Genomic DNA, 52,558 nt, shown 5'->3' with positions numbered 1-52,558 from the left:
TTAATTACTCTAATATGTGCTATATGGAATAGCGGCGAATCTTACGATCCGAATCACACCTCCCGGTTTGACCGGGAAAAAAAAGCCGCTTGACACTTGAAAAAGTCATAGCATTCCTTTTGAGGCTGGGCTATGGGGACAATCAGTAATTGATAGCCAAATGAGCTTCAGGAGCAGAGCTCCCTCACAGCTACAACATTGCATCCCCTGGTCGAATGACAGGCATAAATCCTTAATAATCAGCATTATATTTAAGCGGGAAAATTAATTTGAATGTCGTCCCTTCTCCTGGAGCCGTATCGATATCTATAACACCATTCAAAAGCTTACAAAGTCGACGGACAATAAGCAGCCCAATGCCTTCGCCGTGTGATTTTTCGCTGGAATCCGTTTTCTGACGGTCATCTGTTTCTGTAGACAAAGATGCCGCTCTCGTTTTGGAAAGCCCCGGACCAGTATCACTAATAATTAGACACCAGTCATCATCAGATTCTAACCCCCAACTAATATCCACATGACCATCTTCGGTATATTTGAGTGCATTAATCAGCAGGTTTTGGGCTATACGTTGTATTTTACTGCGATCACTCTGTATTTGAAAGGTCTCTTCTCCCTCGCATCTCAAATCCAGATCTTTAAACTCGGCCAGAGGACGAAGACTGTCGCACATCTCGGAGAAAACTGTGGCTATATCAAAAGAGGTAATATTCATCTCCTCTTCTCCAGCCTCCAGGCGAAACAGATCAAGCAGATTGTTTAAAAACTGTTCGAGACTTTCAGCCGCCAGTGACATTTCATTTAAAACTTGCCTTATATCATCATCAAGATCTTTATTTTCAAGTAGTGAAAATCCTACCTGGAGTGAAAACAGAATTCCCTTTAGATCATGAGATGTCTGCTGCAGGTTTTCGCCCTGAAATTCTCTTTTTGAAAGAGCTGACTCAAGATCCTTCATCTGAGCCTCTGCTTCCCGGTCCTGTAACTGATAGAATTCATCTATACTATTTTGAATACCCTCATGAATAAGTTTTGCAACAATAGCATGAGCCTTTTTCTGAACTTCATAACTGATGGAGCGGGTTTCAACAGCAGAATTGATACACATTGCTAATACCTCGTGCAGTGCAGCCCATTCCCTGGAGACTTCACGCAGATCAAGTCCATGTTCCCAGCGGTGGGCTCCGTGTGCTTTGGCAATACCTTCGGGTGAAGCTTGCTTGTTGCGGAGGCGGTCACACAATAAATCTAAAAATTCAGGGACGTGGTTATGAAACTTCTCCCTCGAGAGCTCAACTAATTTAGTTGCCTGTCCTTCATCATAAAGCTGTTTTTCCCACTTTTCCAGAATTTGATCCTGCTTTTCTTTTATGTAATTAGCCAGAATTTTAAATTCTTCGACGTAAGATTCGTCAGATATCTTCATTGAATGATAGGTGAATAAATCTTAGGCCGTTTTACCTATCACCGAACCCTATTGTTCCCCAAACACCAGTCTTAGAAAGCGCTATGAATAAAACAAGCCATTGGGCAAAACCTCCAGTCAGGAAAGTATAAATCCAGTAAACATTTTAGTTCATCAGATGTGAACTATTACTGCACTGTAGAATACTTCAAAGGAAAGACTAACCGAAAGAGCGAACCATTTTGGGAATCCGACTCTACTTCGATAATAGCATCCAATAATTTACATAATTTACGTACAATCAACAGACCAATACCCTCACCGTCACAATTGTCCTTATTGGTCGCTGAAAATCCCGGCCCCGTATCACTGATTGTTAGTACCCAATTAGATGAACCCTTTTTCCAATTCATTTCAACTCGTCCCTTATTGGTGTATTTTAGTGAATTAATCAATAGATTCTGAGCTATCCGCTTTAATTTTTTCTTGTCACTTTCAACATAAAGTTCCTTCTCTCCTTGGCAGCTTAGCTCAAGTTTATCTGTATCAGCTAAGGGTTGTAAGCTATCGCACAAATCCGCCAACATTTCTGCAGCGTTAAAACGAGAAAGTTCCACTTCTTCCTGGTCTGACTCTAATCGAAAGAGCTGGAGCAAGTCATTTAACATTTCGGCCAAATTTTCAGAAGCCAGTGCCATTTCATCTATAATTTCCCTGTTTTTATCACTCATATTTTGATCATGCAGAAGTGAGAATCCCATCTGTAATGAATACATAAATCCTTTTAAATCATGGGTAGTCTGCTGCAGTTGTTCATTGTGATCGATTTTGTCTTCTTTCTCTTGTTCAAGCGCGGTAGACAAATGATGAATTTTAGCTTTTGCCTCTTTATTCTGCAAAAGATAAAATTCATTAATACTGTTCATGATTCCGTCATGAATCAAATCACTTATGATCTTTTGAGCTTCTTCATGTTTTTTTATATCCAGATCTGCTTCCACACAGAATTGACTGGTATATTCCATCAGTACATCATGCAACCTTGCCCATTCTTTCGCTACTTCTCTGAGGTCAAATCCATACTGCCATCTTAGTGAACCATGTTCCCTGGCCACTGGTTCCGTTGCACTTTCATTGTTTTTAAGGATATCATACAGTTTATTAAGATACAAAGGGATATGATCATAAAACTTTTCTCTGGAAAGAGAGATCAAATTGGTGATTTGTTCTTCTCCCTGTAATGATTTCTCCCAATCTTTTAATATATCATCTTCTTTCTTTGATAAATATTCTGCAAGGGATACCAGGCCTGAATAGCTAGTTTGTAACATAGTTACCAAGAGTTTGGATTAGATTACCATTATAAACCGTTCAATCTGTAATAAGATTTAATGCCCTTTTATAGTAAAATGATATGTTAGGTTCCGTTCTTTTTTAGGATCCTATTACAAGACTATAAAGAATTGTTAGGCTGGTGATGTGGAAAGTCTAACGAGCAAATTCTTGTAAAATTACTCTATAAATATCGAAGCCAAAGTATTCATCTCCGATCTCAAAAAGGCAGGATACAAAAAAGGGATACAGGGATAAATAATGTACTCTGGCTTTTTACCGTTTACATAATAGTAAAACTACTTGTATATTATTGTGATACTTTTGTACAGGTATCCAGAGAAATTTTATTAGCCAGGTTTGACTTTGCAGCAACTGACAACTACACAAGTTTTATTTCAACTTTTTTCTGCTTTTTTAAAGCATTTATTGTCTTTTTGGCAAAAAATTACAGCGCAAGTTATGAATGCGCTGTATGGTTTTGATTCACTGCAAGACCTTCCCCTCTCTGCATACCACAGACATACTCAAACAAATTTTTCTCCTAACAGGAATTTTAATTTAGCGGTTGCTGAATTCCCGCTAAGATGTACGAATTTCAAGACTATTGTAGCTATGAAACCTATTGATTTTTTGATAAGGATTAAGTTTTCGGAAGACAGCAACTGCGTGAAACAGGAATATCTCAATGAAAAACCAAATCATTATTCACGCATCGGGCAAGCAGACACGTATAGCTCTGCTCGAAGACGGCGAACTTGCTCAGCTGTTTATCGAATCTGATGAAAACCAACGTACTGTTGGTAATATCTATTTAGCGAAGGTTCACAAAGTAATGAGCGGGATCCGTGCAGCCTTCATTGACATGGGTACCCCGAAAGATGCTTTTCTTCATTTTTCGGATGCCGGTGATCATCTGAAGGAATATGTACAGATGCTCAATGGCCGTAATGCTATTCCCAAAAATGTACGGGATGAGCTTAAGAAGACCGACTTCAATCAAATCTCGAACTACGAGAAACAGAACTGGGCCGGTAAAATTCTGCAACCCGGTCAAAAACTACTGGTTCAAATCGTAAAGGAACCCATTGGTTCTAAGGGGCCTCGTATCTCTACGGATATAACTGTAGCCGGACGTTTTCTGGTGCTTATTCCCATGGGCGACTATGTGGCTGTATCACGAAAGATCAACAACTACAAAGAACGACGACGACTGAAAAACATTGTCAGTTCAATGGTGCCTGAAGGCTTCGGTGTAATTATCAGGACGGTAGCCAAAGGCAAAGATGAGCAGGCTATTGAAGATGATATGCGCGATGTGCTCAAAAAATGGGAAGGCATACTTGAAAAACTTGAAACGGCTGAACCACCCGAGCTGCTTTATAATGATCTCGATATGACCGAGAGCCTTGTCCGCGATCTGTTTGCAAAACAGTACGATCGCGTACTGGTTGACGATCCCGACATGCATCAGAAAATCAAGTCGTATGTCAGCCAGGTAGCTCCCCAAATGCTGCCCAATGTAGAGCTTTACAAAGGACGCGAGCACATCTTCGATTTCATGAAAATCGCCAAAGATGTCGATTCTATCTTTAGTCCCCGCGTGCGAATGCCTTCCGGTGGTTATCTGATTTTTGAACAAACTGAGGCGATGTATGTGGTGGATGTTAACTCTGGTCCGTATGCCGCCAAAGAAAAACAGGAGGACAATTCGCTCAAGACAAATCTCGAAGCGGCTCGTGAAGTAGCCAAACAGCTTCGTCTGCGCGATATCGGCGGTATCATTGTTGTGGACTTTATTGATCTGCGCAGCGATAAAAATCGCAAGAAGATTTATGATGAACTTAAGAAAGAGTTCAAGAAAGATCCTGCCAAGACAAATGTTATTGGCATGAGCGATTTTGGCCTTGTACAGATCACCCGGCAGCGAATCCGACCCAGCGTTGTAAATTCTGTATCGAAGGTATGCCCCACTTGCGGAGGTTCGGGTAGTGTAGTTACTAAAAATACCATTATTGCCGATCTGGATGCATGGCTCAGCAAGTTCCGCACTACCACGGACTATCGCGCTGTTGATATCTATATCAACCCTTACCTGAAAGCATATCTTGAAAAAGGTTTGTGGAGTATCCGGCGAAAATGGATGTTCCGATACTGGTTAAAAATTACATTAGTTGCTGACGAATCAATTTCACTAAATGAATATAAAGCAACCATAGCCGGCTCAGACATTGACATAACAGACGTTGTTATGCAGGAAAAAGATATTGATGAATTAATTGCCGGCGAAAATGGAGAACTGCAGGATATCCGCGGTCAACGCCAGGATCGTGAAGATCTCGATTATTATGATAAAGACGGTTCTAAAGGGCGACAAAAACGCGATAGCCGGGAACCACGGCCAACAACCTCTCAAAGCGGTTCAAAGTCAAAGTATTATAAATCCGACTCCTGACTCTTATGCAAGGAATTACAATCAAATTGAAACACAACACTATTTAAATGAGTTTACCTGATTTGAAAGCTACTACGGTATTGGGTGTCATCCACAACGGCGAAGCAGCTATTGGTGGTGACGGACAGGCTACTATGAAAGATACCGTTATGAAGGCTACTGTTAAGAAAGTTCGACGTTTATATGAAGGAAAAATTATTGCTGGTTTTGCCGGTTCAACAGCTGATTCTTTTACTCTTTTTGAAAAGTATGAAGAAAAATTAGATCAGTATAACGGCAACTTGCAACGGGCCGCTGTAGAGATGGCCAAGGAGTGGCGAAAAGATAAATTTTTGCGAAAACTTGAAGCACTTTTAGCTGTTATGAGTAAAGATGAAGCACTGATCATATCAGGTCAGGGCGATGTCATCGAACCTGATGACAAAATTTTGTCTATAGGTAGTGGAGGTCAATTTGCACTAGCTGCCGCCCGCGCCCTTAAACAAAATGCGCCAGAATTATCGGCCCGTGAGATCGTTACAAAAGCACTGAATATAGCTGCCGACATCTGCATTTACTCCAACCATAATCTTAGCATTCTAGAAATTGAAGATTGATGAGTACTTTACAACAAACTGTTAAACAAAAAAATCTGACCCCGCAACAAATCGTTGCAGAGCTGAACAAATATATCGTCGGTCAAGATAAAGCCAAGCGGTCGGTCGCTATTGCACTGCGTAACCGCTGGCGCCGAATGAATGCCGATGAAGAGATACGGGATGAGATAATGCCCAATAATATTTTGCTAATTGGTCCAACGGGTGTAGGTAAGACAGAAATAGCCCGCAGATTGGCAAATCTGGCCGATGCTCCTTTTATAAAAGTTGAAGCCAGTAAGTTCACAGAAGTGGGGTATGTGGGACGTGATGTGGAATCGATGATTCGTGACTTGACGGACATCTCTATAAATATGGTAAAAGAGGAGATGCGCAAACGCGTTGAAGAGGAGGCTAAGGAAATTGTCGAAGAGCGTATTCTGGATATTCTGATACCGCCTGTCAAAAAAAGTCCGTCGGATAATTCTACAGGATTTAAATCAAATAATGAAGATTTTAATCCCGAACAGGCTTCTGACAAAGAATTAAATGAACGAACCCGCGAAAAATTTCGGGAAAAACTCCGTAATGGTGAACTGGATGATCGGAAGATCGAAGTTGAGGTAAAAAAATCCAGTAAATCACCGATGATGCAGGTTTTTGGTCCACAAGGCGGTATGGAAGAGATGGGTATAAACCTGCAGGATATGCTTGGCAACATGGGCGGTCAACAAAAAACCAAGCGCAAAGTCACTATTGAAGAGGCTCGCGAACTCCTACTCGACGAAGAAGCTGAAAAACTGATTGACCATGATTCTGCCGTCCAGGAAGGTCTTGAGCGCGTGCAGAAACAGGGGATCATTTTTATTGATGAAATTGACAAAGTCGCCGAATCATCCGGTGACGGCAAAGGCGGTGGCGGACCCGATGTAAGCCGACAGGGAGTACAGCGCGATATGCTGCCGATCATTGAAGGAAGTAATGTATCTACAAAGCACGGCATGGTTAAGACAGATCATATGCTGTTTATCGGCTCTGGTGCTTTTCACGTTTCCAAGCCGTCGGATCTTATTCCAGAACTTCAGGGACGTCTGCCTATTCGGGTAGAACTGAATTCGCTTACCGAAGAAGACTTCTTTGACATCCTGACACAGCCCAAAAATGCCCTGACCAAGCAGTACCAGGCAATGCTTAATTCCGAAGGTGTAGAAATCGAATTTACCGACAATGCACTTAAAGAAATAGCATCCATTGCGGCACAGGTTAATCAAAGTGTAGAAAATATCGGAGCACGTCGGCTGCATACAATCCTCTCATCTCTATTGGACGAGTTACTATTTGCAGTTCCCGATGATATCGGTTCGGGAGAGATTACCATTGACAAAGACTATGTGAACAAACAGCTTGACGATCTTGTTAAAGATAAAGATCTGAGTCAATATATACTCTAAATCTTCATTATTGACATAACTAAAATATTCATCTATTTATAAACATATTTTGGTCTAATTCTGGAATAATTTATTCCTTATTGCTAACGTTGAGAAGTATATCTTATAAACATCAATAAGCGCACTATGAGCATTAAAAAATTCTTAGCCCCAAACTTCGCGATTCTAACTGTTCTGTCGATCTTCTGGTTGGCTGGTGTTGAAAGTATCATACCCGGAGATAACAATGATCAAGAAAATATCAAGAAATACGTGCAATCTCAGCGGCGTGTTGTCGATAATTATGTGGATAAGGTTGATATAACAGAGCTTTATAAAAATAGTATTCGCGGATTGGTGTCTAATCTTTCAGATAGTACTGCCGAGCTTAAAGGCACTCCTGCAGATACTGCTTTCGGAGATATTAAGATAAATAGTATCAGAGAATCAGCTGAAAAATTCGAGGAAGCATATCTTTATATCTCAAACAATTTTCCCGATGAAAACATGACCAAACGTACTGAAGATGCGCTTGAAGCTATGTTTAAGGGGCTAGATCCGCATTCCATCTATATCGAGCCCGAACTGAGCGAAAACATCGACGATTCATTTTCAGGTAAATTCCAGGGTATCGGGGTTCAGTTTGATATTATTCAGGATACCATTACGGTAGTTACTGCCATAGCTGGCGGCCCCAGTGATCAATTGGGCATTCGTTCTGGAGATAGAATAATCAGAATTAACGGGGAAAGTGCCATAGGTTATAAAAACGAGGATGTTACCAATGCCCTGCGGGGTCCAAAAGGATCAGAAGTCGACGTTACAATAAAACGGCCCAACACCAATGAGCTTATAAACTTCACGATAACCAGAGATGACATTCCCTTATATTCTCTAGGATCTTCGTATATGCTTGATGATATAACGGGCTATATCAAGCTGGATCGTTTTATTGAGACTACGCATGAGGAATTTATGACGGCCATGGAGGAACTTGGCAATGAGGGTATGGAGCGTTTGGTGCTTGATCTTAGGAATAATCCCGGTGGATATTTGCATCAGGCTATTGCTATCACGGAGGAGTTTTTTCCGAAAGGTACTAAAATCGTTTCCACCAAAAGCAGGCATACACGCTTTACATCAGCTTATTATTCTCGTCGTGACGGTGTTTTCAAAGACAAGCCGCTGATTATTCTTGTGGATGAAGGATCGGCCTCTGCCAGCGAAATTGTAAGTGGAGCGGTTCAGGATCACGACCGCGGCTGGGTAGTTGGACGTCGTACTTTCGGTAAGGGACTGGTTCAGCAACAATATGACCTTGTTGACTCCAGTAAGATCAGGGTAACGATATCAAAATACTATACCCCGTCGGGACGTCTTATTCAGAAACCTTATGACAATAAAGGTGGTGAGGAATATGCTTATGAAATCTATAAGCGAGATCTTGACGCTGAGGGGGATGCTTCGGAGTTTACTTCGCACGTCCCCGACTCGCTAAAATTTACCACTGATGCGGGACGTACAGTTTATGGTGGTGGCGGTATTGTGCCTGATCATATCGTACAGGAAGATACTTCCAGCTCGGCCATTGTTGCTAATTTCATGCGCCGAAATCGGATTGAGTATGAATTTGTCCGCGATTATCTTGACAACAAAGGTGAGGAATTCCGCAGTAAGTGGGAAGATGATTATGAACGATTCCGCGAAGAATTTGAATGGGCTGACGAAGATATGCAGGATGTTTTTAAACGTCTGCAAGAAGAAAATATGATGGTAGCGGATACGCTCAATAAACCGAATTTTAAAAACGATACCTTGTATGTCCCTGAAGGACATTTTGAAGAAATTCAGTGGATGCCAAGAGGACTTATGAAGGCTGAACTTGCACATCAGGTTTGGGGACTTAAAAAGCGCTACCCTATCATTAATGATATCTTTGACAATACAATTGACCAAGCGATGAATATGTGGGATGAGGTAGCAAAGCTGGAAGAATATGCTGCTAATCACACTAATGTCAGAAATGAATAACAAAGATTAGAAGTAAGTCACCTCTTCCCGTCCGGACGCTGGTTTTGCGGTCGGGCGGATGATAAAAACTATTTACTACCTTTTTTCTCAATCTTCAAATCCTGCCTCTCCTATCCATCGGATAGCGAAACCAGCTATCCGATGGGGGATATAAACTGACTCAAGAAAGCTGCCACAGCCGTTTCGGTGCGCAGCCGATTGGGCCCAAGTGAAATTAACTCTGCATCTTTTTCCTTCAAAAGATCAATTTCTCGCGATGAAAATCCACCTTCTGGCCCAACTAGGAGTAACACTTCTTCATTAACCTCTTTTTTCATTGCAAACACAGCTTTCCCTTCACTGTCCACCTTTTCATGTGCTGCTAAAAATTCGGCCGTTGGATATGCATTCAACAGTTCTCCAAGAGATTCGTAAAGATTAATATCCGGCAGCCATGCCCGCAGGCTCTGTTTCATTGCTGACAATGCCTTTGTTTCCAGCCGATCCATGCGAACACTCTCTTTTATAGAATGTTCGCTCCGGAATAAACAGATCTGTGTTGCCCCCAGTTCTACTGCCTTTTCAATGGCAAATTCGAGACGGTCTCTTTTTTTGATGATTCCCATACCTAAAATAAGAGCCGGTTCAGGAGCAGCTGATTTCTCTTCTTTTTCAATATTAATCTGTACCGACTCTTCCGTAATTCTTTGAATAGGTCCACGATAACACCCCCCTGCCCCATCTACAATCACCAGTTCGTCACCTTCACGAGCACGCATCACTTTTGATGCATGAATAGCCTCTTGATCACGAAGCTCTGCAAATCCATTTCTTATTTGGGATGGAGGAGCGTAAAAAACATTCATTGCATCCAGTTATTTTAATTTCGAAAAGGTTCACCGGGGCTAAATTCCAGTTGTCCCGTCTCAAGCACCAGCTCGACATAGGGAGTACAAAGTCCGCAGCTGTTGCTACAAAAATCATGATCTTGAAGCTCCTCTACGGACGAGAGATTATGCTCGTCTGCGTAATCTCTTACCTCTTTGAATGTGCGTTTGTGACAAATACACTTTGTGACGTTATTCCTGCTCATAAAAAACAGCTGTTGTGAGAGGGTTGTACCCTCGAACATATTTGGAATTTTGTACCACCGTAGCGCGGGGAATTAATTCCCCGCGCTACTGATAAATTTCCTTCCCAAGCCCAAACCTGGGAACATTTAGTCCTGCTTAAAATGTTTGCCCAACCGCAATTCCTGTCCTTGGTAATTGCTTTTTATATCCTCTCCATAAACAAAGTGCGGGATTTCAGTATTGGGTTCAAACTTCATGCTGCAAAACGTCTGCCCATCTTCTATCAGAAACGGCACGTCATGGGAACGCACTTCGAGCACAGCCCGCGCCCCCTTGTCTTCTACACGACCTCCAAATCCGCTGTCAAAAAATCCGGCGTAGTGCGTTCTCAGCTCACCGGATCCCGTATCATACGCAATCATCTCAGCAGCCAGATATTCAGGAATGCGACATCGCTCTTTCGAGGCAAAAATATAGAACGCCTCAGGCTCCAGGATCAGGTGGTCGTCAGGTTGATGATATATCGGCTCCCAAAAATCTTCAATCTTATAATGATTAATCTTATCCAGGTCAATATAATCGCGATGCTTCTTTGCCTTGTAACCAACAATCTTATGCTCCTCGGCATGTAAATTTACACTTAAGAACAATCCATTATTTACTTTAACATCATCAACAGGAACAGGCTCACCGCTCTCTTTAAATAACAACGGATCGGAACTATGCGTACGCAAAATTTCCTGGTCCGACAATACGGTGTAGCCATGGCGAATACGAAGCTGATTTAGTCTCTGACCAGTTCTTATTTTAATAGGGAAAGATTTCGGCACAACCTCCAGATACATTTTGCCCTTGTATCCCGAGCGAATCTCCTCGAACCGGTGCGAATGATCCGTAATGACACGCGTAAACACATCCAGCCGACCTGTTGTGCTTTTGGGATTGGCCTTGGCAGACAAATGTTCACCCGATATGATTTGATAGTCAACACCGTTATTCCTTCCGTTAAACAAGGTTTTCTGTGGTGAAATATGCGACGGCAGATGTAATTCTTCGAGCAGTGGTATTATATAAACACAATTGGGCTCCAGGATAGCACCGTCAGTAATCGAAAACTCATATTGACTTAGTTTGTCTAACTTCTGATTCACCGACTCATCTTCAGGTAAAAAGCTGCAGCGAACGCGATAGGCCTTTTCGCCGAGTCGTAAATCAATTGAATTAGGCTGGAACTGATCGTCCTGCAACGGATAACCATCGGCGTGAGAAATAATACCGGATTCAGCTAAAATCCGAAGCTTTTGGACAGGCAAAATACCTTTGGTTCGCAGATGTACTTTTTTAGTGTCGGTTGTTGGTTCGCTGCTCATCAGGTTTAATTATATTTTAGCTTGAAGAATCTATACTGCTCCCTCCTTCGGGACAGTCAGAAATTTAATATCTTACAATAAAAGAAATTTGAATCTAAATATAGGAATTCAGGAGTCAGAATTCAGAATCTATCAAAGATTAATTCAAACTCCTGAATTCTCACATTCTGATTTCTTAAGCTATGGATATCCTTTTTTGGAGCGGCGGCAAAGATGCTTATCTGGCTCTGCATTTTTATCGAGAAACCAATCCGAAAGCAACTATACAGCTGCTGACTACATACGATGAGCAGGATGAGATTGTACCTCATCAGAATGTGCGACTGGAGCATATCAAAAAACAAGCTGCTGATCTGGGACTCGCGTTAACTACTGTACCCCTGCCACCGAAATGTCCGAACGATATTTACTTAGAACGTGTAGAAAAAGAGCTTCAGGATATTGATGAACCGATCGAGCACTTGATTTTTGGGGATTGGTATTTGCAGGATATCCGGGAGTGGCGTGAAAAAGTATTCGGTGAAATGGGATATAATTGTCTGTTCCCGATTTGGGAGAAAAGTATTCATGACCTGCTGCCAGTACTACTTTTTCAAGCCATTGAGATTAGAATCAGTGCAGTCAAAGAAGAATTTCAGGATCTTATCAGAGTAGGAGAAACATTCGATCAAAGTCTTGTCACACAGCTACAACATCTGCCCGATGAGATCGATCCGATGGGCGAAAAGGGGGAATTTCACACTAAGGTGATATTTAAGGATCTGGAGGAGATGGTAAAGTAGTTTTGAACCAGGATGAAAGGATAGACGGGATGCACAAGATGTTTTTCTATTGAAGATTTAACCATGATACCTTAATAATCCTGCCCAAGCTTAATAATAACTTCCAGCTGTAGATCCTGAAACTAGTTCAGGATGACACGAGCTAATAAAGAGCATGACAGCAGCGAAACTCATCAGTACAGAGATTTGGACCCAAATGTTGAAAGCATATCATCCTTTACTGATCTTCTATTCAAAGTCTTGGTTCATATGAAAGGAGAAAGTACTTAGACTTTAGCACGAGCGGACGCTCGCGCTATAAAATGAGAGAATCTGGATAAGATGGTGCAGTAATTTGAACCAAGATGATAGGATTGGCAGGATGAATAAGATGTTTTCTATTGAGATCACAAACATTCCAGGGTATCTTAGGAATCCTTTTCCCTCCCAAAAATCCTGGCTCACATGGAAAAATAACCCTTGAATCATAGCACGATCGGACCCAACTACCCTAAAGCTTCGAAGGGCAGGCGCTTGTGCGATGGTTTAGGGCTTAATACCAGGTAGTGGTTAACACTGAATCACCCTCTACAATATCGTCAACAACATTCATACCGCTTATTACCCTGCCAAAGTGTGTATAGCTGCCATTGAGATGAGGTTTCCACTGGTGCATGATAAAATACTGACTGCCTTCAGTATCCGTACCGGCACTGGCAATCCCAACAGCTCCACGATCAAACTCCTGTTCAGATCCTTCTGTTGGAATCACAAAGTCAGGACCGCCGAAACCATCTTTACGCTCAAAGTCACCACCCTGGATAACAAAATTTGGAACTACTCTATGAAACGGGACATTTTCATACATCCCAGCACGATTTAAGCTGTCAATCATAGCAACAGTAGCCGGAGCGCTGAGCGTATTCAACTGCATCTCGACAAAACCTTTCTGCGTTCGCAGTGTCAACACCGGCTCGCGTCCCAGCTCCCAGACTCGTCCCCAATCTATTGAAAGAAACTCCGTTGATGACTCTTCTGGAACCGGCACATCCCAACCAGATTCCGACAGCGAGCGGTTTAACGGAGCATAGTCTAATCCCGCCAAAGAATCGATGACAGGCTTTGCCTGCTGCTCAAAGCGCTCTTTATAAAGCGAACCAAACGTCTGATAAACTTCAATATCGCCGGGAAGTGAAAAGGCAGTCAGTGATTGGTTAATCTGATCAAAATCCTCAGAATCAAACAGTTCCTCGTTCTGAAGAACCGACTGCGCCATAAATGCTACACCGCGATCACTCATCTCGAGCGCTTCGAAAACTATATGACGGATCTGATCAGCTCTTCTTTCGGTCTTATCATCAGTCGGAAACTGCTGCCAAAATTCATTTATATTTTGAACGGCAGCCATAGCACCCAGTGTATCCTCGCTATTTACAATCTCTTCCATTCTTTCCAGGTGCTCATCAGTAGAATCCAACTGCTGATAAATATTCAAGGTCTGAGGCCACAGGTAAGCATTTCGCTGTGGAATTGCCTCTAGCCTTTCCATATGTTCAGACGCTATTTCCGGATCCACCTCAATCAAGGTCCGTATTGCCTGCAACCATGCAACATCCGCTATCATATCTTCCGTTATCATTTCTCCACTTATATAACTATGCAGGTCATCCCCTTTCTCAATTTTTCCTCTAAGACTCTGCAAGGTACGGACCTGAACATGTGGATTGGCATTTGTCAGCAAAAATTTTGCTGCCAGTGAATTGCGATCATTAAGCGAAATTTTCCCTATCGATGTTGCCAACTCATAAGCCAGCTGTGTATGATTATTCAGTTCTTGTTCGCCATTGTAATAAATAGCCATCGTAGCTGTCGTACGCTCCGGCAATATTTTGTTCACGTACTGATCAACAATCCTGCTAAGACCGGCCCCCTGTAACTGCCAGCGATTAAATAAGGTATCACTGGCAACTTTTGATAAATCCGACTCATCTCCCCGATACCATCCATACAAATATGCACGCGTTGTTTCATAATCGTCAGCATCAAAAGCGTTTTGAATAATCCCGATCTGCTCACTTTCATCGATATCAAATTGCAACGCAAGTCTCCCCACAGCCAAAGCGAACTGGTATTGATTCTGGATTTCACTATCCAATTCATCAAGTAAAAAGTTAAGCGACTGTTCATCTCCCTGGCGACCCAATACACGCACAATGCCCGCACGTAAATCGGGATTATTGGTCCAGCTACTCTCTAAATCCCTCAAATGCTCAGAGGTAAGCTCATGATTACTAATACCGAACCAGGCGACTTCGGAGTTTTGCTCCTTTGCCAGATCGATAAATTCGGTAATATTATCAACGGGCGTATTGGCTAATGCTCTCCACCCCTGATCACGTACTTCTTGATGCTCATGCGAAAGGAATGGCTTTAGCTGTTGAGCATCTCTGTTTGTAACAGCTTTATACAAATCAGGATACGAAGCTGTGAGAAGTGAATCATTAATCGGTTCGGGACTTGTGTATATACCCGGTCCGCCAGATGAGTATTTCAGCAAAAAAATAACACCAGCTACTACGAGGACAAAAATGATCCATACACGAAGGCGGACGTATTTCATATAACAGATTTATTAATTAAAGCCTTGCCACCAGATAGCACATTCTAATAAGAAGGTTTATGTCCTTCCGGTTCTTCAACTCGATCGGACTCTTTTTTATAGTTTACCGTTCTCAACTTTCCATTGGCTCCCTTTCGGGCCTCATGAAGCTGCGAATCTTTGCTCCACGCTCTTCCCCCATCGTGCTGTAAGCGCTTGCCGTTTTTAAACATGAATGCCTGTTTATGTAAGTCGGGTAAATCTTTTTTAGCCATAGTTACAATTTGTTGATTGGAAGATAATTCACTGACAATAATACAATTTTAACAGCGATAATTCATAACATTTTTGGCTTTGTATTCAGCGCCGAAAAGTTTATATTTGGCATTCTGTAGCCAAAAGAATTTACAACACAAAATTATTCGATTCGATGTACGCAGTAGTAAAAATAGGTGGGCATCAATATCGCGTTTCAGAAGGCGATGTCCTGTTTGTTGACAAACAAAGTGATGAAGTTGATCAGAAACTAACATTCGATGATGTTCTGTTGATTAATGACGGTGATGACGTTACGATCGGCAAGCCTGTTGTTGAGGGTGCTTCGATCGAAGCTACATTGGTTGATAATGTAAAGTCTGACAAAGTCATCGTTTTTAAGAAAAAGCGACGCAAAGGATATCAGGTAAAACGCGGACACCGGCAGCCGATGTCTCAAATCGAGATAAATAAAATTGCAACAAACGGTGCTGCCAAAACTACCTCAAAAGAGAAGTCGGAAGAATCTTCTGAAAAAGAGCAAGAAGTAACCGTTTCAACTGATATGAATGCGAAAGAAGCAATCAAACATATCAGGAATACTGATCTGGAAGATCTGGAAGGATTCGTACCCGGTGATGAAGATCGGGTTACCGTTTTAGATGCATGGAACAGTAAGCAGGAAGAATAACCTAAAGAATTTAGATTGTTATGGCACATAAGAAAGGACAAGGATCTACAAAGAACGGCCGCGATTCGATATCGAAGCGGCTGGGTGTAAAAGAATATGGTGGAGAAATCGTCAAAGCCGGGCATATCATCGTACGTCAGCGCGGCACAAAATTCCATCCCGGCGAAAATGTTGGCCGTGGAAAAGACGATACGCTCTTTGCCAAAGCAGACGGACAGGTTACATTCCGCACGCGTAATGGCGGACGCAAGTTTGTAAGTGTAGAGCCTGTTTCATAACGCAAATTTTACCAGATTTTAAAGCCTTGGTTTCTCACGAGACCAAGGCTTTTTTTATATTCCCTGCCTTATGTCTACTTACTCAATACCCGGATTATCACACCTTAAGATCGGTAACATTTACTGCATCGGCCGAAATTATGTCGAACATGCTGTCGAGCTCAACAACAAGCCCCCTGATCAACCAATCGTTTTTCTAAAACCTACCAGCAGCGTCATTTTTGACGGTGATAATATCGAACTCCCACCGCAAAGCAAGAATGTGCATCATGAGGTCGAAATGGTAGTTGCCATTGGGAAATCGGGCAAAAAAATCCCTAAAGATGAGGCGCTGGATCATATTGCAGGATATGGTATCGGCATTGACGTGACGGCTCGTGATATACAACAACAGGCAAAAGACAATTCGCATCCATGGTCGGTCGCCAAGGGCTTTGATACGTTTGCACCCCTTAGCCGATTCGTTAACTGGCACGAGATTTCTGACCCGCAGGATATTTTACTGGAAATCAGCGTGAATGGCATAACGCGTCAGTCCGATAGTACAAAACTCATGATATTTTCAGTAGCTGAACTAATAAGTTATTTGTCAAATATTTTTACCTTACAGCCGGGTGATCTGATTTTTACCGGTACACCTAAAGGAGTATCGCCTATTAAATCGGGAGATAAAATCGAAGCAACTATGAATAACGGACTTGCAAGTCTTTCTGTAACAGTAAGTTAAATGATGAAGCGCCTACTGCCCTTTTTACTTCTATTTTTATTCTTTGCGGATGACATTCGGGCACAAAATAAACAACAGTTTGATCCCGCAGCGGCACACTACCTGTGGCCGACAGAAGCTAGTCCCTATCTTTCCTCTACATTTGCAGAAACACGCTCGGCCCACTTCCATGCTGCTCTTGATATCAAAACATGGGGTCAGCGCGGTTATAAAGTTTATGCAACACGTGATGGTGTTGTAGAGCGTATTGCTATTGGTCCAAAAGGTTATGGCAAAGTTGTGTATTTAAAGCATTCGGATGGTTCGTATTCAGTGTACGCGCATCTGCTCTCCTTTAACAAAGAACTGCAGCAACTGGCTGATTCCATCCGCTTTGCCGAAGATTATCAGTTCAGAATCGACCGTTTTACAGGTTGGCGCAATATTGAAGTTGAGCAGGGCGACGTGATCGGTTACAGCGGCGCTTCAGGTATCGGTCCGCCCCATCTGCACTTTGAACTGCGAACACCTTCTCACCGGCCGTACAATCCGCTGCTAACCAACCTGAGTGTAGTTGATAATATCGCTCCACAAATATTGGGCGTTTCGGTAGAACCACTTTCCCCTCACTCTACTATTGAAGGAGAAAACAGAATTTACACAAAGCGTGCCTGGGGTAAAAAGGGGAAATACGATGCCGGCACCATTACAGTATCGGGGCCTGTGGGGTTGGGCATTAATGTTTTCGATCAATCAAATCGCGTAAACAACAGCTATGCCGTATATGAAATAAAGATGTCGGTTGACGGGCAAGAACTTTTTACGGCCCGTGCAGACAGCTTTTCTTATGCAGAAACAGATCAGATGTTTATTGACCGCGTATATCCTCTTTTAAAAAATGTAGACGAGGGATACCAGCGGCTTTATACTGCTGATGGAAACACCCTGCCCTTCTATTCTGATTCTCCTTCAAAAGGCAGACTTAACCTAGAGCCGGGATCGCATTCTGTATCCATTGAGACTACTGATTTTTATGGAAATACCAGTACAGCTTCGCTGCGTCTGATTGTTCAGGAAAAGAAATCTTTAAAACGAGAACTGCCGGAAAAAGAGTACGTAACTGAAGCAATTGCTCCTCTACATCAGTGGAAATGGTTCAATAACTGGGTTACGCTCTCCAAAAAGCAATTCAACCAGATAACTATTGGCACATCAAAGCATAGTTTTATTCATCATGGTAATAGTATAACGCTAGACCTGCAGAAACAGGATAATCTGTTTATGAATATTCCTGATATTGGTGCCGTTACCTTTCGGCGGATTAATCCGAATGCAGAAACAGTTATTTCGGCTGAAAATCAGGAGGGATATGCTGTATTTCCGGCTAATACCGTCTATGATACTTTGAGTGCGGGTATGGCTATACAATCCTTTAAAGCGGATTCTATGACGGTCGATATCCTTCCCGAAGCGTTTCCCCTTCGCAATCCCTATAAGTTCTCCGTGAAGCGTGACTCTGCTTTAACCGATATATCAAAACTGTCATTTTACCATCTGGATCGGGATGATCACGAATGGGATCTGATTCCTACTTCATTTTCGGATACTCATATCACTGCAGAAGCAGAAGAGCTCGGTACTTTTACCTTGAAGAGAGATACAATTCCGCCCAAACTCAAAAATCCCCGGCTGACTCAGCGTCCCGATGGTCAATGGCTGGTATTATTTGATGTCCGTGACAGCTTATCAGGCATTGATTTTTCTCGTTCAAAAATAACTGTTAATGGTGTACGTGGAATTGGGGAGTTTGAACCCGAGGATAATCGGCTGGTGTATTATCATCCATCTTTCGTCCCCGATGGTACTCTGAATATAGAAGTCACCGTTTTTGACAAGATGGGCAATGAGCAATCTTCTACATTTCAGCTGGAAACCAGTACCAGTCGGGCAAGAAAATAAAAGGAGCAGAGATCTCTGCTCCTTGTCAGTTAGCATGTACTTAATGAACGCTTTGAGGGATTAGGTTTAATGGTTCTGGAGCATAATCCCCAGTTTATTCACCCACCCTCCCCTCCCGCGGAGGGACTTAGGGGTGTTATTTAGTCCAAAAGTAAACGGATCTTTTTAACCACTATACCGGGTTTAATTATTTAAATATAGGCCGTACAACCGATCTCTACTTTACAATTTTTAGGCAACGTTTTGACAGCTACTGTTTCACGAGCAGGAGGGTTATCGCCAAAATAACTGCCATAAATTTCATTTACCGCTCCAAAATTATCCATATCATCCAGGAAAATACTGCACTTAATAACTTTATCGAATCCAGAACCTGCTTCTGTTAAAACAGCCTCCAAATTCTTCATTACCTGTTGCGCCTGCGACTCCACATCATCTCCGACAAATTCCATGCTAACCGGATCGAGGCCGATCTGCCCCGAACAGTAAATAATATTGTCGTGGACAACAGCCTGACTGTAAGGTCCTATAGCTTCCGGAGCATTAGAGGTGTGAATAGTTTTCTTCATAACCATCTGTAGTCTTGTTATTGCGATTATTTTTCAGTTCAATTAAGAATTCGTTCAAAAATAAAGCAAATGTTTTGGGATGTTCCATCATCGGGGCATGCCCGCATTTATCAATCCATCGCAGGCGGGAATTTGGCAACTTCTGATTAAATTCCCGCCCTACTTCCGGAGGGGTAATCTCATCATTTCTTCCCCAGATTAATAACACATCATGCGTGATTTCCGACAGATACTGCTCCATATTGAATTCATGCGTGTCGCGGGTGATAGCCAGAATATTCCGCAGTTTTGAAGGAGTCGATATTACATCCATAATATTATCAAGTAGAACATCATCAATAATATCGTCATAAAAAGTGAGTGCAGCCTGTTTTCGAACATATTCTCGATCGTTGCGCCGCGGAAAAGTAGAACCAAAATCTTTCTCTTGCAGACCAGAACTACCCGTTAATACTAATGATGAAACATTTTCGGGATGCTGAAGTACATAATTTAGAGCCAAATGTCCACCAAGGGAATTTCCCAGGAGAGTAGGCTTGTCAATTTCCAGGGTCTCCATAAAACTATGTAACCAGGATGTAAGATTTTTTATAGAAAGCTCTTCATCAAAGCTATGAATAGGAATTGCAGGCACATAAATATTATAACCATCTAATTTTTTAATGAGAGCATCATAATTGCTGAGTCCCCCGAATAACCCATGCAAAAAAACAAGTGTGTTATCGTTATTATTTTTGGAAGAGATTTTTAAGAATTCAAAGCCGTCTTGTTGGTAACTTTTGAAATGACTATTGCCAAACATAGTAAGATCTTGCTAAGTTAAGAGATAATTAAAACGCACATTGGGGAATATAATAATTTTGAGTGATTATATTGCAGAAAGGACTATATATAGTTACTTTCTTGCCTAATAAATTTTGAGATTATTTAAATAAAGAATTCCACAGAAACCTAAAATCATGTTCTTAAAAAAATTACCACATATTATCGTAACTTTGCTCGTTGCAGTGATGATAGGGTGTAGTGCAACTACAAACCCCCTTGTCGACGAGGCCCAATCTCATTTTGAAAGTCAAGATTTTAAAGCTGCCCTGAAAGCCGCGGAACAATCCATTGAAGAATATCCGGGCGATCCCATGGGATATTACTATAAAGCGGTAGCTTTAAGTGAGATTGCCGGTGAGATAGAAGACCCCGCTGAACGTTCTGAATATTATAACGACATGAACGAGGCTTTCAATCTTGCCGAAACTGTTGCCGATACTACAGAAAATGTCCCTGAAGAGATTGATCGTATTGATGCCGTCAAAAATGTACTTTGGCAGACCGAGCACAATACGGCTATTGAATATATACAAAGTGACAGCTTGAAAAATACTGTCGACAATCCTGTAAGGTATTCAATTGAGCATTTGAAAAATGCAACTACTATTCAGCCAGACAGTGCCTTATCGTGGAATGTTCTGGCCCAAGTAGCAGCTATGGATAAGGATTTTGAAGAATCAGTAAGAGCCAAAGAGAAATATATTTCAATGGTTCCCCGTGATTCTGTCAAGGCTGATGATTACATGCAGTTGGCCAGCTATCATTTCAACCTGGACAATCAGGAAGAAGTTCTGGAAGTCTTTAAAAAAGCTCAGGAGCAATACCCTGAAAATGAAGATATCGTCTCTAATCTGGCAGATGCCTATAACCGGGTAGGAAAATCAGATCAGGCCATTGCAACGGTTGAGCAGCTGGTAGAACAGAATCCAGAGAACCCACAGTATCATCTTGTACTGGGGACACAGATCTATCAAAAAGCACTGCAGATTGGTGACACACTATCTCAGAATTCAGAAAAAATATTGGCCCTACGTCAAGATCTAAAAGACGCCAGCCCTGAAGAACAAGAAGAGATCAAAGAGCAAATCGAAGAGCTTAATGAAGAAAACAAACAGCTCCAATCTGAGATCGATGAACTAACAGAACGGGCTGAAGAGTCGCTGAAAACAACCTTAAAATATCGACCGAAGGATGCCAATGCTTACAATACATTAGGCATCATTTATCAAAACAAGGCAAAAGCAATATTTGATCAGCGAAACCGTACTACAGATAACGAAAAAGCACAACAGCTCGATAAAGAAGGTAGTGAACTTCTGAAAGAAGCTATGGACTATTATGAAAAAGCAACCGAAATCGAACCTGACAATCAAGAATATTGGAAGCGCCTGTTCGAAATCTATACCACCTTGGGAATGGATGAAAAAGCCCGGGAAGCTATGAAAAAAGCAGGCTTGGATAATGGCAATTAAGATCTAAAATCCAACTTTACAGAAAATATGTTTGATCACTTTACCCGAATTGCAAGCCTTGTGCTTGCATTCGGGTTCTTTATTAGTTGTTCTACACTGCAATCCACGAATCAAGAAAATAAAGCTGCGACAGACCTTTCTGAGCAACAAATTAATCAACGGCTTGACTCCCTTGAAGAACAAGTAAATACGGATGCTCGAGAACCTGACCTCTATTACGAGAAAGGTTCACTGCTTGCCAAACTTGCTCAAAAACAGGATGAACCTGCGGAGCGTACAGACATTTATGCCGATGTCAATCAATCGCTAGAAAAAGCTGTTGATCTGTACACTCCCGGCCCACAAACAGAAAAAGTAGAAGAGCTGTTAAATGTTACCTGGAGTAATGAGCACAATCAAGGTGTCCAGATTTTGCAGAACGATACCACGAAAGAAAAGTCTGATTATGTGCGAGCTGCCGCTCACTTCAAAAATGCTACCGTAATAATACCGGATAGCACCATCTCCTATAAAATGGGAGCACAAGCTTATTACCAAAATCAACAGCCGAAGAAAGCTATTGAAATATTAAATGATGCCCGGAATAATATTGGTGATTTGCCAATACCCTTGTTGGAACAGTTGGCTTTCCTGTATTTAGAAGATGATCAGCCTCAAAAAGCAGTAGAAATTTACGAAGAAGCAGAATCTTTTTCCGATCAGAACTTAAACCTGCTGCATGGATTGGCCAACGCTTACATGAATGCGGATCAACATGAAAAAGCAACGGAATTACTCGATCAGCTTATTGCTATTGAACCCGAAAATGTTGTTTATACGCAAAGCCTGGCAACGGAACTTTATTTTATAGCATCCAAACAGCTCGAATCAATAGCTTCTTCTCTAAAGAAAGAAAAACAGATTGAAGATGCTGCTTTGGCAGAAGTCGCCTCGCTATTAAATCGAGCTGAGGAACAATTTGTACGAATTGTTGATCAGAAACCCTCTGATTATGAGCTTAAAATGAGTTTCGCCAACTTTTATCAAAATGCAGCCTCAAAATATCAGCGACTGTTACCGCTTGTTGAGGAATCAGAGAAAGCACAACTACAGGAAAAAATAAATAGTTACATCTCTGCCGCGATCCCGCTGTTCGAACAAGTGGCAGAAGAAAATCCCGATGAACAGAATGTATGGCGCAACCTCTATCAGGCTTATTCATATCTTGGGATGGAAGAGAAAGCACGAAATGCAAAGTCTAATTTCTAACTATTCTTTCCATGAAATTTAATACGAAGACTATTCACGCCGGACAAAAACCCGAAGAAACTTCCGGAGCAGTCATGCCTCCCATCTTTCAAACCTCTACCTATGCCCAGGAGGCACCGAATGTAAATAAAGGATATGATTATGCGCGCGTTGGTAATCCTACACGGACTGCTCTGGAAAAACTTATTGCAGGGCTTGAAAATGCCGATGAATGTGCCTGCTTTGCCAGTGGGTGTGCGGCTATGGATGCAGTTCTGAAGATGTTTCGTCCCGGCGACCAGATAATCGCATCTAATGATCTTTACGGCGGTACCTATCGTTTGTTTACAAAAGTTTTTGAACCGTTTGGTATCGACTTCAGCTTTGTGGATATGACCAATATTCAAGAAGTAAAAGATGCCGCCACCGACAGCGCAAAACTACTTTGGATTGAAACACCCACAAATCCATTGTTGCGTGTTGTAGATATTGAAAAACTTACCAGTTTTGCGCAGGAGAATGATATTTTATCAATCGTCGATAACACCTTTGCTTCACCGTATCTGCAGCAACCGCTAGAATTGGGCGCCGACATGGTTCTGCATTCAACAACTAAATACCTGGGCGGACACTCGGATATAATAGGAGGAGCTGTCGCTACTTCTAATTCTGATATTATGGAACAGATACGGTTTCAGGTTAAAACAACCGGAGCTGTTCCCGGTCCTATGGACTGTTATTTGACACTACGTGGAATCAAAACACTGTCAGTTCGTGTTCAACAATCCGTGGACAATGCCAAGAAAGTAGCTGACTTTTTGAATGGGCACGACGCCGTTGATCGCGTTATCTATCCCGGATTAGAAAGCCACGAGCAGCACGAGATCGCTAAAAAGCAGATGAGCGATTTTGGTGCAATGGTTTCGTTCTCGATGAAAGATGATTCCCAGGAATCAGCCAAAGAATTCATGAGCCGAATGCAGGTATTTACACTGGCAGAAAGTCTGGGTGGCGTGGAATCGTTAATCAGCCATCCCGCTTCCATGACTCACGGATCGATCCCCAAAAAAGTACGTGAAGAAGCGGGACTCAAGGATTCCCTGATCAGACTTTCGGTAGGAATCGAAGATGCTGACGATCTCGTTGAGGATTTAGATCAGGCTTTAAATTTATAAATTGATATCTTTGCAGAACGATTCATGTCATGCTGAACCCTGTCCTGAACTAGATTCAGGATCTCTTCAGCATCTGTAAGCAATCGTTCTTTAAAAGCTTCTAATACAACTTTTGCTCCAGACCCTGAAATAAATTCAGGGTGACACATGTTTTGCAAAGTCTAATAAACCATGATTCAAGGATTAACGATTTCTGATTTTGGAAGTAAAATCGTTAATCGATAATCTGTAATCTTTATTCTGCAATCAAGAATTCAACATTTATCTAACTTACTAATCTAATAAGTGTTATGCGCAACGTAGTTATTGTAGAAGCAAAACGAACTCCGGTAGGATCATTCGGCGGCAGCCTCTCTTCATATTCGGCACCGGAGCTTGGAGCTGCCACCATCACTGAAATTATGAAATCTTCAGGCATAGACCCGAAACAAATTCAGGAAGTTGTTTTTGGCAACGTTCTTACTGCCGGTATTGGTCAGGCACCGGCCCGCCAAGCTGCTTTAAAAGCCGGACTTTCTGAACTGACACCGGCCACTGCAATAAACAAAGTTTGTGCTTCAGGCATGAAGGCTATTATGGTTGCGACTAACCAAATCCAGCTTAATGAAGCTGATATCATTGTTGCAGGCGGCATGGAAAGCATGAGCAATGTGCCCTATTACCTGCAAAAACACCGCTTTGGATCCAAACTTGGTCATACTCAGGCCGAAGATGGCATCATCAAAGACGGACTTTGGGACGTATACAACGATTTCCACATGGGGAATGCAGCCGAACTCTGTGCTAAGGAATGTAACATTAGTCGTGAGCAACAGGACGAATACGCTATCACTTCGTACAAACGAGCAATAAAGGCCCACGAAGAAGGTTATTTTGATGACGAAGTAATAGAGATGAAAGTAAAAGACCGCAAAGGAAATACCTCAAAAGTAAAAATGGATGAGGAACTCAAGCGGATCGATTATGACAAGGTTCCTAAGCTGAATCCTGTTTTTGATAAAGAAGGTACTGTTACGCCTGCCAATGCCAGCAGCATCAATGATGGAGCTGCTGCCGTTCTGCTTATGAGTGAAGAAAAAGCAGAAGAATTAGGATTAACACCGCTTGCACGCGTAGTAAGTCAGGCAAGTGCCGCCAAGAAGCCAGAATGGTTCACCACTGCCCCGGCTGATGCCATTCCCAAAGCACTCAAGCGCGCCGAGTTAGACAAAAATGATGTTGATCTTTTTGAAATCAATGAGGCATTTTCAGTTGTTTCATTGATTAACAATCAAATTCTGGAACTGGATCCCGAAAAAGTCAACATCCACGGAGGTGCAGTCAGCATCGGGCATCCTATCGGCTGTTCCGGAGCCCGAATTATGGTTACGCTTGTTCATGCTCTTAAACGCACTGGCGGACAATGGGGCTGTGCCGGTATATGCAACGGAGGAGGAGGCGCTTCCTCAATGGTAATTGAGATGCTGAATTAGTTCTTCCCACGGATGAATCCGTGGGCTAAGAATCTTTTTAAAGCCCACTTCAAGTGGGCTTCGGGTTTTGACGTTCTTAGCCTGATGATTCATCTTCAGGCTAAAGTAATTTTTATTAATCTGTTGATTCTTCTTCAGACAAGGGGCAACCAAAAAGTTATCTGAAAGAATCCGCTTTCAACAAGTAATTACATTCCCAAGCAGGAGCTTGGGAATTATAAGCCTATCCTTTCCACGTCCTGCATAGAAACTTACCCAGTTCTTTTTTATTTTTGCTTTATTCTGATAACTTTATATTTATTAGTAATAAAGCTGAGAAATAAAGGCATTAAAATTTCACTCGGGGCTCAGTTTTTATTTTCCAATGTTCTTAACTTTGCTTGCATCATGATTAAAAAAACTCTAACCACACTTGGTCTTTTATTAATAACCGCAAGTTTTGCGTTTGGTCAAGTTGGAATTACCTCCGTCCCTTTTCTGCAGATTGAACCGGATTCACGGGCTGCCGGAATGGGTAATACAGGCGTAGCCATCGCCGATAATGCTTCGGCTGTTTTTTGGAATCCGGCAGGATTAGCTTTTCAGACCGGCAATCAGGTGAGTATTACGCACAGCGAATGGCTGCCACAATTTAACGCTGATCTGTTTTACGACTACCTCGTGGGTAAATATCATGTAGAAGATATCGGGACCTTCGGTGCTCATATAACTTATCTGAATCTGGGAGAGCAGCTTCGGGTTAATGAATCAGGTCTCGAACAAGGTCGTTTTAACAGTTATGAACTTGCCGCTGGTATCTCATACGGATTACAGCTCAACAAAAACTGGTCGCTTGGTACCGGATTTCGTTTTATCTATAGCAGTTTGGCGGACGGCAGTGTAGGCGGACAAAATATAAATCCCGGCTCAAGTGTGGGCGTAGATATCTCCGGGATGTATAAATCCAATACATTTGGTTTACTCGGCAACGATGCCAATGTTAATGCCGGTTTAAACATCTCCAATATAGGTCCGGGTGTTCACTATACCGACAATGCCCAAAAAGATCCGCTTCCTACATTGTTTCGCATCGGGTGGGCATTGAATACCAACCTGGATTCAGATGGCGTTCATACGCTAACCCTTGCCAATGACATCTCCAAGGTAATGGCACGTCTCGATTCCGACGGAGAACCTAAAGGCGTACTGAGTTCATTATTTACATCCTGGGGAAGTTTTGATCGAAACACCGGTACAGGAGAAGTTACATTAACATTGCCGCAGCAGCTGATGTATGCTACAGGACTTGAATATTGGTACAACGAGCTCTTTTCAGTACGTGGCGGCTATTATTATGAAGATCCAAATAATGGAGATCGTCAATACATGACGTTGGGAGCTGGTATTAAGTATAAATTCGTTGGAGTAGATTTTAGCTATATAAGCACACTTGGAGACGAAAATCATCCACTTGCCAATACTACCCGGTTCGGACTACTGCTGAATTTCTAATCGGGTGGTAAGATTATGATTTCTTACCAAATTCGGCTAATCAAAAGCATGCTTCTAACAAGCATGCTTTTATTTTTTTATCCTGATTTCTCATTTTCCCAGCATGTTACTCCGGTTCGAAGCCATGCTATTAACTCCCTCTCAATAAACCCTCAGGCAAAAGCACCTGATACTGTAACCATTGTCGCTGTACGAGTAGAATTTCAGTCTGATGATAACCGCTTTACGACCGGCGACGGCACTTTTGACGAAGGGAATCTCTCATTTCTGAATGATCCGGAGATTACAATTGACCCACTGCCCCATGATCGGCAATACTTTGAGAGTCATCTGCAATTTGTTCAAAATTATTTTCGCAGAGTATCTGGCAGCCAGATGGCTGTACAATATCAGGTCCTGCCTGAAATCTACCGGCTCCCGCAGAAAATGGAAGATTATTCTCCTACCGGTCAATCATTTACCAATGATAAGCTGGGCCACCTGGCACGGGATACATGGAATGTCGTTGAACAACAGGGAGGTTTTTCTACTGCCGATTTAGACCCCCAAAAAACGGCATTCATCATCTTCCATGCTGGTGTGGGAAGAGATATTGAACTCGTAGGCACTACACTTGATAAAACACCGCAGGATATTCCCTCTGTTTATCTGGATCAAAAAGCCCTTTCCGAATTACTTAACGAGCCAACATTCGACGGCTTCGATATAAATGATGGGGATTTTAAGATCACCAATACTGCAATTGTCCCCCGCACGCTTTCCCGACGAGGTGAAGATGTTACAGGTGATCCTTTTGTTTTACAGCTGTCGATAAACGGATTACTTTGCGCTACTATTGGCAGTTATCTGGGACTGCCGGATCTGTTTGATACCAAAACCGGCAGTTCAGGTATCGGCCGGTTCGGACTGATGGACGGCGAAAGCTTTTTCTCATACCGCGGTCTGTTTCCACCCGAACCATCAGCCTGGGAGAAAAGTTACCTGGGATGGCAAACGCCTTTTACAGTCACACCAAATAGAAATGTTCCAGTTTCATTACCGGCTGCTTCACTTCATCAACAAAATAGTATTGCCAAATTTGAACTTTCGAAATCGGAATACTTTTTAATTGAAAATCGCCACCGCGACCCGGATAACAATGGAGTTACGGTGACTTTCCGACAACCGGATGGTACAACCCGGGAGAAACATTTTGACAACTATGATGAAGCTTTTGTAGATCAAGCAGAAAACTTTGCAGAAAGACTTATCCGCGGCGTAGTAACAGATGTAAATAATTTCGACTGGAGCCTACCCGGCGGGATTGATCGCGGTCCGGATGAGTCAGCTGGCACTAGTGATGATCGCCTGTTAAACGGAGGCATACTGATCTGGCATATTGATGAGTCAGTCATCAGCAGCGAACTTACCACTAATACAGTCAATGCTGACCCAAATCGCCGGGGCATCGATCTTGAGGAAGCAGATGGTGCACAGGATATTGGGCGGGCTGCCAGTGAAGATTTTGATAACCAAGCCCGGGGAACCGCTTTTGACTTTTGGTGGAGTGGAAATGATGCCTCCGTAGTTACTCTGGATGGCGATACGCTCCAGTTTTACAAAAATCGATTCGGCCCCGATACCAATCCCTCTAATAAATCAAATTCCGGGGCACTTGGTTTTTTCGAATTCTATGATTTTTCGGATAACCACCACACGGCTTCATTCCGCATCCGCTCCCGAACAAATGGCGATATCCAACCCATTACCCTTCCGATCGATTCGTTGCCCGACCAAACCACGTTTACTCAGTCCGACGATGATTATTTTGAGGCTTACCCTCTGGAGTTATCTCTTTATAAAACCTCAACTGATTCCTTTCTCATTCTTCCATCCCGCGAAACCACCTATGCCCTTAACCTATCCGAAGAAACTCAGGAACCACTTTTTAATTTTCAGTCCGGCCAATCCCAGCAACCATATATTGGAAATTCGCTGATACTCGGAGAGGCTCCCGCAGATCCTCAAATTACTATAACATCCTGGCAGTGGAATGGGACAAACTGGACTATGGCGTGGGATCAGCAAGTGAATGCAAATAAAGCTTTTTTAAGCTCACTCGACGATCAAACACTTTGGCTGGATTTTACCGATCAGCAAATTAATATTTCTGACGGCTCACTCCTGGCTCCACTGGATAATCCACAACAGCGTTCATCCTCACAGGATGGTCAGTTTACGACTCTTACCGATCGGAACCTAATGCTGCATCCCAACGGGCAATCGACTTCGATTTCTAATGGTAAACGCCGGTACACCGGTGCAGTGAGGTTAACACCAGACCAAGATGGTTTCTACTATTTGTCGGATGATGATTTAATTGTCTTTGATCCTCAAGATTTCAGTAATCCCCGAACAATTGTTCAAAATACGCCATTGGGATGGCCGGCGATGGTTGATATTAACAACGACGGACGGATCGATTTTATCTATGTTAACCAAGAAACCAACGCTCTAGAGGCCAGAAATCAGAATGGAGCTATGTTGGCTCATTTCCCTCTGCAACCGCCTGACGGAACAGACTTTGTGGGGACACCATTAATTTCATCTACAGAAAAATCCGATTATCAAACGCTTTATATCACCGCGCAAGACAGCCTCTCTATGAATATTCACGCTTTTACATCTGATGGTCAGACAATAAAAGGGTTCCCTCTATATGTAGGTAGTATATCCTACCGGGACAACGAGCCCATACATCCACTGTTGCACAGTAACACCCTTTGGACCGTAAGCCATCACGGAGAGTTAAAAGCATGGGAGATATCTTCAATAGAAAAAGTACTCTGGCAAAGCCGGTACGGCAACGCACCTCATAACAAAGTTTCCGGCCCTATGGAACTTGAAAAAGAACCTCCTGCGGATTTCCAGGATATTTTGATTGAAGAGGAAACCTATAACTGGCCCAATCCGGCTGAAGACGCAACCAATCTCCGGTTCCAAACCAGCAGTGCCGGATTTGTTGATGTAAAAATCATTAATGCAGGCGGAAGCATAATTTTTGAAGAACGTTACGAATCCAGCGGATCAGGCCCTGAAGAACGACAAATTTCTACACAAAACTGGAGCAGCGGCGTATATTTTGCGATGGTCACTGCCACTGTCAACGGTGAAAAAGCTCGTAAGATGCTCAAAATAGCAGTCATCCATTAGATGAAAACAAGCCAGATACATATTATCCTGCTGTTTGTCTTATTGGGATTAACAGGATCCCCTGCCCTGCTTTTCGGACAGCTTTCGCCATCAGATTATAGCTATCCTAATAATCATCTCCCGTGGTATACTATTGAAAGCGAGCATTTTCAGGTGCATTTTCAGGAAGGGACCGAGCGCCCGGCACAGCAAACAATTCGAATTGCAGAGAAAATATATCCCGAGATAACAGCGCTCTATAATTACGAGCCGGATACGAAAATTCATATTGTTCTCAATGACCGGCAGGATTACTCCAACGGTGCGGCCTACTTTTTTGATAACCAGATAGAAATATGGGTGCCCTCACTTGATACTCCACTGCGTGGTACACACAACTGGCTCTGGGATGTTATCACGCACGAGTTCACGCATATCATTCAGCTGCAGTCAGCCATGAAAAAAAACCGACGAATCCCAGCTATCTATTTTCAATGGCTTTCATACTCCGATGTTCGTCGCCCGGATGTACTCTATGGTTATCCCCAAGGATTAATTACCTATCCATTTGCATCTGTAAGTGTGCCCGTATGGCTGGCCGAAGGTATCGCACAATATCAGCGAAGCTATCTTTACTATGATTTCTGGGATTCGCACCGCGACATGCTGCTGCGAACATCCGTACTTTCTGATGATGTCATCAGTTTTGAAGAGATGGGCATATTCGGCTCTAAAAATGCGCTGGAGCGTGAACGCATCTATAATCAGGGATTTGCCTTTACTACTTTCCTGGCGAATAAGTACGGTGAAGAAATATTAGCTGATATTTCCAAAGCTTTAGGCCGACAGGGCGTTTTTTCAGCTGACAAAGCTATTGAAAAAGCCACCGGCACTTCAGGAAAAAATCTTTTCGAAGAATTTATAATATCATCCCAGTCCGCTTATCAGCAAGCCACTGAAACGCTGTCATTTACTGAACCTGAATCTCTACAGAATGAGGGATTTTTCAACTTTTATCCGAAATTATCTCCTTCAAAAGATAGAATCGCATATCTATCCAATAAAAATCACCTCGGAGCTAATACCCAACTTTTTATTGAAGAACTCGCTGACAGTCTTTCATCCGGGCATACAATTAATATCGGACCGGTGAACAATTCCAAGAATAATCATGCATCACTGGCCGATCAAGAACCTACGATAAAGCGAATTCGCTCAGCCTATACTTTTTCACCCGACGGAAAGTCTGTTGCATTTAGCAGACAAAAGTCAAACAGCTATGGAGAACAATATAACGACCTTTTTATCTATGATCTGGAAACCCAAAAAGAAAAACGCATTACGCACAGTCAGCGTCTTTCTTCACCGGCATGGCATCCCAGTGAAGAGAAGCTTTTAGCAGTCCAACAAATGGGAGCCAACACAAATATTGTAGAAGTTGATCTGCAAAGTTCAGAGATAAATCCACTCACAAACTTTGTTGAAGGAGAGCAAGTTTATACCCCCTCCTGGCACTCCAATGGCAACTTCTATTTCTCTTATTCTGATAATGCCTCCAGAGATATCTACCGCTATAATAACAGCGGTCAGATTGAACCTCTACTACAGGATTCGTTAACTGACTATCGCGATCCTTTTATCGATGCTGAAGGAGAATATCTGTACTACGCAGCTGATACGAACGGAATTTTTAATATTTATCGCATCTCAATTGTTGAAGAAAACGCCAACCCTCAAAAATTGACGAACGTTATCGGCGGCGCTTTCATGCCGCATGTAAAAGATCGTACCCTTTTATTTGCCGAGTTTAGAGACGACGGCTATAAAATTTCATCAGTGGATATAAATAAACTCGATAATAAAGACGAGACAGCAGCCGGCTATCGACAAGCTGTATCTGAAATCTTTAAAATTCCCGAATCCAAAGATCTGAAGAATCAAATCAGGTTTGAAGACGATTCTTCTTATACATATTCCCTTCCACAGGATTTAGCCAGTTCTGACTCACTGATCATTATTTATGATGAAAGATCCACACATTCTAATCCCACGCTGCGAAGGCATGAAAACAGCTTTACCAGCTTTAGCTTTTTCCCTGTAATCCGGTTCGACAATTACTCTAAACGATACGGAAGCAACAGTCGACTTTTGACTGCTGCACAATGGGGAGATCTGGGCAGAAATCTCCTGCGCGACATGAAATTAGGGACCTATATCAGCTCGCGTGAAGTAACCGATCAGCTTACTTTTTTCGGGGGTGCCCTGTTTGGATTGGCTTCAATATCCAGCGACGGTATCGGTGATTTCTTTTCGCCGCATCGACTCACTGACCTTGATCGTGATCTCTTTCTGACAACCGAATACCAGGGGCTTCCTTTTATTAAAAGACGATGGTCGCCCACCGTCTCCGTAGAACTGAACAGTCTCAGGCGAAACGTTTCAGACGGCCTTGCTATCGAGGAGTTCCCGTGTACCGCTTGTCTGCCCGATACCACACATGCCGATATCGCCTACAATATCTGGGAAGCGAATATCAGTTTTCGAAGCAAAATTGATAATAACAGCCTGGTAGAAATTGGAGCGGGATATAGTCCGTATCGCGTAGAAACAGAGGGATTCTTTTCACGAGAGCTGCAGCAGTTTATCCCGGCCTCATCATCAGAATATTTTCGAGGTACTTCACTCACTGCGGCCTATGTTTATGAAAATTTCATCCCCTATCCCAACAGGGATATTTCACCCATAGGACTTAGAACAACGCTCCGCTACCGCTATGAACCCAGTAAACTCCTCGACAGATATGATATTCAAGATGGTACGCTTTCACCCATTTACCAATCGGTCAGAAATCACTCACTGAAAACGACGCTTAACTGGGGAATATCTGTAGACAGAAGCTCAACTCTCAATCTTTACGGCCGCGGTTTCAGCTATCTCAACAATCCCGATGACTTTTTTTATCTGGATTATATCGGAGGCTTTACGGGAATGAGAAGCTATCCCTATTTTGCTATTGGTGGCAACACAACAGCCTTTGCCCAACTTTCATATAACTTTCCTGTGCTCCAGAATATCAACAAACAGGTGGGGCGTCACACGCTCGACAAGTTATTTTTACGGATTTTCGCCGAGGCCGGCAACGGATGGAACAGTCCTATGGAAATTGGCGATAATCTCAAAACCGGTCTTGGTACAGAAATTCGTTTTGCCTTTAACAGCTATTATCTTTTCCCGCTCAAACTATTTATCAGCGGGACTTATGGATTCAATAAATTTGATGTTACTTTGCCCGATGAATTTATCACAGAATTATCGGGAAAAAGTGTAGAGTATGGCAATCAACCAATGTTCCATTTTGGTTTAACTTTTGATTTCAATATTCGCAATGAGTAAACGGCTATCTCCACTCATTTTAATTTTTATGGTTTTATTGGGTACAGCCTCTGCCCAATCTCTCCAGAAGAAAGAGCATGAGATCAGCATTCAGGATCTGAAACCCAAAATACATTATGCCCAACATGATCAATCCGATCCCTTTTATCAGCCAATACGAGAAAAATCGGGGTTAGCGCTGGCAAGCTCGGCAATTATCCCGGGCAGCGGACAAGCAGCTAACAAAAAATGGATACGGGCGGGAGCCTATTTTCTGGCTGAAGCTATATTTCTGGGTGTTCATCTTAAAAAATTATATGATGCCAGGGCCGAACAGCGCCGATATGAACAATTTGCTGACAACAACTGGAGTGTTGTTAACTATGCCCAATGGCTGGTAAATTATCATGAGCAAAATAATCTTCAGAATGAATATATTGAAGATCTGCAAGCGAAAGTTGGCGGAATATCGGCGGACTACAATCCCCAAGAAGATTGGGAAAAAGTAGATCTGGAATTATTACGTCAGGTTGAGCGAAATACTCTTTTTGTATATCCTGATCATATTGGAAATCCTTTTTCTCATGTAATGCCCGATTACGGCTCGCAACAGTACTATGAGCTTATCAGCAAATATTATCAGTACGGCAGCGGCTGGAGTGATTTTGGATATGATCGTGACGGTAACAAACTGGATAGTCGCTATAAACTTAATTGGGATGGGTCGGCTATGCCGTTTAATTTTATGAAGGGTGCAAGGATGGCCGAAAAATTTAATGACAGTTATCGTATAGCCGGGAACATGGTGTCGCTAATTATACTAAATCATATAGTATCAGCGTTTGATGCATTCCTGACGGTTAAAATTAAAAATAACAGGCTGAAAGCAGATACAAATCTCTTACATCCGCATCGAACGTTTTCGCTAAAATTTCATTTTTAAGTAATTGTCAAAGAACTGTATTTTCAAGGTATGAAAAAACGAATTACCTCTATCTTCACCAGCAAAAAATTTTATATCGGTCTGGGCAGCTTTGTGGCACTGATGGCTCTGCTTCTGTTTCTGCTCGATTCCGTCATAATGCCAGCATATACCAATTATGACGAGGGAGTTACGGTGCCGAATGTATCTCAGATATCTTTGGAAGAAGCCCAGCAACGGCTTGAAAGTTATGGACTTCGTTATGAGGTAGCCGATCGCAGGACTAATTCAGCATACCCTGCTGATTATATTATCGACCAGACCCCATCGGCTGCCAAATTGGTAAAGCCGGGCCGCAAGGTTTATTTGACGGTTAATACGGTCTCTAATCCAACAGTGCAAGTACCCAATGTTGAAAATCTGTCGCTGCGAAATGCAAAAATACAGCTGGAAAATTACGGGCTTGAAATAGGTACTATCAGTTATGAATCATCACGTTTTAAAAATAGTGTACTTCGTCAGTCTATTTCCCCTGAAGAAATAGTGCCTCAGGGTACGAAGATAGATTTGGCCGTTAGTGATGGTCTGGGCGAAAAAACCATAGAAGTCCCAGACATAGTTGGACTGGAGCTCTCGGAAGCCCAGCAAAAACTTCAGGAAGCCAATTTGCGCATCAATGAAATACGTTTCCAGCCGAGTAAAGACGTTAAGCCGAATGTGATTATAAGTTATGAACCTGAGAAAAAAGAAGTGAGTGAGAGTGAATCACTCAAATTAATTGTTTCTGAAAGATTTGATGCCCAGGAAGAAACAGAATCGGGTGCTGTAATAGATACCACTAATAATGTCTCTGAACCAGATACTTCAAATAATCAATAGTTATGGATTTCGAACTACCTGTACTAGCTCCATCCCTCTTAGCATCGGACTATTCGAAACTAGGCGAACAAATCGAGGAATGTAACAAGGCCGCTGCTCAGTGGCTTCACTGTGATATTATGGATGGCCATTTTGTGCCGAATATCAGTTTTGGGCCTAAATTTGTCGAAGCTGCCGGTAGCTGTACACAGGCATTTCTGGATGTACACCTGATGATTGAAAATCCAGATAATTATATCGAACAATTTGCCGATGCAGGAGCCGATCAAATTACCGTTCATCAGGAAACGTGTCCGCATCTGCACCGGACAATACAAAAAATTCGTCAACATGGCATAACAGCAGGTGTAGCTATAAATCCCGCTACACCCCTACAGGCAATTGAACCTATTCTTAATCTGGTAGATCTTGTTTTGGTGATGAGCGTGAATCCGGGTTTTGGCGGTCAATCATTTATTGAAGATACATACGAGCGATTGAGACAGCTCCGTACCATTCGCGATGAACATGGAGCCGGGTTTTTAATTGAGGTGGATGGAGGAGTTAACCTCGATAACATTCAAAAAGTAACGCAATCTGGTGCCGATGTTCTCGTTGCGGGAAGTGCAGTCTTCAAAGCCAAAAATATCCCTCAACGCATCGAAAATCTTACGAAGAAAGCCAAATTAGGTAAGGGAACAATGGTGTAAATATATTGTTATCTGTATTGTATAGCAGTCTATATTTACAAAATCTTCATAGAATTTCGTTATCTTTGATGTATTCAGCTATCTGAAATAAAAGCAGGAAAACTTATCGCAGACCAATCAACTGTCACTAACGAGACTTATCAAATCAAAGATGTTGAGCCGGTTCTCATTTTAGGATTCGGCGATGAATATCTGGAAAAGCTGGACGAAGCATACCCCGATGCAAAGCTTACCGTTCGCGGAAGTAGTATCAAGATTACGGGCTCGGAAGAAGACTGTGATGAGCTAATCGAAATCTTTTCTGAGCTCGAACGAATGGCCAAGCGCAATGGCGATCTAACCGATGATGATGTAGATACGGTGTTGGCGCTTAAGAAAAGCGGACGCGAAGCTGAAAAGCCAAATCCACTGCGCGATATAAACATTTCTGGTGACTTTATTCTTAACACTCACACCGGTGAAGCCATTAAAGCAAAAACACCGGGACAAAAAAGGATCGTCAAAGAATCAGCGGCCAATGATATTGTATTTACTATCGGGCCTGCAGGTACGGGTAAAACATATACTTCAGTCGCCCTGGCTGTTAAAGCACTGAAAGAACGTAAAGTTAATAAAATCGTACTTGCACGTCCGGCCGTAGAAGCCGGTGAAACGCTCGGATTTCTGCCCGGGGACCTTCGCGAAAAAATTGATCCTTATCTGCGTCCTCTCTACGACGCACTCGAGGATATGATTGAATACGATCGCCTGGAACTGCATCTCACAAAAAATATAATTGAGATTGCTCCGCTGGCGTACATGCGCGGGCGAACACTTAATAATGCATTTGTGATTTTGGATGAAGCCCAAAACACCACTAACATGCAAATGAAGATGTTCCTTACGCGTATCGGATATAACAGTCGTGCGATCATAACCGGCGACATAACCCAGACCGACCTGCCCCGAAAACAGCATTCCGGATTAATATCGATACAAAAAATCCTGAAAGGCATTGACGGCATCTCGTTTGTCTATCTCGATGAAAACGATGTAGTTCGTCACAAACTGGTGCGCGATATCATTGAGGCATACGACAAATACGAAGATAAAGATAAAGATTAGCTTGTAAGAATTTATCTCTGTTCTGGCTCCTGATTTCTGATTCCTTTATCCACAAACCTATGAACACTACCAAAACACTAACTGCTCACCCACTCTACGAAGGCACCTTCAGCGTTGGACTCGATAAAAAATTTAATCGTATTGATCGGGAGGATTCACCCGCCAAAGGTGCGCTCAAGATTTCACTTAATCCCTTTCTCATTCAATCCGTCGATAAAAATATCTTGTTTGATGTGGGGATTGGGGGCTTCGCCGAAGATTCCAGCACTGACATTATCAAAGAAAATCTTGAACAGCACGGACTTACCGAATATGATATCACTGATATTTTTGCCAGTCACCTACACTACGATCACATCGGCGGACTGGCGGGACGTTCTTCGGGATTCTGGGAGCTTACATTTCCCGATGCCAATCTCTGGGTATCTGAAAAGGGATGGCAAAAGGTAATGGACCTGGAGGAGTACTACGATGAAGAAAAAACGGAATTCGTCCATTTTTTAGATGCCAAAGCAAACCTGCAATTTTTGGATGAAGAGGATCAGCCTTATCCCGAGATAACCATTAAAAAAATTGGTGGACACACTGAATTTTCACAGGTCCTTCTTTTTGACGACGGTGATCAAAAATACCTGATGGCCGGAGATGTGCTGGCCACTCGCGGTGAGGTAAACCGAAAATTTGCTGCCAAATACGATTTTGATGCCGACCGCAGTATGGAAGTCCGAAAAGAGCTTACTCAAAAAGCGTATGAAGAGCAATATACTGTAATGGGTTATCATGATTCCCACCATCCGCTCTTTAATCTCACGGATTTTGACGAGCAGCAGGGATACAAAATCGAGGCTGTTTGATCCCATCAGATAACTGTAGCCCCTGATGGATATGAAGAAAGAGGCTAAATCACCTCAGATTAATAATCAACAACGTTGTCATGGTGCCTATGGGATTGCAGCCTAGAGTCGAATCCATCTCCCGGATATTGTTCCCAGGTAATTGAGAAGTGGATCATTCAGGTTCTACCCGAACATATGAAGTGGAGACCTTTCGACTACGCTCAGGGTGACACTGCTTTTTAATAGGCCTGGCTAATTACTATCATTTGCTAATCATATCCACCGGCTCGCAAACCCAGCGAGCAGGTGGAGTTCAAAACATTTTTGAAAATTTCTCATTCTTTATTTCTTTGCAGATTAGTTTTTTGGGAGATTTCTATCAAAAAGGAAACACGTATGCTACCAAAATTCACAAACGGGATAATCGAATTTCTGAAAACGCAAAACATTCCCTCAGACCTTGAAGCGGCTATTATTTTGGGATCGGGGCTTGGAGGTTTTGCCGATTATATTAATGAGCCGCGCGAAATTGCTTATTCTGATATTCAGGGAATGCCTGTCTCTTCAGTGGAGGGACATGCGGGCAAGTTGATACTGGGAAAAGTATCTGACAAAAATATTCTGGCTTTCTCCGGTCGGTTTCATCATTATGAAGGCTTTAGCTTTGAGCAAACAGCTACGCCCGTTTATATAGCTAAAGCGCTGGGCGCAAGTAAACTCATTATCTCAAACGCTGCGGGGGCGATCAACACCTCATTTTCTGTGGGTGATCTTATGGTCATCGAGGGAATCATCCGAAATAATCTTGCGATTTCTCCCCGTGGACATCAGCCTCACAGATATCTGCATCACAAGCATGTTAGAGATGTGCGAAAGTTAGCCGCTGAACTGGGTTTAGTCACCCAGCAAGGCACATATGTGTACGTCACAGGTCCGAACTACGAAACCAAGGCCGAAATTCGATCTTTCCGAAAGATGGGTGCCGATGCCGTGGGGATGTCCACTGCTACTGAACTTTTCGAAGCCGCCCGACTGAAATTAAAGAGTGTGGCTATTTCACTCATAACAAACATGTCCACAGGCGTAACCGGTGAAAAACTGGATCATGAAGAAGTAAAAATCGCCGCCGATGCCCGCAAAGAAGATTTTGCCAACCTTGTTAAGATCCTGATAGAAAGACTATAATCCAAAAGAGTCAAAACTCCTGGGCATTCAAAACATCATATTTTCCATTTAACCCACTACCCTCCGGAAAAGCTCCTTGTGGCGGAGGAAGGAAATCATTGGTCTCGTTCATCCATTCGCTCAGAACTTTCTGGTATTCTGTAATTAAAGAGTCATATTCAGGATTCCCGGCAAGATTATTCCATTCTCCCGGGTCATTCTTCAAATCATAGAATTCGACACGTGGACGTGACGTTTCAGCGTACCAGGAAAGCGTTTCCGGTAAATTATCTTCTGAGTTGAGTCTCTCGATCTCCTGAAATGAGGGAGAATCTTTTATATCCAGGCTGGGGATATACTCAACTTCAGGTCGATAATTTTGAATCAGTTTATATCGCTCCCCTGTTACCGCTCGGATTGGGTCCCAGTTATCGTGCCAATTTCTTTCCGTAAATAGATACTCTCTGGAATCCCTTTGGTCGCCCTTTAACAACGGAAGCAAAGATCGGCCTTCCATCTCTTCAGGCACATTTATTCCCGCCGCTTCAAGCCATGTCGGGGTCAAATCTATGAGTGAAACCAGCTCGTCAGTAAAGGTACCCTCATCGGTATAACCCGGCCATTTAATAATTAAGGGTACTTTAGCTCCCGCCTCATACAGCGTGGCCTTGGCGCGTGGAAACGGCATGCCGTTATCACTTGACATCACAACAATGGTATTCTCCGCAAGACCGTGTTCTTCCAGTAGTTCTAAGATATCACCCGATTCCCTGTCGAACCTGGTAATTTCGCTATAGTAATTGGCCAGATCTTTACGAACAGCTTCTGTATCAGGCAAATAATCCGGCACTACAACTTCTGCAGGATCTTGACTGTAGTCGTAATCCTCTGAATTGTAGGGACGGTGCGGATCCCGGGATCCGAACCAGAGGAAAAAAGGTTTGTTATCCGGTCGTTCTTCAAAAAACTTTGCCAAATCTTCGTCATCCCGGTAAAAATCAAACTGTGATCGAATATTATCCTGATGTACCTTCCGGTAAGCTCCTGTAAAATAATCTTCATCGTTTAATAATTTTATCAACGAAGTAAACTCATTACGAACATTTGCGTGCAAACGAGAGCCACCGACAGAATGAGGTGAACGACCCGTTAATATACTGGCCCGGGCAGGGCTGCATTGGGAACTGGGGACATAGGCCCTCCGGAATACCATAGCTTCTTCGGCCATGCGATCCAGATTGGGAGTATGAATTGCGTCATTGCCATAAGCGCCCAGATCGGGCGCACTCTGATCATCTGAGAAAAGAAAAACAATGTTTAGTTGCTCTTCATTATTATCACCTTCAGCAAAAGGATTAAAATAAATGCCACCTAAGAGAATTAACAGTAGAAATAGGCTACCGTATGTTTTCATATCCTGATAAAGTTAATTGATATTCGTAAATCATCCCATCCCACAAATTTATAGTAGCAATAAATCAGCTTAATGCATCAAGTTCAAATAACATCGAGAGTCTCATCAAATTGACTGATTGCCATATCTTTCCAAATACTGCTTGAGCTTTATCTTTCGGCGGGTACTTTCGCTCGTCATATAACGAACTTTCCCGTAGATAGAACGCTCCTGCCAGGCGCGATCGAAGCGGCCGAAAATCCAGAAAATTCCTGAATAGCTGTTAGGATCGCGACCATCGAGAGCGTACCGGTTATTGAGCTCAATCAAATATGCCAATGCTACTTCCGGATTGGGTGTCCATTCCAGCACTTTTTTGCCCCATAGCATTCGCACGTAGTTGTGCATGACTCCCTCCTCCCGAAGCTGCGTCTGGGCAGCATTCCAGATCTCATCATGCGTCTGCGACTGGGTAAACTCCTCTAGCTCATAGATATGCTCACGTGGATCGCTCTTATGCGCTTCAAGCGTCTCCAGCGCCCAATCCGGCAGAGACTCATACTGATCGTAATTCGGCTCATGATGGGCAAAATGAAATCCAACTTCACGCCAAGTGATCACCTGATCCAAAAAGCTGTCAATATTTGGATCGCCATTGAAAAATCCTCCGGTAGAGCCATTATTATCCGTGATGTTGTCCAGGTTCCAGTTTTTGGGCTGACAGCCAAGCACTGCGTTGACTACCTCGTACTCCGAAATCTTTCCGAAATGCAGCCAGGGACTTAATCCGCTTGTGGCATGTTCATCAGGATGATTTCGATTCTCATCATACTTCAAAAGCCCGTTTTGGATGAACTGACCCAATTTCTTCAGGGCAGCCTGACGGGTACCTTCATGGCTTGTTTTTCCTACACTGTGATTAATCGGTAACGAATTAATAAACTCATCCCGCTTTTCAAGTTGTTTCTCTGCTTCCGGATAACGGCTCAGAACATCTGATTCGATTTCAATATTTTGCTTGTTCTTCAATGCATCCAACGGGTCTTCTTTCGGCGGATTGGTATAGCAATCAATAAAGTTGCGCTGCATGATTTTGCGAAAAAAATACGCATTGTATGGCGCTTTCTCTGTCACTCCAAGCGGGATTAATCCATTTGAATCAACGGTGATATAGGGAATGCTCATCTTTGAACCCACTCTTTCATTATGATCGCGAATGATAAAGACCGGATATTCATCCGAAATTACAGTGCAGGCATTTTCTGCCAGTGAGTATAACAATCCATCCCCGGCGCCTGATTCATCCTCAACAAAAGCGTAATAATTGAGGTTGTTTTCTCGCGCATACGCCAAATTCTCAACCATACCTTCCATCAAGAAATGATGAAAACGATCGGAGGCCCAAGGGTAATCACAACTCAATCCCTCATAAATCAACAGTGGCTTGTCCAGTTTGTTAGCCCAACTTACAGCATATTCAAGTGCATAATTGTATCGAAACCGACGATTGATCTGCATCCAATAAAGTATATAATCACCATCCGGATTGGGAGTATGATCATTACGCTTGAACACACGTTTGCTGCTGATATTTTTCATACAAAACTATTTCGTGGTTGTAATGGGAATCTTAAACAGCAATAGCCCTACGCGCATTCCCCCACCTAAAGTTTCCTGATTAAAATGAGACAGGCTTATATAGTGATTACTCATTTGTTCAAGATGATCCCCCACTGGTAATTATTTGACACCATGAACTTGCCATCGGGTATAGCAGATCATATTCCTACATCTAATAAAAGCGTTTGATATGGGATCTTTACGTCTCATTCCCTGAAGCGACTAGGTTTCTATAAAATCTACATCTTGCGGCGCCAGCTCTTTTTCCAGTTCTTCCAGTGTTTTATTTTTCGTTTCAGGCATTAATTTCCATACGAAAATCAACTGTAAGACCATCATTCCCGCAAAAAAAGCAAATATTGCTCCACCTGAAAAAGCACCTAAAACGGTCGGAGTTATGAGTGTAATTATTGCAGCAGATATCCAGTGTGTGCCGGAACCTAATGCCATTCCATAATCACGAACGGAATTGGGGAAAATTTCTGAAATAAATACCCAGATTACCGCCCCTTGTCCAATGGCGTGTGCTGCAATAAAGAAATTCACAAAAAACACGACAACCGCCCCTTCAGCTCCGGTAAAGAAAGTCCAGGAAACACCCGACAATGATAGGATATAGCCGAACGATCCGAAGTACATCAGTACCTTTCGTCCCACTTTATCAATTAAATACATGCCAAGGAATGTAAAAAGCAAGTTTACAATTCCAATTGGCACTGAAGCCCCGAGCACTTCAGTTGCAGCCAGACCTGTCTGTTCAAAGATGCGGGGAGCATAATACAGCACAAAATTAATACCCGATATCTGGTTGAAAAATGCAATCAGAAAAGCCAGGATGATGGGATATTGAAACCTTTTAGACCAGAAAACATCTTTGGAGGCACGATCCACGGATGTTAATATCTCGGACATCAATTTCTCGACGTCTTCTCTGGGATTCAGTTGCCTTAATATTTTCTTTGCCTTTGTCTCGTTATTTTTCCGCAGAGCAAGCCAGCGCGGACTGTCGGGAATTCCCAAGACCAATAATGAATAAATAGCAGCCGGTATGGCTTCGACTCCCAACATCCACCGCCAGGCCATTTCGCCCAGATATTCTCCGATTAAATAATTTGAGATGTAGGCAACCAGGATCCCAAAAACGATATTGAACTGATATGAAGCCACAAGTCGCCCCCGGTTATCCGCGGGAGTAATTTCAGAAATATAAATTGGTGCAGCTACCGAAGAAGCGCCTACTCCGAGTCCGCCCAGAAATCTGGAAAATGAAAAGATATATGGATTTGTAGCCAGTGCTGACCCCAAAGCTGATACCAGGTACAATATCCCGATCCAAAACAAGGTTTTCCTGCGGCCGATCCTGTCGCATGGAATTCCTCCGAACAGGGCTCCGATTACCGTCCCCTACAAGGCCATCGACATGATAAACGTGCCGTGGAAAAGATCTCCGGTTTCCCATAGTTCCTGAATGGGCCGGTCGGCTCCTGAAATAACGATAGTATCAAAACCGAATAAAAACCCCGCCAATGATGCCGCCAGAACTGCTAAAAGTATCGAGTTTGTTTTCCTCATTTTTAAAAAAAGATTATTTAAACGGTTAAATATGCGGCCCCTATAACACCGGCCGCATCGCCGAGAAGCGGTTTGAGAATCGGAGTATCAAAACTATTATTAAATATATGGGATTGTATCCTCGACTTCCCTTCAGTAAACAGTTCATCGATATTACTCACCCCACCTCCGATAACAATTACATCCGGATCTAACACATTAACAATAGTCGCTATTGCTTTGCCAAAAAAGTATATAAGCGATTTAATGCCTGTTCGGCAACCGCGTCTGTTTTCTGTTTTGCTCTCTTATATATTTCCTTTAGAGTAAGCTCTTTACCTGATTTTTCAGCATAAAACCGTTCCAGAGCAGTGCCTGATATAACTTTTTCCACGCATCCCTTCATGCCGCAAAAGCATTCGTAACCTGAATCATCCAGAAAATTGTGTCCCCACTCTCCGCTAATTCCGTGGCGACCAGTAATCAGTTGATCGTTGACCACAATACCTCCACCTACCCCCGTTCCAATAATAGCTCCAAAAACAACCGAGGCTTCAGGATATTTTTCCTTCACAATGCCGTGGCATGCTTCAGCAAGAGCAAAACAGTGTGCGTCATTTGCCATATGCACTTTTAAGTCAAGTCGCTTCCCCACATCCTCTTTCAATGGTTTGCCATTTATGCACAGAGCATTGGTACTATTCTTAAGATTTCCGGTTTCCGGATCTATAATTCCCGGCGATCCAATACCAAGGGTCGTAGCCTTTTCTCCCGTTCCAGTACATGTATGTATCCTTTCTCCGCCTCTGTGAGCAATCGTTTCCGACATAAAACTTCTCTCTCTTTTGAGGAATCCAGAACCACACCTTCAATTTTGGTCCCTCCCAGATCGATTCCCCAGAGTAGCGAATTTTGATCCAAATTTCTGGTTCCTGAACTCATTTTTTTCAGATACGTTGTAGAAAGAATTTTAATCAGGATTGGTTATTCTGAAGGATTCCAGGAAACTACACCCACCCGTGAATCCGCAGTGCCGTAATAGATAAACCAGCGGTCGTTGAAATGAACCAGGCCCTCTAAAAAAGTAGTACCACTTTCGTACTGACCAGACTTTTCATAATCCCTCTCTGGCTGGATGAATGGTTTTTCTAATCTTTCGATCAGCTTGTCGGGCTGATCCAAATCAAACAGAGCCTGACCACCCGTATAAACACTGTCCGGTATGGCGGGATCTCCACTCTCTCCATCATTGCCGGCATTATAAATAACCAGAATTCCGTCATCGGTAATCAGCGCCGGCGGCCCCGCCTCTACCAGCCACGAATCAAAAAAGTCATCTCTCGGAGCTAACACTTTTTTTAGTTCACCGGCTTTATTTTCTACCGGTTCCCAATCGATCAAATTGTCAGAGGTAGCCAGGTAAATATTTGGAACACCCCAGTACATCCAGAATTTGCCATCTTTACGTGTGGCAACTAACCGGTCTCCTTCTCTTCGAGACAGTATAGCCCCTGATTTTGTATCCATATCAAGATATTTGCCGTCATAAGCATCCTCAAAAGCCGGTCCATGTTTTTCCCAGTTTTTCAAATCTGTTGATGTGGCAACGGCCAGGCGGGGCGTATCATGGTTCCACTGGGTATAAGTCATTACATAGCGGCCATCTTCCGTTTCAACTATCCGGGGATCTTCGGTACCACCAGGCCATTCATACTTTTTCTGCGAATCTTTATCCGGATAAAAAACGGGTTCATCCAAACGTTCGAACTCAAATCCGTCATCAGATATGGCCATGCCAAGTCGTGAAGTATGGCCCCCTATTTTCATTTCGCCAGTCAGATCTTCTGCACGGTAGAGTACATGAACCTTGTCATTCATCACTACGGCTGCGGGATTGAATGTTGCCATCGACTCCCAGTGCAATACGCTGTCGCGCATCGGACAATGAAACGTTGTATTATCATTGGGTGTGATAATAGGGTTACCATTCTCCGGCCGCTCAAAAGGTCCGAACGCCCAATCCTGGGCCTGTCCAACTGCTGTGCTGGTTACCAGCAACAAGACCAGAAAAACAGCCCGTTTAATCCTAGTGCATACTAATTCTTTTTTTTTCATAGACACCTACTTTTAGCTGTTCAAAGACTAGCAAATATTTTTTGAAGACCGATTAATACCCTGGGGGTTGCTCCATCTCACCACCTGATCTTCTCGGGTAAATTTGATAATTATTTAAATCGGTAATTCCCAGATTTTTCACTGTACGATCCCCCCCCCATTCCTTAAACGCTCTCAAACTATAACTACACAGGGAATAAGAAAAAATGCCTCACCTTCCGTTATATCATATACAGAATTATGAAATAATAAATTTAAATTTACTCCCCATTAATTCAGCAACACTGAATTCCATAAATAAGAAAAAGACAACCTGGTTGAAACTTTTTGTTTTACTTAAGCTTTATTTATTCTTCCTTTTCTAAAAAAACAGAATCTACTATTAATGTCTGATAAACCCGGTGTAATTTTCGATATGGACGGTGTAATCGTCCATAGTAATCCCATACATAAAAAAGTCATCCAAATTTTTTGTGAAAAGCATAATCAGGATGTATCACAATCTTTTCTTGAAAACAGAGTCTATGGGCGAACAAATGCCGAGTGGATACCCGAACTTTTTGGGGAAATAAGTGACGAAGAACTAAAAGAACTGGCAGAAGAAAAAGAACAGATGTTCCGGGAAATGTTTGAACCCGAAGATCATATCGTAATAGGTATTCACAAGTTATTGGATCAGCTCAAAGAAAATAATATTCCGATGGCTGTTGCCACTTCTGCCCCCCGAGAAAATGTTGACTATATACTCTCGAGACTGTCTATCACAGATAATTTTGATGTTATACTCGACTCATCCCATGTTACCAACGGTAAACCTGATCCGGAGATATACCTTAAATCATCCGGTGCCCTAAATCGAAAACCTACAAACTGCATCATTTTTGAGGATTCGGTGTCGGGTGTTGCCGCAGGGCGAAAAGCGGGAGCATATGTAATCTGCCTTACTACCACCCATACTAAAAAAGAACTGGCACCCTGCACAATAGTGATAAATAATTTTACAGAATTGTCTTACAACCAGCTTATTCGATTGGTTTCAGTATAATATCAAATCAAGGACAGTTGCCTTTGAGATTTCCTCTTTATATACAGGCCCACCAAAAATGTGAGCCTGCATTGCTTTATCAACAAACTCTTTATCAGATCAATAGATCGATAAAACTCAGAAAGCAGTAATTTTTATCGCACTGAAAACTTATAAATGGTTGTTGTTTGATATGTTTCTCCCGGCTCCAAAATCGTTGAGGGGAAATCCGGTTCGTTCGGAGAATTGGGAAAATGCTGTGTTTCCAGGCAAAGCGCTGCATGCTGTACAAAGGGCGTTCCATCCGAATTTTGGAGGCTTCCATCTAAGAAATTTCCCGAATAAAACTGTATTCCGGGTTCTTCTGTAAATACTTGCATTTCGCGCCCGCTTTCTTCATGATAAAGAGTAGCGGCATGGGTCAGGGAGTCATCTTCTGAATCATTTAATACCCAGTTGTGATCATAACCGCCTTCCACCTCGTCAATTTCAGCACCAACTTCTTTGGCCTCGGTAAAGTCGAAGGGGGTACCTTCTACTTCGACAATTTCTCCGGTAGGAATAAGTTCGTCGTTGACCGGAGTATAGTGGTCAGCATTGAGTGTTAGCTGATGATCAAGAATAGTGGCATCGGGCTGACCGCTCAGATTGAAATAAGCATGATTGGTCAGGTTAACGGGTGTTGCTTTGTCGGTCGTGGCCTCATAATCAATTTTTAATTCATTATCATTTGTCAGCGAATAAACCACCGTAACATCCAGATTCCCGGGATACCCCTCTTCCCCATCTTCACTCAAATAGGTCAGCTTTAGCGAGCCATCATCCTGCATATCGGCATCCCAAAGTTTCTTATCAAATCCCTCATCACCACCATGCAGATGATTATCACCGTCATTTGTTGCTAATTCATATACAGTGCCATCGATCGAAAACTCTCCACCTTCAATACGATTACCATATCGACCGATAATCGCACCCAGGTAGGGATCATTAGGCTGGTATTTGTCCAGGGACTCGAAACCCAAAACCACATTATCCAAATTTCCATCGGTATCGGGCGTACGAATAGAGGTTACTATCCCACCGTAATTGGTAATTTTAACCTCAATGTCATTAGCATTAGTCAATGTATAAAGCGAGACCTCGCGCCCGTCATCAAGCGTGCCAAAATTTTCTTCCTGAATGGTAACTTCATTATCCTTCTGTTCATCCTGATTTGTGCATCCAACGACTATTGCTGAAAACAAACTAATAGATAAAATCACACTTACAAATGTTGCGATATCCTGTTGATAAAATATAGTAGATGTCATTTTCTTCTGATTATTTCCTGTTATTGTAATTTTATAAATTTTCCTTCAAAAGGATAACAAATCCTCTGCTCCCTTTCACAGAAATAAATATTTATTTTTAAAGATTAAGTAGGTGTTTTATATCGAAGCAATAAATCAAAAAACTCAACTTTATCATCTATGTCCAAAACTATAATCGGAGTAATGGGGCCGGGTGACGGGGCAACGAAAGATATCCTAAAACAAGCGAATACCTTGGGGCAACTTATTGGCCGGCAGGGTTGGACTCTGCTTACCGGCGGGCGGAATGTTGGCGTAATGGATGCTGCATCAAAAGGCGCTAAGCAAGCCGGCGGCTTGACAGTTGGAATCTTACCTTTCTCTGATAAAACAGGTGCTTCGGAGTATCTGGATATCGCTATTTGTACCGGGATGGGTAGTGCACGTAATAATATTAATGTACTCAGTGCAGATGTTATAGTGGCTTGCGGCAGTGGTGCGGGGACAACATCAGAAATTATGTTAGCTCTTAAAGCTCAAAAGCCTCTTATATTACTAAACCCTTCCGAAGCGTTAGTCCAATTTACTAATGAGCTGGATTATCCCTCTCCCGCAATATGCTCAACTGCTAAAGAAACCGTTGAGGCGATGAGAAATATTTTATGATTTTTTCTCACTTTACTCTTGATTTATTTTATAATACTATTATATTAGTACTAGTTGACTAGTCAAACTAACGATAAATAAATTTATTGCTATGAAAAAATCACTAACTCCTCTGGGGGAAACTGAAATGGAAGTATTACACCACGTATGGGATCTGGGTGAAGCTACGGTTAAAGAGGTACGCAAACGAATACTTGAAAATCGTGAAGTGGCCTACACTACAATTATGACAGTAATGAAAAATCTTACCGAAAAAGGCTATCTCAAGTATCGCAAAGATGGTGTGACGTATGTTTATAGTCCGGCCCAGGAGCCAGAATCAGTACGATCTAATCTCATCGGAGATCTGCTGAAAAAAGTATTCAAAGGTTCACCTAAAGAGATGGTTCAGGCGCTCGTAAAAAGCGACGATTTAACTGCCGATGACCTATCAGAAATCAAGAAAATGATCGATCAAATGGAGGATTAGTCATGTCCGGATTAACAAATTCTTTACAAACGTTCGGTAATCTCTCGCTGGAATATTTTTGGTTTCCACTTATTGTATGGACAGTCATTGCCATCCCTGTTACCTTATTTCTGCGTTATTCGGATTCCATTCCTCCGGTTTATCAATACCACAGCCGCGTAGCATTGTTATTTGTATTACCACTTGGAGTTATTGGATCATATGTAACTGGGCTCATCGGGCAAACAGCAGAAACAGCCATTGCATCCACCAAATTTATTGTTGTACAGAATCCAATTACGGCAACGGCATCAACTGAAGTAAGTCAGACTGTTAGTTATTTAAATCCTTTAGTTTGGATTGGCATTCTGGGAGCGGTTGTCCTATTAGGGGCATTATTTTTTCTGATTCGAATGACTATCAATGCCTTCAGCTTAAAACAGATGGGGGATGAACTAAATTTTATCCCTATCTCGGAAATGCAGGATCTGGATCTTTCCAGCCTTGACAATCGTTTTTTCCGTAATACATCAGTATCATTTTCTGATAAAGCCAATATTCCATTTACTTATGGATGGTTTACCACCCGGATTGTCATACCAGCTGATTTAAAAGATCAGCCTAATAAATGTTCCATGGCAGTGCAGCACGAGCTTATGCATATCAAACATCGCGACTTTCTGCTAAATGGTATCCTGATGTTTATCAAAGCTCTTTTCTGGTTTCATCCTTTTGTTCATTTCCTTCACAATACCGGCCGGGAATATCGAGAGATCACCTGTGACAGTGAAGTATTAGCTGAAAATAAATTTTCCAAAAAAAGCTATGCCTCCCTGCTCGTTCAGCTGGCTGAGAGAGATTATAGAAATAGTCGGTTGGCAATGAGTATGGCTGTTAATCCTTCATCCTTAAAAAAAGCGCATCCAAATTATGTCAGAACACTCGATAAACGACACAAAATTCAGATCAAGCTTTTTGTTGACGTTTGTAACCGCGGGTCTGCTTGTAGTTACCATATCGTGCAGTGATATCAGTGATAATGGTATTACGAACAGTGAGTTTGAGCAAACGCAATCTCAAATGGCAAACGCACCAAATCTCCCTGATGGTTCCCAGCCATTATATGTAGTAAATGGGAATGAATGGGAACAAAAGGATGAAGTAATTCAACGCTTATCTCGGGTTAAGTCAAAATATATTAAAGATATCACTGTACTTAAGGGGCAGAAAGCCGAAGATAAATATGGAGAGGCTGGAGTAAATGGCGTCATAGAAATACAGTTTGCAGATGGTATTGACGAAGAAACCGTATTTTCTGACTTAAAAGATGTAACACCAATGCCACGATCTTCACCAATAAAATCAGATGAAGATGAATTCTTTGTAGCCGTCGATGAAATGCCCGAACTTAAAGGTGGTCTCGAAAGTCTGCAGAAGAAAATTAACTACCCTGAATTAGCTCGAAAAGCTGGTATAGAAGGAAGAGTAATTATTCAGTTTATTGTCAACGAAGAAGGACAAGTTGAAGATCCGCAAGTTATACGTGGTGTTGGCGGCGGTATTGATGAAGAGGCTTTACGTGTTGTAAAACAGGCAAAGTTTGAACCCGGCATGCAAAACAATCAGCCGGTTCGCGTACAATATTCCCTGCCTATTTCCTTTAAGCTTTCTTCAGATGAATAAGAAAAAGTTTTTTAATAAACTTTTATGCTCGGAATAATGTAAAAATACTTTTATTTCTGCCTTCTTAAGAAAAGCGGGACTTCATAGGTTCCGCTTTTTTTATTTTATTGTGATCATCAGCATAAAGGATTAAAACAAATTTACTCTATTTGTGAAAACGGCGGCAGCTTATGGGGTGCATATATTAACAGCCCTTGGTGCGGGGCTCGGTTTGTGGGCTCTTATATTAACCTACGATGGATTTTACCAGGAAGCAATATGGGTACTGGCGATCTCTGCTATTATCGACTCGATAGACGGAGCTCTTGCACGCATCACCAAAACCAAGATTCACGCCCCAAAAATTGATGGGGCATTAATGGATAACATTGTTGATTTTATCACCTGGACGATCGCTCCCCTTTTATGGATTTATGCGGCTATGCAATTACCTCTGTGGGTGTTAATGATATGTGCCGTGGCCAGCGCTTTTGGATTTTCCAATACCAGCGCAAAAACAGAAGACAACTTTTTTCTGGGCTTCCCCTCATATTGGAATATAGTCGTCTTCTATATTTTCCTTCTCAATTTGCCAACAGAATTCGCCTCTGCAATACTGCTAATGTTTGCCCTGGTAACGTTTTTACCTGTAAAGTTTATCTATCCAACACGAACAAGCTATCTTCGGCCCGTAACATTAATACTGGGAATTGTTTTTACTCTGCAACTTATAGCCCTCATGTATTATTTTGATCAATCTGCACCCTGGCTTGTTTACAGCTCATTTGCTTTTCCATTTTACTACTTTGGACTTTCGTTTTACATGAATATCAAAACAACTGAAACATCCCTGTAACTTTTTACGTAGCATTCACACAAGATTATAACCAACCAATTGATTAGCATATGGGAGCTCGATTAAAAAAATCACGAACTGACAGAATGATCGCCGGCGTTTGTGGCGGTATTGCCGAGTATCTCGGCTGGGATCCTACAATAGTCAGAATTATTTTTGTGATCACTACTTTTCTTGGGTGGGGCAGTCCTGTTTTACTCTATTTTATTCTTGCGTTGGTAATGCCCGACTAGTTTATCTTTTCTTTTCGGCACAATTCATTTTGAAAACTTAGCGCTATTTCATAACTATGGTTTATCAATCATAGTCTGAAGTTATCCATTATGAAAATTGGTATCGTTGGTCCTGCAGACCGAGCTATTGCTTGGGAAAAGCATCTGCGTCCCCACCGGTTGGTTTCGGAAGTAGCTATTGCGGGCAACTTATCAGAGATTGGTGATATCGATGCCTGTTTTTTACTGGATCATGAACTACAGAACTTACTTAAAACGGTAAAAGCAGGATATCACACCTTTTTTATTGCACCTCTCCCTACTAATACAAAAGAAGTTGAGAAAATCTATCATGCAGCCGAAGAATCGAATGTGTTAGTGCAGTTTTCGCATTGGCCCACCCTGGCTCCGGCCTCTAAATGGATGGCAAAAAAAGTTGCGAAACCTTCTTTCAT

General features: G+C 42.4%; 43 protein-coding genes and 2 pseudogenes (1 of these 45 running past the window's edge). 30 read left to right on the top strand and 15 right to left on the bottom strand.

What is annotated here, in order from left to right; translation table 11 throughout:
• Nucleotides 1-232 precede the first annotated feature (232 nt).
• Nucleotides 233-1,423: a sensor histidine kinase gene (locus ACT3ID_RS17390; RefSeq protein ID WP_491543335.1), complete on the bottom strand. Its 1,191-nt coding sequence runs from the start codon at nucleotides 1,421-1,423 to the stop codon at nucleotides 233-235.
• Between the two features lie 167 nt (nucleotides 1,424-1,590).
• A complete protein-coding gene (locus ACT3ID_RS17385) occupies nucleotides 1,591-2,733 on the bottom strand; it encodes a sensor histidine kinase (protein WP_491543334.1) in 1,143 nt (380 codons plus the stop codon).
• Nucleotides 2,734-3,422: 689 nt separating this feature from the next.
• On the opposite strand from ACT3ID_RS17385, the gene ACT3ID_RS17380 reads away from it, so the two are divergent.
• The 4 genes from ACT3ID_RS17380 (at nucleotide 3,423) to ACT3ID_RS17365 (ending at nucleotide 9,225) form a co-directional block, all read left to right on the top strand.
• On the top strand, nucleotides 3,423-5,189 hold the full coding sequence (locus ACT3ID_RS17380) for an Rne/Rng family ribonuclease (RefSeq protein WP_491543333.1): 1,767 nt from the start codon (nucleotides 3,423-3,425) through the stop codon (nucleotides 5,187-5,189).
• 47 nt (nucleotides 5,190-5,236) lie between these two features.
• Entirely contained in the window at nucleotides 5,237-5,785 is a 549-nt protein-coding gene (gene hslV, locus ACT3ID_RS17375) for an ATP-dependent protease subunit HslV (RefSeq protein ID WP_491543332.1), read from the top strand.
• Nucleotides 5,785-7,215, top strand: coding sequence for an ATP-dependent protease ATPase subunit HslU (gene hslU / locus ACT3ID_RS17370; RefSeq protein ID WP_491543331.1), 1,431 nt, complete (start codon nucleotides 5,785-5,787; stop codon nucleotides 7,213-7,215). Before hslV ends, hslU begins: the two co-directional genes overlap by 1 nt.
• A gap of 126 nt (nucleotides 7,216-7,341) precedes the next feature.
• A complete protein-coding gene (locus ACT3ID_RS17365) occupies nucleotides 7,342-9,225 on the top strand; it encodes a S41 family peptidase (RefSeq protein ID WP_491543330.1) in 1,884 nt (627 codons plus the stop codon).
• Between the two features lie 134 nt (nucleotides 9,226-9,359).
• Here the strand turns inward: ACT3ID_RS17365 and ACT3ID_RS17360 are convergent, their stop codons facing one another.
• The 3 genes from ACT3ID_RS17360 to ACT3ID_RS17350 form a co-directional block, all read right to left on the bottom strand.
• Nucleotides 9,360-10,070: an RsmE family RNA methyltransferase gene (locus ACT3ID_RS17360; RefSeq protein ID WP_491543329.1), complete on the bottom strand. Its 711-nt coding sequence runs from the start codon at nucleotides 10,068-10,070 to the stop codon at nucleotides 9,360-9,362.
• A 14-nt stretch (nucleotides 10,071-10,084) separates the two neighbouring features.
• The gene (locus ACT3ID_RS17355; protein WP_491543328.1) at nucleotides 10,085-10,297 is read right to left on the bottom strand and encodes a (2Fe-2S)-binding protein; all 213 of its coding nucleotides are present in this window, start codon (nucleotides 10,295-10,297) and stop codon (nucleotides 10,085-10,087) included.
• Nucleotides 10,298-10,423: 126 nt separating this feature from the next.
• Nucleotides 10,424-11,647 (bottom strand): 2'-deoxycytidine 5'-triphosphate deaminase, encoded by a 1,224-nt coding sequence (locus ACT3ID_RS17350; protein ID WP_491543327.1) that lies wholly within the window; start codon nucleotides 11,645-11,647, stop codon nucleotides 10,424-10,426.
• Between the two features lie 182 nt (nucleotides 11,648-11,829).
• Between ACT3ID_RS17350 and ACT3ID_RS17345 the strand changes: the two genes are divergently transcribed.
• Entirely contained in the window at nucleotides 11,830-12,429 is a 600-nt protein-coding gene (locus tag ACT3ID_RS17345) for a Dph6-related ATP pyrophosphatase (protein ID WP_491543326.1), read from the top strand.
• A gap of 532 nt (nucleotides 12,430-12,961) precedes the next feature.
• Here ACT3ID_RS17345 and ACT3ID_RS17340 read toward each other — a convergent pair.
• Both ACT3ID_RS17340 and ACT3ID_RS17335 read right to left on the bottom strand, forming a co-directional pair.
• Nucleotides 12,962-15,028, bottom strand: coding sequence for a peptidylprolyl isomerase (locus ACT3ID_RS17340; protein ID WP_491543325.1), 2,067 nt, complete (start codon nucleotides 15,026-15,028; stop codon nucleotides 12,962-12,964).
• Between the two features lie 44 nt (nucleotides 15,029-15,072).
• Entirely contained in the window at nucleotides 15,073-15,282 is a 210-nt protein-coding gene (locus ACT3ID_RS17335; protein WP_491543324.1) for a hypothetical protein, read from the bottom strand.
• Nucleotides 15,283-15,437: 155 nt separating this feature from the next.
• Here ACT3ID_RS17335 and rplU point away from each other — a divergent pair, with 155 nt between their 5' ends.
• The 4 genes from rplU (at nucleotide 15,438) to ACT3ID_RS17315 (ending at nucleotide 18,896) form a co-directional block, all read left to right on the top strand.
• On the top strand, nucleotides 15,438-15,953 hold the full coding sequence (rplU, locus tag ACT3ID_RS17330; RefSeq protein WP_491543323.1) for a 50S ribosomal protein L21: 516 nt from the start codon (nucleotides 15,438-15,440) through the stop codon (nucleotides 15,951-15,953).
• A 20-nt stretch (nucleotides 15,954-15,973) separates the two neighbouring features.
• Entirely contained in the window at nucleotides 15,974-16,231 is a 258-nt protein-coding gene (gene rpmA / locus ACT3ID_RS17325) for a 50S ribosomal protein L27 (RefSeq protein WP_491543322.1), read from the top strand.
• A gap of 70 nt (nucleotides 16,232-16,301) precedes the next feature.
• Nucleotides 16,302-16,958 carry a fumarylacetoacetate hydrolase family protein gene (locus ACT3ID_RS17320; RefSeq protein WP_491543321.1) on the top strand — a complete coding sequence of 219 codons (657 nt, stop codon included), beginning with the start codon at nucleotides 16,302-16,304 and terminating at the stop codon, nucleotides 16,956-16,958.
• On the top strand, nucleotides 16,959-18,896 hold the full coding sequence (locus ACT3ID_RS17315) for a M23 family metallopeptidase (RefSeq protein ID WP_491543320.1): 1,938 nt from the start codon (nucleotides 16,959-16,961) through the stop codon (nucleotides 18,894-18,896).
• A gap of 191 nt (nucleotides 18,897-19,087) precedes the next feature.
• Here ACT3ID_RS17315 and ACT3ID_RS17310 read toward each other — a convergent pair whose 3' ends face one another.
• Nucleotides 19,088-19,465, bottom strand: a complete 378-nt coding sequence (locus ACT3ID_RS17310) for a RidA family protein (protein WP_491543319.1) — start codon at nucleotides 19,463-19,465, stop codon at nucleotides 19,088-19,090.
• Nucleotides 19,440-20,267: an alpha/beta fold hydrolase gene (locus tag ACT3ID_RS17305; RefSeq protein ID WP_491543318.1), complete on the bottom strand. Its 828-nt coding sequence runs from the start codon at nucleotides 20,265-20,267 to the stop codon at nucleotides 19,440-19,442. Before ACT3ID_RS17305 ends, ACT3ID_RS17310 begins: the two co-directional genes overlap by 26 nt.
• A gap of 157 nt (nucleotides 20,268-20,424) precedes the next feature.
• On the opposite strand from ACT3ID_RS17305, the gene ACT3ID_RS17300 reads away from it, so the two are divergent.
• The 13 genes from ACT3ID_RS17300 (at nucleotide 20,425) to ACT3ID_RS17240 (ending at nucleotide 39,285) form a co-directional block, all read left to right on the top strand.
• On the top strand, nucleotides 20,425-21,762 hold the full coding sequence (locus ACT3ID_RS17300; protein ID WP_491543317.1) for a tetratricopeptide repeat protein: 1,338 nt from the start codon (nucleotides 20,425-20,427) through the stop codon (nucleotides 21,760-21,762).
• A gap of 27 nt (nucleotides 21,763-21,789) precedes the next feature.
• A complete protein-coding gene (locus ACT3ID_RS17295) occupies nucleotides 21,790-23,010 on the top strand; it encodes a tetratricopeptide repeat protein (RefSeq protein ID WP_491543316.1) in 1,221 nt (406 codons plus the stop codon).
• 11 nt (nucleotides 23,011-23,021) lie between these two features.
• Nucleotides 23,022-24,164, top strand: a complete 1,143-nt coding sequence (locus ACT3ID_RS17290) for a cystathionine gamma-synthase (RefSeq protein ID WP_491543315.1) — start codon at nucleotides 23,022-23,024, stop codon at nucleotides 24,162-24,164.
• A 290-nt stretch (nucleotides 24,165-24,454) separates the two neighbouring features.
• Complete coding sequence (locus ACT3ID_RS17285) at nucleotides 24,455-25,636, top strand: acetyl-CoA C-acyltransferase (protein WP_491543314.1); 1,182 nt, start codon at nucleotides 24,455-24,457, stop codon at nucleotides 25,634-25,636.
• A 387-nt stretch (nucleotides 25,637-26,023) separates the two neighbouring features.
• Nucleotides 26,024-27,127 carry a type IX secretion system outer membrane channel protein PorV gene (porV, locus tag ACT3ID_RS17280; RefSeq protein WP_491543313.1) on the top strand — a complete coding sequence of 368 codons (1,104 nt, stop codon included), beginning with the start codon at nucleotides 26,024-26,026 and terminating at the stop codon, nucleotides 27,125-27,127.
• A gap of 15 nt (nucleotides 27,128-27,142) precedes the next feature.
• Nucleotides 27,143-30,319, top strand: coding sequence for a T9SS-dependent M6-like inactivated metalloprotease (locus ACT3ID_RS17275; protein ID WP_491543312.1), 3,177 nt, complete (start codon nucleotides 27,143-27,145; stop codon nucleotides 30,317-30,319).
• Nucleotides 30,320-33,691, top strand: coding sequence for a TolB family protein (locus tag ACT3ID_RS17270; RefSeq protein ID WP_491543311.1), 3,372 nt, complete (start codon nucleotides 30,320-30,322; stop codon nucleotides 33,689-33,691).
• Nucleotides 33,684-34,613: a hypothetical protein gene (locus tag ACT3ID_RS17265; protein WP_491543310.1), complete on the top strand. Its 930-nt coding sequence runs from the start codon at nucleotides 33,684-33,686 to the stop codon at nucleotides 34,611-34,613. The genes ACT3ID_RS17270 and ACT3ID_RS17265 overlap by 8 nt, the downstream gene beginning before the upstream one ends.
• A gap of 30 nt (nucleotides 34,614-34,643) precedes the next feature.
• Entirely contained in the window at nucleotides 34,644-35,471 is an 828-nt protein-coding gene (locus ACT3ID_RS17260) for a PASTA domain-containing protein (protein ID WP_491543309.1), read from the top strand.
• Between the two features lie 2 nt (nucleotides 35,472-35,473).
• Complete coding sequence (rpe, locus tag ACT3ID_RS17255; RefSeq protein ID WP_491543308.1) at nucleotides 35,474-36,160, top strand: ribulose-phosphate 3-epimerase; 687 nt, start codon at nucleotides 35,474-35,476, stop codon at nucleotides 36,158-36,160.
• Nucleotides 36,161-36,475: 315 nt separating this feature from the next.
• The gene (locus ACT3ID_RS17250) at nucleotides 36,476-37,264 is read left to right on the top strand and encodes a PhoH family protein (protein ID WP_491543307.1); all 789 of its coding nucleotides are present in this window, start codon (nucleotides 36,476-36,478) and stop codon (nucleotides 37,262-37,264) included.
• A gap of 59 nt (nucleotides 37,265-37,323) precedes the next feature.
• Nucleotides 37,324-38,118 (top strand): MBL fold metallo-hydrolase, encoded by a 795-nt coding sequence (locus ACT3ID_RS17245; protein ID WP_491543306.1) that lies wholly within the window; start codon nucleotides 37,324-37,326, stop codon nucleotides 38,116-38,118.
• Nucleotides 38,119-38,496: 378 nt separating this feature from the next.
• Nucleotides 38,497-39,285, top strand: coding sequence for a purine-nucleoside phosphorylase (locus ACT3ID_RS17240; RefSeq protein ID WP_491543305.1), 789 nt, complete (start codon nucleotides 38,497-38,499; stop codon nucleotides 39,283-39,285).
• A 10-nt stretch (nucleotides 39,286-39,295) separates the two neighbouring features.
• Here ACT3ID_RS17240 and ACT3ID_RS17235 read toward each other — a convergent pair whose 3' ends face one another.
• From ACT3ID_RS17235 to ACT3ID_RS17215, 5 genes and pseudogenes are all read right to left on the bottom strand, one after another.
• On the bottom strand, nucleotides 39,296-40,678 hold the full coding sequence (locus ACT3ID_RS17235) for a sulfatase family protein (protein WP_491543304.1): 1,383 nt from the start codon (nucleotides 40,676-40,678) through the stop codon (nucleotides 39,296-39,298).
• Between the two features lie 105 nt (nucleotides 40,679-40,783).
• Nucleotides 40,784-42,256: a hypothetical protein gene (locus tag ACT3ID_RS17230; protein ID WP_491543303.1), complete on the bottom strand. Its 1,473-nt coding sequence runs from the start codon at nucleotides 42,254-42,256 to the stop codon at nucleotides 40,784-40,786.
• A gap of 243 nt (nucleotides 42,257-42,499) precedes the next feature.
• A pseudogene (locus tag ACT3ID_RS17225) lies at nucleotides 42,500-43,849 on the bottom strand (sugar porter family MFS transporter).
• 17 nt (nucleotides 43,850-43,866) lie between these two features.
• Nucleotides 43,867-44,657 (bottom strand): annotated as a pseudogene (locus ACT3ID_RS17220) (ROK family protein).
• A gap of 155 nt (nucleotides 44,658-44,812) precedes the next feature.
• Nucleotides 44,813-45,943, bottom strand: coding sequence for a glycoside hydrolase family 130 protein (locus tag ACT3ID_RS17215; RefSeq protein WP_491543302.1), 1,131 nt, complete (start codon nucleotides 45,941-45,943; stop codon nucleotides 44,813-44,815).
• A gap of 385 nt (nucleotides 45,944-46,328) precedes the next feature.
• Between ACT3ID_RS17215 and ACT3ID_RS17210 the strand changes: the two genes are divergently transcribed.
• Nucleotides 46,329-46,988 carry an HAD family hydrolase gene (locus ACT3ID_RS17210; RefSeq protein ID WP_491543301.1) on the top strand — a complete coding sequence of 220 codons (660 nt, stop codon included), beginning with the start codon at nucleotides 46,329-46,331 and terminating at the stop codon, nucleotides 46,986-46,988.
• A 134-nt stretch (nucleotides 46,989-47,122) separates the two neighbouring features.
• Here the strand turns inward: ACT3ID_RS17210 and ACT3ID_RS17205 are convergent, their stop codons facing one another.
• The gene (locus tag ACT3ID_RS17205) at nucleotides 47,123-48,280 is read right to left on the bottom strand and encodes an aldose epimerase family protein (protein WP_491543300.1); all 1,158 of its coding nucleotides are present in this window, start codon (nucleotides 48,278-48,280) and stop codon (nucleotides 47,123-47,125) included.
• 159 nt (nucleotides 48,281-48,439) lie between these two features.
• Between ACT3ID_RS17205 and ACT3ID_RS17200 the strand changes: the two genes are divergently transcribed.
• The 7 genes from ACT3ID_RS17200 to ACT3ID_RS17170 all read left to right on the top strand — a co-directional run.
• Complete coding sequence (locus tag ACT3ID_RS17200) at nucleotides 48,440-48,925, top strand: TIGR00725 family protein (RefSeq protein ID WP_491543299.1); 486 nt, start codon at nucleotides 48,440-48,442, stop codon at nucleotides 48,923-48,925.
• 91 nt (nucleotides 48,926-49,016) lie between these two features.
• Entirely contained in the window at nucleotides 49,017-49,394 is a 378-nt protein-coding gene (locus ACT3ID_RS17195; protein WP_491543298.1) for a BlaI/MecI/CopY family transcriptional regulator, read from the top strand.
• Nucleotides 49,395-49,396: 2 nt separating this feature from the next.
• Nucleotides 49,397-50,401 (top strand): M56 family metallopeptidase, encoded by a 1,005-nt coding sequence (locus ACT3ID_RS17190; RefSeq protein ID WP_491543297.1) that lies wholly within the window; start codon nucleotides 49,397-49,399, stop codon nucleotides 50,399-50,401.
• A gap of 52 nt (nucleotides 50,402-50,453) precedes the next feature.
• Nucleotides 50,454-51,056 carry a TonB family protein gene (locus ACT3ID_RS17185; protein WP_491543296.1) on the top strand — a complete coding sequence of 201 codons (603 nt, stop codon included), beginning with the start codon at nucleotides 50,454-50,456 and terminating at the stop codon, nucleotides 51,054-51,056.
• Nucleotides 51,057-51,207: 151 nt separating this feature from the next.
• Nucleotides 51,208-51,891 carry a CDP-alcohol phosphatidyltransferase family protein gene (locus ACT3ID_RS17180; RefSeq protein WP_491543295.1) on the top strand — a complete coding sequence of 228 codons (684 nt, stop codon included), beginning with the start codon at nucleotides 51,208-51,210 and terminating at the stop codon, nucleotides 51,889-51,891.
• 50 nt (nucleotides 51,892-51,941) lie between these two features.
• The gene (locus ACT3ID_RS17175; RefSeq protein ID WP_491543294.1) at nucleotides 51,942-52,124 is read left to right on the top strand and encodes a PspC domain-containing protein; all 183 of its coding nucleotides are present in this window, start codon (nucleotides 51,942-51,944) and stop codon (nucleotides 52,122-52,124) included.
• Nucleotides 52,125-52,214: 90 nt separating this feature from the next.
• Nucleotides 52,215-52,558, top strand: the 5' portion of a protein-coding gene (locus ACT3ID_RS17170; protein WP_491543293.1) for a hypothetical protein. 499 nt of this gene lie beyond the right edge of the window; only the first 344 of its 843 coding nucleotides appear in the window; its start codon is at nucleotides 52,215-52,217; the stop codon falls past the right edge of the window.

Source organism: Fodinibius sp. GM108 (assembly GCF_058386985.1).
Note: the sequence above shows the minus strand (reverse complement) of the source record. Positions and strands in the feature narration are given on the sequence as shown.

What these genes read in the sequence shown, in the direction of transcription:
- ACT3ID_RS17380 (WP_491543333.1), top strand. Translation starts at nt 3,423, where the DNA reads ATGAAAAACCAAATCATTATTCACGCATCGGGCAAGCAGACACGTATA.
- ACT3ID_RS17215 (WP_491543302.1), bottom strand. Translation starts at nt 45,943, where the DNA reads ATGAAAAAAAAAGAATTAGTATGCACTAGGATTAAACGGGCTGTTTTT.
- ACT3ID_RS17235 (WP_491543304.1), bottom strand. Translation starts at nt 40,678, where the DNA reads ATGAAAACATACGGTAGCCTATTTCTACTGTTAATTCTCTTAGGTGGC.
- ACT3ID_RS17305 (WP_491543318.1), bottom strand. Translation starts at nt 20,267, where the DNA reads ATGTTTGGCAATAGTCATTTCAAAAGTTACCAACAAGACGGCTTTGAA.
- porV (WP_491543313.1), top strand. Translation starts at nt 26,024, where the DNA reads ATGATTAAAAAAACTCTAACCACACTTGGTCTTTTATTAATAACCGCA.
- ACT3ID_RS17315 (WP_491543320.1), top strand. Translation starts at nt 16,959, where the DNA reads ATGATGAAGCGCCTACTGCCCTTTTTACTTCTATTTTTATTCTTTGCG.
- rplU (WP_491543323.1), top strand. Translation starts at nt 15,438, where the DNA reads ATGTACGCAGTAGTAAAAATAGGTGGGCATCAATATCGCGTTTCAGAA.
- hslV (WP_491543332.1), top strand. Translation starts at nt 5,237, where the DNA reads ATGAGTTTACCTGATTTGAAAGCTACTACGGTATTGGGTGTCATCCAC.
- ACT3ID_RS17360 (WP_491543329.1), bottom strand. Translation starts at nt 10,070, where the DNA reads ATGAATGTTTTTTACGCTCCTCCATCCCAAATAAGAAATGGATTTGCA.
- ACT3ID_RS17270 (WP_491543311.1), top strand. Translation starts at nt 30,320, where the DNA reads ATGAAAACAAGCCAGATACATATTATCCTGCTGTTTGTCTTATTGGGA.
- ACT3ID_RS17190 (WP_491543297.1), top strand. Translation starts at nt 49,397, where the DNA reads ATGTCCGGATTAACAAATTCTTTACAAACGTTCGGTAATCTCTCGCTG.
- ACT3ID_RS17250 (WP_491543307.1), top strand. Translation starts at nt 36,476, where the DNA reads ATGGCCAAGCGCAATGGCGATCTAACCGATGATGATGTAGATACGGTG.
- rpe (WP_491543308.1), top strand. Translation starts at nt 35,474, where the DNA reads ATGGATTTCGAACTACCTGTACTAGCTCCATCCCTCTTAGCATCGGAC.
- ACT3ID_RS17265 (WP_491543310.1), top strand. Translation starts at nt 33,684, where the DNA reads ATGAGTAAACGGCTATCTCCACTCATTTTAATTTTTATGGTTTTATTG.
- ACT3ID_RS17240 (WP_491543305.1), top strand. Translation starts at nt 38,497, where the DNA reads ATGCTACCAAAATTCACAAACGGGATAATCGAATTTCTGAAAACGCAA.
- rpmA (WP_491543322.1), top strand. Translation starts at nt 15,974, where the DNA reads ATGGCACATAAGAAAGGACAAGGATCTACAAAGAACGGCCGCGATTCG.
- ACT3ID_RS17345 (WP_491543326.1), top strand. Translation starts at nt 11,830, where the DNA reads ATGGATATCCTTTTTTGGAGCGGCGGCAAAGATGCTTATCTGGCTCTG.
- ACT3ID_RS17335 (WP_491543324.1), bottom strand. Translation starts at nt 15,282, where the DNA reads ATGGCTAAAAAAGATTTACCCGACTTACATAAACAGGCATTCATGTTT.
- ACT3ID_RS17295 (WP_491543316.1), top strand. Translation starts at nt 21,790, where the DNA reads ATGTTTGATCACTTTACCCGAATTGCAAGCCTTGTGCTTGCATTCGGG.
- ACT3ID_RS17245 (WP_491543306.1), top strand. Translation starts at nt 37,324, where the DNA reads ATGAACACTACCAAAACACTAACTGCTCACCCACTCTACGAAGGCACC.
- ACT3ID_RS17230 (WP_491543303.1), bottom strand. Translation starts at nt 42,256, where the DNA reads ATGAAAAATATCAGCAGCAAACGTGTGTTCAAGCGTAATGATCATACT.
- ACT3ID_RS17365 (WP_491543330.1), top strand. Translation starts at nt 7,342, where the DNA reads ATGAGCATTAAAAAATTCTTAGCCCCAAACTTCGCGATTCTAACTGTT.
- ACT3ID_RS17350 (WP_491543327.1), bottom strand. Translation starts at nt 11,647, where the DNA reads ATGAGCAGCGAACCAACAACCGACACTAAAAAAGTACATCTGCGAACC.
- ACT3ID_RS17175 (WP_491543294.1), top strand. Translation starts at nt 51,942, where the DNA reads ATGGGAGCTCGATTAAAAAAATCACGAACTGACAGAATGATCGCCGGC.
- ACT3ID_RS17260 (WP_491543309.1), top strand. Translation starts at nt 34,644, where the DNA reads ATGAAAAAACGAATTACCTCTATCTTCACCAGCAAAAAATTTTATATC.
- ACT3ID_RS17385 (WP_491543334.1), bottom strand. Translation starts at nt 2,733, where the DNA reads ATGTTACAAACTAGCTATTCAGGCCTGGTATCCCTTGCAGAATATTTA.
- ACT3ID_RS17210 (WP_491543301.1), top strand. Translation starts at nt 46,329, where the DNA reads ATGTCTGATAAACCCGGTGTAATTTTCGATATGGACGGTGTAATCGTC.
- ACT3ID_RS17185 (WP_491543296.1), top strand. Translation starts at nt 50,454, where the DNA reads ATGGCAAACGCACCAAATCTCCCTGATGGTTCCCAGCCATTATATGTA.
- ACT3ID_RS17275 (WP_491543312.1), top strand. Translation starts at nt 27,143, where the DNA reads ATGATTTCTTACCAAATTCGGCTAATCAAAAGCATGCTTCTAACAAGC.
- ACT3ID_RS17205 (WP_491543300.1), bottom strand. Translation starts at nt 48,280, where the DNA reads ATGACATCTACTATATTTTATCAACAGGATATCGCAACATTTGTAAGT.
- ACT3ID_RS17355 (WP_491543328.1), bottom strand. Translation starts at nt 10,297, where the DNA reads ATGAGCAGGAATAACGTCACAAAGTGTATTTGTCACAAACGCACATTC.
- ACT3ID_RS17310 (WP_491543319.1), bottom strand. Translation starts at nt 19,465, where the DNA reads ATGAAGAAAACTATTCACACCTCTAATGCTCCGGAAGCTATAGGACCT.
- ACT3ID_RS17320 (WP_491543321.1), top strand. Translation starts at nt 16,302, where the DNA reads ATGTCTACTTACTCAATACCCGGATTATCACACCTTAAGATCGGTAAC.
- ACT3ID_RS17200 (WP_491543299.1), top strand. Translation starts at nt 48,440, where the DNA reads ATGTCCAAAACTATAATCGGAGTAATGGGGCCGGGTGACGGGGCAACG.
- ACT3ID_RS17340 (WP_491543325.1), bottom strand. Translation starts at nt 15,028, where the DNA reads ATGAAATACGTCCGCCTTCGTGTATGGATCATTTTTGTCCTCGTAGTA.
- hslU (WP_491543331.1), top strand. Translation starts at nt 5,785, where the DNA reads ATGAGTACTTTACAACAAACTGTTAAACAAAAAAATCTGACCCCGCAA.
- ACT3ID_RS17285 (WP_491543314.1), top strand. Translation starts at nt 24,455, where the DNA reads ATGCGCAACGTAGTTATTGTAGAAGCAAAACGAACTCCGGTAGGATCA.
- ACT3ID_RS17390 (WP_491543335.1), bottom strand. Translation starts at nt 1,423, where the DNA reads ATGAAGATATCTGACGAATCTTACGTCGAAGAATTTAAAATTCTGGCT.
- ACT3ID_RS17290 (WP_491543315.1), top strand. Translation starts at nt 23,022, where the DNA reads ATGAAATTTAATACGAAGACTATTCACGCCGGACAAAAACCCGAAGAA.
- ACT3ID_RS17300 (WP_491543317.1), top strand. Translation starts at nt 20,425, where the DNA reads ATGTTCTTAAAAAAATTACCACATATTATCGTAACTTTGCTCGTTGCA.
- ACT3ID_RS17195 (WP_491543298.1), top strand. Translation starts at nt 49,017, where the DNA reads ATGAAAAAATCACTAACTCCTCTGGGGGAAACTGAAATGGAAGTATTA.